The following is a 57,323-nucleotide window of genomic DNA, read 5'->3' as shown; positions in this document are numbered from 1 at the left end:
ATGCGCGCGAAGCGCTGGCCAAGCTTGAGCTGATGATCGTGCAGGATATCTTCCTGACCGAAACGGCGAACTATGCCGACATCATCCTGCCCGCGTCGGCGCTGTATGAAAAGAACGGCACGGTGTCGAACACCAACCGTCAGGTGCAGCGTGTGCGACCGGCCGTGACGCCACCGGGTGAGGCGCGCGAGGATTGGAAGATCACGGTCGAGCTGGCGCAGCGCATCGGGTTGAACTGGGACTATACAGACGTGTCTGAGGTCTTCGCCGAGATGAAGCTGACCATGGCCTCGCTAGATAACATCACGTGGGACCGGCTTGAGACCGAGACGATCACCTATCCGTCGCTGTCCGAAACCGATCCCGGTCAGGCGATCGTGTTCGGCGATGGCTTCCCGCGTGCTGATGGACGGGCCAGGTTCACCCCGGCCAGCGTCATCCCACCGGATGAGGCCCCGGATGAGGAATACCCGATGATCGCCACCACCGGCCGTCAGTTGGAACACTGGCACACCGGATCGATGACCCGTCGCGCCACGGTTCTGGATGCTGTGGAACCGGAAGCGAACTGCTCGATGAACCCGCGCCAGCTGAAACTGATGGGGATTGAACCGGGTGAGTTGATCCGCCTGACCACGCGTCGTGGATCGATCGAAATAATGGTACGTGCGGACCGCGCGATTGCCGAGGATATGGTGTTCATCCCCTTCGCCTATGTCGAAGCTGCGGCGAATATCCTGACCAACTCGGCCATCGACCCTTATGGTAAAATCCCCGAGTTCAAATTCTCGGCCATTCGCGTCGAAAAGATCGAAGACGCTATCGCGGCGGAGTAGGTGCATTTTATCCGTGTGCAAGGCGGGCTCAATCGGGCCCGCCTTTTCGCGTCTTGACAGCGGGTTGGTCGCGGCCAACCCTGAGACAGGCCGTGATGATGGAGATGAGAATGGCGCGTCGTTTCGTTGATCTTTCGGTTCCGTTGGAAACCGGTATCGTTTCTGACCCGCCGATCATGTTGCCGGAAATCGAATATCTGACCCATGACCAAACCGCGGAACAGGTCATGGCGTTCTTTCCGGGCTTGCAGAAAGAAGATTTGCCGGGGGGCGAGGGCTGGGCCATTGAGCGGCTTCAGATCGCGACCCATAATGGCACCCACTTGGACGCGCCGTATCATCATCATTCCACCATGAACAAAGGCCAGCGGGCGATCACCATAGACGAAGTACCGCTGGAGTGGTGCATGAACCCCGGTGTAAAACTGGATTTCCGGCATTTCGAAGACGGCTATGTTGCGTCCGCCGCCGATGTTGACGCAGAACTGAAGCGTATCGGTCATGACTTGCAACCGCTGGATATCGTGGTGGTGAACACCGCAGCTGGTACACGGTACGGGCAGGCTGACTATCTGACAAAAGGCTGCGGCATGGGTCGCGAGGCGACCATGTACCTGACCGAGCGAGGTGTTCGTGTCACTGGAACGGATGCCTGGAGCTGGGATGCGCCATTTCCTCTGACTGCCCGCCAATATGCCGAAACGCAGGATCCCTCGATCATTTGGGAAGGGCATCGTGCTTCGATGGACATCGGCTATTGCCACCTCGAAAAGCTGACCAATCTCGAAAACCTGCCGCCTTCAGGTTTCGAAATCTCGTGCTTTCCGTTCAAGATCAAAGGGGCCTCGGCAGGGTTTGTGCGCGCTGTCGCGATTTTCGAGACCGAAGAAGGAACACCAGATGAGTGAACCACTAAGCGGCCATGACGGCCCATATGATGCGCCGATTGTTGTTCGGGGGTTCTCGGTGCTGCCAGAGTGGATTGACTATAACGGGCACATGAATGTTGGATTTTATGGTGTGGTTTTTGACATGGCGCTGGAACGGCTGATGGTCGATCATCTTGGGCTAGGAGAGGGTCAGGTCGCCGCACTTGGGCAGGGGCCCTATGTGCTGCAATCAAGTATGAATTTTCTGCGCGAGGCCCAGCCGGATGAGCCTCTCTATTTCCGGTTTCGGATGCTGGATGCCGACCAGAAACGCGGCCACTATTTTGCGCAGATGGTCTCGGGTGTTGATGATGTGGTCTGCGCCACGCAAGAGGCGTTGTTCATGAATGTCAGCCACGCGACAGGGCGGTCGGAACCCTATTCGGATTGGGCTGCCGCGCGGCTGGCGCGTATGGTCGCTGATCACGCGGATCTGGAGCCCGCGTCGCAGGTTGGGCAACAGATTGGCATTCGTCGAAAGTAAGCGCCTTTAGTAGTCTCGTTCGAAAAATACACCCACGCCGGTTTCACCACGTCCGTCGACCGTGCCGCGTACGGTGAAATTGTCGGTTACGCCCAGGTTCAGGTTTACCTCGGTATCGCCCTCGGTGTTGACGGTGAAATCAGTATACAGATTGTCGCTGAGGTATGCGCCTGCGCCCAGACGCCCCGCGCCGCCTGCTGATGCGCCGATATCTACCGTGTCGACACCGGTTGCATCCCTCAGCCCCTTGGTTGCGTCACCGCCGGCGCCGCTGAGTTGTGCCAATGACGCCGCCATCTGGGCAATTACAAAGGGTGACAGTTCCGAGAACCGATTGCCGAACAACAACATGGCCAGCGCCTCTTCTGTCGGGCGTTCAGGGTCTGAAAACACGTCGACCTCAGGCGCATCCAATGGACCGGCGATTTCGATTGTGGCGGTCCCGTCCGAGGTGCTGGTCGAGGATTCGAACTCGATATACGGCGTCAGATCCCCCTGCAGGGTCACGATACCCTTGGTCAGCGCCAACCGGCGTCCCAGAATATCAAAATTGCCGCGGATCAATTCGATCTGACCAGACGGGATGACCGAGGTTGTAGTCCCGCCAATGAATAACCGGCCACCAAGTTCGGCATTCACACCGCGGCCACGGACAAACACCGCTTTGGGGGCCAACAGGCTGATATCCAGCGCGATGCGGGACTCACCTTTGGTGGCATTCTCATCGACTACCAGGCGCGCGCGCTCGCGGGTCAGATACGCGGGTGCGCTTTCGTTGACATGTTCGATGTCCGGGATAGGTGCCGCGCCCACCGCACCGGCGGCAGCGGCGAGGTTGATGTTGGTTTCTTCAAACGTGATCTGCCCTGAAATCGCGCTGTTACCTGCTAATGCGCCGGTCATGGCGATCTGACCGTTCAGGGTGGTTTCGTACAACAGCCTGTCCGTCAGAACGAGGCTGTTGAGCTGGGTGACGATGTCGGCATTGAATGGCGGCGTCAGATCCACGGGTCCGGCGACCGTAAAGTTACCACCCGCCCGCACTCCGCCATTCAAGGAAATCGTCGCGCGGCTTTGTGCCAGATCGACCGACCCGCTGATGCCTGTGATCGTCTGCCCGATGCCCGGTATCGCCATTGAGGTGCCCGAGGTTGTGATCGAACCGCTAAGCGCATCCAGTGCGGGTTCGCCTTTCAGCGCCAGGTCAAACCGGGCCGTTCCGTCGATTTTGTTGGGCGATATAAACAAGTTGGCGACACCGATATTGATCCCGCCAGTGGCCTTCAGATCCGCCTCGCCGGAGCCTTCATCGAAGGTTCCAGAAACATTGCTGCTGATCTGCGCTGGCCCGTCGGCCTTGGCATTGACGGTCCAGACGCCGTTGTCGCGCTTGGCATTGCCTTTGGCGGAGACGGTGCCGGGAAACTCGGGCGCAAACCGTTCGATCCTGTTCAGCTTGGCATCAAAATCCACGTCTGCCGAGCCGTCATTGTTCACCTGACCTTTGAGCGAGGCGAAAGAGCTGTCCGGCCCGCGCAGGTTGGCTGTGCCTTCCAGCCCGGACGCGGTCGGGGCAACATTGCCATCCAGCGTCAGTGGCCCCGACAGTGTGGTGGCGATCCGCGACATGTCGTCCAGAACAACGGAATAATCCAGACCGCCAGAGGCGCGATCTACTTTCCCCGACGCATTGGCCGAAAGGGCGGTGCCTTTCAGGCTGAAGGTCCGCACATCCAGACCCTCATCGCCGTTTTCGGCATCGACGGTCAGGGTGGTCCGCCCCTTGATCAGCTTGTCGACAATATCGATGCCGGTCTGAATGTCGTCGGCGTTCAGATTGCCTTGCACATCAAACACCCGGCTGGAAAGGTTGCCGTTGCCTTGCACTGTAGCGTCGAGGGACCCGCCGAGGTCGCGGCCGGCAAGGCCCGAAAACAGCGAAAGATCGGGTGCGTTCACGCGGGCGTTCCCATCAACTGACAGATCTCCGGTCGGGTCGTTCACGGTGGCGGCAACCTGCGCGGTCAGGGCGGTTCCGTTGACGGTCGCTTCACGGATCTCAATCTGATCAGCCGTGCGCGCTCCATCCCATGTGATCGAGGTCTGCCCGCTCAGCAGTGGATCGATCTCGGGCATGCCGGTTTTAATGTCTTGCCCTTTGATGCTGGCGGTTCCGTCAAATTCCAGCGTTTGCACCGTGCCTGTACCGTTCAGCTGTGCCTGCAAGGAACCGCCAAGATCACGCTGGGCCAGACCCGAAAAGACGGCCAGATCGGGCGCGTTCACGCTGGCTTGCCCGGTGATGGAGAGATTGCCATCAGGCGTAGTGACCTCGCCACTGGCCTGGGCCTGTGCAGCCTCGCTGTTCAGCTCGAACGCGCGGATGCTGATGCCATCAGAGCCGCGGCTGCCGTCCAGCGTGATCGTCGTTTCTCCTTTGATCACTGGATCGATATCGTCACGGCCGGTAACCAGGTCGCTGCCTTCGACAACCAGCTTGCCGTCAAAGCTGCCTTCCAGCGGCGATCCCTTGCCATTGACCCGGGCCGTCGCCGACCCGCCCAGATCCATTTTGGCCAGATCGGAAAACCGCGACAAATCCGCCGCATCCAACTGGGCTGACCCGTCAACCGTAAGACCGCTGTTCAACCCGGCGATCAGCGCATCCAGGGCCAGGGTGTAGTCTGTGCCTACCAGCTCAAATCCCGACAGGTTCAGCGATTTGTCACTGCCATAGGCAAACTGACCGTCCAGAGTGATGCGTTGACCCAGCGCCGTGGTCAGTGCCGCATCGCTTAGGTCGATCCCGTCCACGATGGCCTGAAGGTCGCCTTGGACGGTCATCGCATCGCCCTGTTCCAGCGTGCCCTGCGCCGTGATCCTTGCATTGTCCAGTTTGGCTTGTGGCGACTGGAAAGCATCTGCTGTCAGGCTCAGGTCCCACAGGTTGCCATTCTGTTGGTCAAACAGAGCTGAGATTTGCGCCGCCTCGATCGAGGTCTCTCCGTCTGCGACCGGCAGAACCACGGTTTCGCCATCAGGCGGGGTAATCCGCCCTTGCAGCGCGGCCAGTTGTAAGGTGCCGCCCTCGGCCAGTTTCAGTTTACCCTTCACTTCCAGTGCTTGCGTCGTCAGTTCCAGATCCGAGATGTCCAGCGCGCCGCGCGGTTTGGTCTGGCCATCCACAAAAAGGCGCGTTTTGGGTCCGAAGAACGGGTCCAGATCTTCGGCCATGAACGGTGTCAGGTCACCGCCTAGATCGGCGGTAAAGGCGATCCCGTCCGCAGCACCGGTTTCGGCGGCCTGCAGGCGGACCTGTCCGGTGACCTGAGGCTGCTTATCGCTGCTCAGCGCAATGTCCGCCGTGAAATCAGTCAACGGTCCAGCGCCTTGCGCCGACAGACCCAATGCGGGGCTGTCGGGTATGTTCAGCGCGGTTGAGATCAACCCGCCTTCTGCCTCGTTCACCAGCAGATCCAGATTGATCTCGCGCGAGGTGTTCTGGAACCCGGCAGTCAGCGTGATCCTGTCGCCGGACCGGTCCAGACGGATAATGTCCAGCTGCGTGTCCAGCGTGCCATCGGCCAGCGACAAGTTCCCGGTAACCGAAAGATCAGCTGCCACCCCGATCAGCGGCTCACCCAATGACAGCTCGTCGATTTTGATTTCACCGATCTCGATGGACACCGGCAGCTCGGGCAGTTGAAAAGGCTGTGTTTCCGCCGATGGCGGCGGTGTTTCCTTTGTGGTTGTTCCGGGTGTGCGGGCGATGTCGATTTCCTGCGCTGTCAGTGTATTGACCGAGAACCGGCCACGGATCAGGGCCAAACGGTTCCAGTCCAGCTCGGCATCCTTGATTGTCAGCCAGACCCCTTCGTCGTCCGAGACGGTAATCTCTTCGATCGTGGCACGCGCGCTTAGTGCCCCTTGCAGACCCTTGACCGAGACGTTCTGGTCATCCCCCGACAGCGTGTCCTGAAGGAACTGCTCGATCATGCTGCCGCCGCTGTCGTCCTGTGCTGCGACAGGTGGTGCGGACAGCACAAGAACAGTGGTCAGCACAGGGTATGAAAGCCGCCGTATCAAAATGCCTGCCCGATCCCGATATAGAATTGCAAACCGTCGCCCGTATCTCCCTGTACCGGAAGGGCAAGGTCAAGTCGCAGGGGGCCGAAACCGCCCAGATCGTACCGGACCCCAAGCCCGGCACCCGAATGGTATTCCGCCCCGCTGCCGATGAATGAGGACGTGTCCACCACACCATAATCGTAAAACCCGACCAGCGATATCGTGTCCGTAATCTTCCCGCGCACCTCGCCGGAAAGTCCAAGAAAGGACTTACCCCCGGCCACGCCGCCTCCGACTGGTATGCCGAGGCTTTCGAAAGGTTGTCCACGGACCGTTCCAGCACCGCCCGAGAAGAACAGGAAGTCGGGCGTTACCCCGTCGGGGGATGGACCAATGATCGACCCCAACTGGGCGCGACCGGCCAGAACAATCCGCCCATTTGTACGCAGGCTGGTATAACCGCGCCCGTCAAAGAACATCCGAAGGCCAGTTTCCGTACCAGACAGTCCGACAAATGGCATGACCTGTGCATCCAGGTAATACCCGCGTGTGGCGCTGACTTTGCTGTCGCGTTGATCCCATTCGGACCGGAACGGGATGATGAAATAACGAAACTTGCGGCCATCGCCATAGGCATCATCCGCATCCGACCACTGAAACCCGATCGAAGCCTCGGCATAAAGCCGGTCGGAAAAGGTGCGTCGTGCACCATAGGCCAGCGACGCGACTGATACGTTGTAGTTCTCGGTGTTGCGCCGTTCCAGCAGGGCGCTCCAAAACGTGTTGTCATCCGGCCCCAGCCGGTCGGGCTGATCCAGACGCAGGCCGATACGACCGTCCAGGTCTTCGGTACCGCCGATATTGCGCAGCGCGGCTTCGAACCGCAGCCTCTCGGCGCGTCGGAAAACGTTTCGGTGCGTCCAGGTCGCGGTCAGGTCCAGCCCGGCGTTAGAGGCAAGCTCTACCCCGAAGGTCAGGCGGCGTTTGGGCAGGTCCTCGAATGTGGCATCGAAATCCAGCGTGCCATCGGCGTTGGGAGTGTCTTTTTCCTCGATCGAAACGACATTGAACGTGCCGGTGCGGCGCAGCCGCGTGCCGACCCTTTGAATTTTCTCCGGCGAATAGACTTCTCCGGTGGGAAAGCCTGCGATCTTCTCGATTGATCTGTGGCGCACATCGGTGTCGCCCGAGATAATCATTTTGCCAAAGGTCAGGCGCGGCCCCGGCTCGAGGTCGATTTCAGCGTCCAGCTTTTTCTGCACATGGCGGGCAATGACCCGCTGTCCGTCAACGGTGGCCTTGGCGTGGCCCGCATTGCGCCAGCCCTGAACTCCGGCCGAGGCTGCCTGTTGAATGGCACCGGTTGTGGCCAGCTTTCCGGTGGCGAACTCCTCGGGCAACATGGTGTCGGGGGCAACCGGTTCGACAATGGCTGTGCCAAAGGTAAAAGTGGGGCCGGTATTGACGGTAATGAGAGCGCGATTGATCTTTGCCGGTACACTGAGAGAGCTTAGGTCTGCGGCTTCCTGACCATCCAGCTTGATGCTGACGATGGGGCTGAAATACCCTTCGTCATACAGGATTTGAACGATTGTGCGATAATCGGACAACGCGGCAGACAAGATCTCCAGCGGTGTGTCCAGCCCGCGATCCTCGGCCGTAGCGATTGAGGATGTTTCTTCAATCCGCTCAACCAACGCCTTTGGTGCACCGGGTGCTGACAGCGTTGTTTCCAGGGCGGCCAGTGAGGTCGGCAGAATGGCGACAGCAATGCCGATAAGGCACTTTTTGACAAAGACCTGCGGCCTGCTCCTGTGCATCGAATGGCTCCAACTGCCCCAAGTCGAAATCAATATCGCCGTCTTATGTAAACAACGGCTGATATTACTCATGTTAGAGCATCAGTTTCCGCGCAGGGAAAGGACTTATCGAAAGACAGCCCGAAATAAAGGCGTGTGTGCTTGTCCTACTGGTGTTTCAGGACCCGGCACTGCGGAACCAACGAATGATCGCCTCGCGGTCTTCGGGTTCCATATAGGTCACGTTGGCTGGCGGCATAGCGTGGCTGACGCCCGCCTGCAGGTAGATTTGTTTGGCGTTGCGGGCAATGTCGCCTTCGGTCTCCAGCAGCACGCCTTTTGGGGCCCATAGGATACCCTCCCACACAGGTTCGCGCGCGTGGCACATGGAACAACGGCCCAGCACGACGTCATGTGCCTCTTCGAACCCGTCAGCGGCTGCGAAACGCTGTTCAAATGGCGTCAAAGGCTGCGCCTCGGCTTCTTCCAGCGGTTTGTACATGGGTGCGGTGGACAGCCACATAATGGCGATGAACAGCAACGCGGTGACCAGCCATGTCCAGGTCGGATTGCCCGTGCGGGCATGGCGTGTGTTGAAGTAATGCCGGATCGTGACACCCATCAGGAACACCAGTGCGGCAATGATCCAGTTGTATTCGGTCGCGAAGGCCAGCGGGTAGTGGTTCGACAGCATCAGGAACACGACCGGCAGTGTCAGGTAGTTGTTGTGGGTAGAACGCAGCTTGGCGATCTTGCCGTATTTCGGATCGGGCGTGCGCCCGTTTTTTAAGTCATCCACCACGATGCGCTGGTTTGGCATGATGATGAAAAACACATTGGCGGTCATGATCGTGGCGGTGAATGCGCCCAGATGCAGCATCATTGCGCGACCGGTGAAGATCTGGTTGTAACCCCAGCCCATCGCCACCAGCAGAACAAACAGCAGCACCATCAGCAGGGTGGGACGTTCACCCAGCCCCGATTTGCACAGGAAGTCATAGATCAGCCAGCCAATGGTCAGTGACGCAGCCGAGATCAGGATGCCCTGCCACAGCGCCAGATCAGCTTTCTGCGCGTCGATCAGGTAAAGCTCTCCGCCGACCCAATAGACGATCATCAACAGCGCTGCGCCGCTGAGCCACGTGGCATAGCTTTCCCATTTGAACCAGGTCAGGTGGTCCGGCATCCGCTCGGGCGCGACCAGGTATTTCTGGATGTGATAGAAACCGCCGCCGTGCACCTGCCATTCCTCGCCATCCGCCGGGCCGGGGATGTCGCGGTTCAGGCCAAGGTCCAGCGCGATGAAATAGAAGGACGATCCGATCCATGCGATGGCGGTGATTACGTGCAGCCAGCGCACGGCAAAAGCCATCCAGTCCCAGAACACGGCGAAGTCGTACATGAAAGATCTCTCCGATTGCTTACCGCTACACTAGGCAAGCGGGCTTTTCTTCGGTATTCCCGTATATTGTCAAACTGTATCAAAAAAAACGATAAGATGTCCTATCTCGATAACATCCGCACCTTCGTCAGGGTCTACGATCTTGGTAGTATGTCAGCCGCCGGGCGAGACCTGCGGATTTCACCTGCGGTGACGTCGGCCCGGATTTCCCAGCTTGAGGATCATCTGGGCGTGCGTCTGTTTCAGCGCACGACGCGCAACCTCAGCCCGACCGAGCAGGGGCGGGCCTTCTATCCGGGTGCGGTGGCGGTTCTGGATGCGGTAGATGAGGCCGAGGCGCAGGTCGTTCACTTGACCGAGGCACCGCGCGGGTCGCTGTTTGTGGCGGCCCCATTGGGCGTCGGGCGCAGGTTACTTGCGCCGCATGTGCCTGATTTTCTGGCGGAATACCCCGAGATTGACGTTCGCCTGCGTCTGACGGACCGGTCTGTGGACCTGACGACTGAAGGGCTTGATCTGGCGTTTTTCATCGGTCAGCCCGAGGACAGTACCCTGCGAATCCGCAAGATCGCGGATTGTCAGCGGGTCCTGTGTGCGGCACCGGACTATGTCAAACGCCGCGGCATGCCAATCACCGGGGCCGATCTGGTCGCTGATAAGCACGAGTGCCTGAACCTGCGCTTTCCGGGGGCCTCGGAGTTCCAATGGGTGTTGGATACGCCCGACGGCCCCAAGCGGTTCGCAGTGTCAGGCCGGTTCGAATGCGATGACGGAGATGTTTTGACCGACTGGGCTCTGTCCGGGCAGGGCATCGCGATGAAACCGATGTTTGAAGTCGCAGACCATCTGAGCGCCGGGCGTCTTGTGCCTGTTGCGGTTGAGACGCCTCCGGTTCCTGTGCAGATGGCGTGTCTGTACACCCATCGGCGGCACCAGGACCCCAAGGCGCGCCTGTTCATGGACTTCATGATTGCGCGCGTTGCAAAGGTCGTGCGCAGTGCCGAGGTTGCAGATTAAGAAACACTACCGCCCCTGTTTGTGCCCAGCGGGCCCTGCACAGCGTTGGGCCGGGCGCCGCGGCAAAGCCGCGGCGCAGGTGCGCGGTGTTCAAAGCGACGCAGAGGCGGGTGCCTGCCGTGACGGTTCAGCTGCCCCGGTAAGTTGAATACCCGTAGGGCGACAGCAAGAGCGGCACATGGTAATGCGCGTCAGGGTCTGACATGCCGAACCGGATCGGCACCTGATCCAGAAACAGGGGATCATCCCCGTCCTGACCGGTGGCGCGCAGGTAATCTCCGGCGAAAAAGATCAACTCATATGTGCCCGTCTTGAAGGCATCTTGTGGCAGAATGGGACTGTTGGTGCGTCCGTCCGCGTTGGTTTCCATGACGGCCAGTTCACGGCGGGTGTCTCCGGAGGTTTCATATAGAATGATTTGCAGCCCATCGGCCGGACAGCCGCGCGCCGTGTCCAGAACGTGGGTTGTTAAATAGCCAGCCACGGGTATCTCCTTTGATTTGTCTTTTGGTTTGCCACAGTGTGACGCAAAGTTCAAAACAGTGGAAATGCCTAAAGAACCGGAAACAGCGTTCGGATTAGTTTGATAATCATGAGCGTCTTTCTAGGCTAATGCTGTTACAACGCCCAACAACGGAAGATGCCATGCAGCCGCCTCGATACCCCCGTGACATGATCGGATACGGAGCCAATCCTCCAGACGCCGCCTGGCCGGGTGGTTCCCGGCTGGCCGTACAAATCGTGCTGAACTACGAAGAAGGCGGTGAGAACTGTGTGCTGCACGGGGATGCAGCATCCGAGGCGTTCCTGTCGGAAATCGTAGGCGCGGCGCAATGGCCGGGTCAGCGGCATTGGAACATGGAATCGATCTATGAATACGGGTCGCGCGCGGGGTTCTGGCGTTTGCATCGGTTGATGCAGGATATGCCGATCACTGTTTATGGTGTGGCGACAGCCCTGGCCCGGTCACCTGATCAACTAGCGGCAATGAAGGACGCTGGGTGGGAGATCGCCAGCCACGGCCTGAAATGGGTCGAACACAAGGACATGTCCGAGGACGAGGAACGCGCGCAGATTGCCGAGGCCATCCGTTTGCATTCCGAGGTCGTCGGCGAACGCCCGCGAGGCTGGTATACTGGCCGCTGCTCTGAGAACACGGTGCGCTTGGTGGCAGAAGAGGGAGGGTTCGCCTATGTGGCTGACACCTACGCGGATGATCTGCCCTACTGGGTGCAGACCGGCGGGCGGGATCAGTTGATTGTGCCCTACACGCTGGATTGCAACGACATGCGCTTTGCCACGCCGCAGGGGTTCAATGCGGGTGATCAGTTCTATTCCTACCTCAAGGACAGTTTCGACGCGCTTTACGCCGAAGGTGAAGCGGGCGCGCCGAAGATGCTGTCGATCGGGTTGCATTGTCGTCTGATCGGGCGTCCGGGACGCGTGATGGCCTTGAAGCGGTTTCTGGATTACGTGCGCGGGTTTTCGGATGTGTGGTTCGCGACGCGGCTGCAGATCGCCGAACATTGGGCGACACAGCATCCCCCCAGGCGGCAGCCGAGACCGTCTCAGATGGATCGTGAGGTCTTTGTCGCGACCTATAGCGGAATCTTTGAGCATTCCGCCTGGATTGCCGAACGGGCCTATGCATTAGAGCTGGGACCGGCCCATGACACGGCGGGCGGGTTGCTCAACGCGCTGACCCGCATGTTCCGGTCGGCCACGCCGGAAGAGCGGCTGGGTGTGCTGACCGCGCACCCGGATTTGGCCGGCAAGCTGGCGCAGGCCAAGCGGCTAACGCAGGAAAGCACATCCGAACAGGCCTCGGCCGGGTTGGATGCGCTGACCGATGCAGAGCGGGCGGCTTTCACTAAGCTGAACCAACAATACACCGACAAGTTCGGGTTTCCGTTCATCATCGCGGTGCGCGATCACGACAAAGCCTCGATCCAGGATGCGTTTCAGCGTCGGATTGACCAAAGCCGCGATGTTGAATTCGCCGAGGCCTGCCGACAGGTCGAACGGATTGCTGCGTTCCGCCTTCAGGACTTGCTGCCGTCATGAGCCACAGGGTTGTGATTGCGCCCTTGACGGCTGAGGCATTTGCGCCTTTTGGCGACGTGATCGATTGCGCGGGCGATCCGGACAAGCTCATCAATCAGGGACAGTGTGGCCGGTACCACGACCGCGCGGCGCTGGACTTCTCGGATGGTCGGGCAGGGGTCAGCCTGTTCAATGCAAACCCACGCAGCTTGCCTTATCAACTGGAAATGGTTGAGCGGCACCCCGAGGGCAGTCAGGCCTTTATCCCGATGACGCACCAATCGTTTCTGGTAATCGTCGCGCCGGATATCGCGGGCCAGCCGGGTGTGCCACTGGCCTTTTGCACAGCGCCGGGGCAGGCGGTGAATTACCACCGGGGCACATGGCACGGCGTTCTGACACCGTTGCAGGGTTCGGGGCTGTTTGCAGTTGTCGACCGGATCGGGGCGGGCAGCAATCTGGAAGAACACTGGTTCGACACTCCGTATGAGGTTGTGCCCTGACCATTGAAGCCGCGGGATAAGCGGCAAGACCCCCGTGAACTCTGACAGAGAGGACAGTAACTCATGGCTGACACTTCCATAGGAACACCCGAACAGCTTCGGGATCCAAACTATACTCCGGCTTTGCACAAGGCGATCCCGTTGGGCATTCAGCACGTTTTGGCGATGTTTGTCTCGAACGTGACGCCGGCGATTATCGTCGCAGGGGCGGCTGGTTTCGGGTTCGGGTCAAACTCACCCGATTTCCCTGAACTGCTGTATCTGATCCAGATGTCGATGCTGTTTGCGGGTGTGGCGACCTTGCTGCAAACCGTTACAGTCGGCCCGATTGGTGCGGCGCTGCCAATTGTACAAGGAACAAGCTTTGCGTTTCTGCCGATCATGATCCCGCTTGTCGCGGGCAAAGGCGTTGACGGTCTGGCGGCGTTGTTTGGTGGGGTTGTCGTTGGTGGAGTTTTCCATGCGTTGCTGGGCACAGTGATCGGTAAGATTCGGTTTGCCCTGCCACCGCTGGTAACTGGGCTTGTCGTCACCATGATCGGTCTGGCGCTTGTCAAAGTGGGTATCCAATACGCGGCAGGAGGCGTTCCTGCGATTGGCACGCCAGAGTACGGGTCAGCACTGAACTGGTCAGCAGCGTTGGTGGTGATCATTGTCACATTGGGCTTGAAGTTCTTTACCCGCGGAATGCTCTCGGTTTCAGCTGTGCTAATCGGATTGGCCGTTGGCTATGTCTATGCTCTGATGGTTGGAATGGTCACGTTTGAGGCCATTGGCACCAGTTGGAGCCGGGCCTCAGCTTTTGCCCTTCCGGTTCCTTTCAAATACGGGTTCGAGTTTTCTTTTGCTGCTATCATTGGCTTCTGTCTGATGGCTTTTGTGTCGGCCATTGAAACGGTGGGCGACGTCTCAGGCGTGACCAAGGGCGGTGCCGCGCGCGAGGCTACCGATAAAGAGATCACGGGTGCCACCTATGCGGACGGTTTCGGCTCGGCGCTGGCCGGGGTGTTTGGCGGTCTGCCGAATACGTCGTTCAGTCAGAATGTCGGCCTGATCGCGATGACCGGAGTCATGAGCCGCAATGTCGTAACCATCGGTGCGTTGTTCCTGATCCTGTGTGGCTTGGTGCCCAAGGTCGGTGCAATCATTCGGACTGTTCCGATCGAAGTTCTGGGCGGTGGTGTTATCGTTATGTTTGGGATGGTGGTTGCGGCAGGTGTGTCGATGCTGTCTGACGTGGATTGGAACCGGCGCAATATGGTGGTCTTTGCGATCTCGCTTTCCATTGGTTTCGGCCTGCAATTGGAACCCGACGCAGTTCAGCACCTGCCTGATACGCTGGGTATTCTGATGAAAAGTGGCCTTTTGCCTGCTGCTTTGATCGCTATTGTGCTGAACCTGATCCTGCCTGATGAACTGGCCGACGAAGCGACCGAAGAAGTTTCGGGCGGTATGGCCGGGCATGGGTCAGGCAGTTTGCCACGCGAGTAACTCTGAAGACGCGGACCGCAGTGCGCTGCGGTCCGCTTAGCTTTTGGTCATCAGGCGGGCGACGTCCAACATTCGCGCGGAAAAGCCCCACTCATTGTCATACCAACCAAAAACACGGACTTGGTTCTTCCCCACCATTCGCGTCTCGGGACCTGCAAGGACAAGGGACTCTGGTCTGGTACGGAGGTCTGAAGAGACCAAGGGTTGGTCGGTCCAACCCAGAACCGATGAGTGTGCAATGGCCTCGCGCAGTGCCGTATCAAAAGCAGTTTCTGACATCCCCCGTTCCAGTGTCACGATCAGGTCGACGGCAGACACGCTAGCGGTGGGGACGCGCACAGCGGCGCCCGAGATACGGCCTGCGAGATGGGGCATGACCTCATCAATCAGGTGCGTTGCGCTGGTGGTGGTAGGCACCATAGACAACGCCCCGGCGCGGGACCGGGCTAGATCGCCGCGCGGTGCGTCGACCATCGGCTGACTGTTGGTGTAGCAGTGGATGGTGGTCATATGTGCCGCAGCGATGCCTCCGATCCGGTCCAGAACCTTGACCAGCGGTGCAAGCCCGTTGGTGGTGCAGGACGCATTGGACACGATCCGCGCGTCCCCCAGCTGGTCCTCGTTGGCGCCCAGAACGATGGTTACCTCGGTCGCGGGCGACGGGCCAGAGATCAGAACTTTGCTTGCCCCGGCGGTCAGCCCCTGGCTGGCCACGTCCGAAGTACGCGCAATCCCGGTGCAATCCATCAGAACATCGACCCCGGTCAGATCAACGCGGGACAGATCCGGGCTATGGGTGACCGGGATAGTGTGCCCATCAACGATGATGGACGCAGTGCCGGTTTCGACCGCTCCGGGATAGGGGCCAAAAGTGCTGTCGTATTTGAAAAGATAAGCGCAGGTTTCAAGTGGTGCGACATCGTTGATCAGCACCAGCTCAATATCCTGACCCAGCGGCAAAGCCAGCAGCTGCCGCAGGATCGTGCGGCCAATACGGCCGAATCCGTTAATCGCGAGTTTCATGCGCAAGCTATGGCAGCGAGCCCATCAGACCTCAATGCCCAAGCCGCCGCCCAAGTCAGTTGCAACTGACCTGCGAGAAGAACTGGCCCGAAATGTTCTGATACATACTGGCCACGATCGGCTTGCACCCTGTGGCTTGCTGAATCGCTGCGATAGCCTGAACCGTGCGCAGACGCGGGGGTGGGCCAAAGGGGTTCAGATTGTTGTTGTCGCGGGTGGCACGATACACCACCGGAGAGTCCGAGACCTGCGTGACGGCCCAGGTGCGGCTCATGCTGAAGACCGATTTGGTCTCTTCCTTGGCGGCAACCGGGGTTGCCTCAAACGCCGTCAGGCCAGTGATGGCGACCAGTGCCAGAATCGATCCACGCAGTACCATTGAACAATCTCCAGTGTTAAAATGCCGAGGTTATTTCACCAGATTCAAGCTCTTGTGTGAACCCCTGCGGCGGAAAAAGCCTGTTTGGCTTCAGCGTTTGGACAATGTCAGAGGCATGTGACGGTTCACATCCTTGTATAACAGATAGCGGAATCGCCCCGGACCGCCCGCATAACAGGCCTGAGGGCAAAAAGCGCGCAACCACATATAGTCGCCGGCCTCAACCTCGACCCAGTCCTGATTGAGCCGGTAAACCGCCTTGCCTTCCAGCACGTAAAGCCCGTGCTCCATCACATGGGTTTCGGCAAAGGGAATTACGCCGCCAGGCTCGAAATTGACGATGTTCACGTGCATGTCGTGGCGCAGGTCCTGAGGGTCGGTGAAACGGGTCGTTGACCAGCGCCCTTCGGTGCCGGGCATTTCAGTGGGGGCGATGTCGCGCTCATTGGTTATGATCGGATCAGGGATATCCAGACCCGGAACTGTCTCATAGGCCTTGCGGACCCAATGGAACCGGGCGGTGTCTTGGGCGCGGTTGTGCAGGGCCCAGTCCGATCCTGGGGGAATATAGGCATATCCGCCTGTTTCCAGCACATGAACATCCCTGCCCAGGGTCAGCGTCACTGTGCCCTCAACCACAAACAGCACGCCTTGTGCCTGAGGATCAATTTCGGGACGGTCACTGCCGCCACCGGGCTGAACCTCCATGATGTATTGCGAAAACGTCTCGGCAAATCCACTGAGGGGGCGGGACAGGACCCAAAGGCGGGTTTTTTCCCAAAACGGCAGAAAGCTGGTGACAATGTCGCGCATCGTGCCTTTGGGGATCACGGCATAGGCATCGGTGAACATGGCGCGATCAGTCAACAGCTGGTCCTGACCGGGGTGTCCGCCTGTGGGTGCGTAATAGGATGGATGTGCCATAGGGTGCCTCTGCTTCGTGGTTTGGGCACTATGGGGGGATTAATCTGCCGGTCCTAGCGCCCGGATTGCGATAGGTTTGTTCGGGATAATTTGAAGGTCGCGTAACGGGGCTTGGCCCGCCTGCGTTGCCAGTATATTCTTGAATGCAAATCTATTTCAGCGAGGTAAGGCGATCATGAAAGCCTGGATTTCTTCTACACTGATGGCGGTTGCCCTGTTAGGAGCGGCTGCGGCCGTTCAGGCCAAGCCGCTGTCCCGAATCATCGCGGAAATGGGTTTGAGCCCCGAGGATTTCAGCGTCGTGAATGCGACGGCGGATGCCATGCTGGCCAGCGGCACGCCGCAGGTGGGTACGGAAAGCACGTGGATGAACGAAACGACCGGCTCGAAAGGTACTATTCGTGTTCGGGACGTGCGCGACAATTGTGTGCATTTGCAGCACTTTATTCAGCCAGAAGGGGCCGAGCAAACGCGTGAGGTCAGGACCCGCCGATGCCGCGATGCCGGCGGCAATTGGATCCTGACGCCCTGATACGGGTTCAATAGCCGCGCGCCCGGTCGACCTCGTGCAGCAAGGGGTCGCCAGTGCTCAGCCGCCTGAAATTCTCGCCCACATCCGTGAGCGCTTCGCCCAGATGCCAGCCCGAGACGTGAGGAGTGATCGTGACCCCGGGATGCGCCCATAGCCGGTGGTCCGACGGCAGCGGTTCTGTTGAGGTCACATCCAGCACCGCATGGCCCGGTGTGCCGTTGTTCAGGGCGGCGACTAGGGCCGTTTCGTCGATCAAATCGCCGCGACCTGCGTTCAGCAACTGGCTGCCGGGTTTCATCGCCACCAGCATCTCGGCGTCGAAAAGGCCGATGGTTTCAGGCGTGGACGGCAAAATGGAGCAGACATGGTCGCATTGACCCAGCAATTCCGGCAGCGCCGCGTTGCCGTGCAGGCAGGTGACGCCCTCGATTTGCTTGGGGGAGCGGCTCCAGCCCATGACCTGAAATCCAACCGCCCGAAGCATTGCGGCACTGCGCGTACCAATATGGCCCAGCCCAAGCACGCCTACCACCGTTTCGGGGGCACATAGCGGGGCTTTAGGGACCCATTCCGCGCGGCGCTGGGCGGCTTCGTGAAAGGCCATATGGCGCTGATGACGTAGGACGTAGGCAACAAACCACTCGGCAATCTCTTGCGCCGGTGCATCCGGTTTCAGACGTGTAACGCGCACATGGGACGGCAGGTTTGGGTTGCTCACGATCGTCTCGACCCCGGCGCCCAACTTTTGCACCAGTTGCAGGTTGGGCAGGCGTTTGGGGTGATCGTCGCTTAGGCCAACGACAGCCACCATAGTGACTTCACTGGCATCACCAAGGGTGGCCGGCGTTCGCACATCCATGTCCGGGTGTTGCTGCCGAACATCGTGGGCAATGTCGTCGTCGCTTATCCAATCGGTCAGCCCGGTTTCGATCAACAACGCCATGGTGCGCCTCCTCCCTCTCAAAATGATTGTATTGACGTGCCGTCACCCAACTGGACATCTTCACCGCAGCTAAGTCATTCTCGGACAAAAGGTAAAGCCCGGTCGCCGGGCCGAAGGAGGAAAACCCATGAATATGTCATTCGGCCTGCGCGATGAAAGTCGCGCGATGCTTGAACGCGTGGCAGATATGATCCGCACCGAGATCATGCCGCTGGAAGAAGAGTACCAGTCCGAAGTCGGCAAAGGTGACCGTTGGCAATACACGGCTCGGCAGACGGAAATCCTCGAAGGTCTGAAAGCCAAGGCCAAGGCGGCAGGCCTGTGGAATTTCTGGTTGACCGACAGCGACAAGGGCCTGGGCCTGACCACGGTTGAATACGCCTTTTTTGCCGAGGAAATGGGTAAGACGCCCCTTGGGGCCGAGGTTTTCAACTGCTCAGCGCCTGATACCGGCAACATGGAAGTCTTTGAGCGCTATGGAACCGAAAAGATGAAGGCGGCCTGGCTGAAACCTCTGCTTGAGGGGGAGATTCGATCGGCTTACCTGATGACAGAACCGAATGTCGCGTCTTCAGATGCCACAAATGTTGCGATGTCCTGTGTGCGGGATGGGGATGATTATGTTCTGAACGGTGAGAAATGGTGGGCCTCTGGCGCAGGGGACCCACGCTGTCAGGTCTATATCGTGATGGTGCGCACAGCGGGCGAAGAACAGCCCAAGCACAAACGCCAATCGATGATTGTTGTTCCGGCTAACACGCCGGGGATCGAGGTTCTGCGCCCAATGGAGGTTTATGGTCACGATGATGCGCCGCACGGGCATATGCACATCCGATTCACGAATGTCCGGGTGCCGGCCGAGAACATCCTGCTAGGCGAAGGTCGTGGGTTCGAGATTGCGCAGGGGCGTCTTGGGCCCGGTCGTATCCATCACTGCATGCGCGCAATTGGGCAGGCCGAGATCGCGCTGGAACAGATGTGCAAACGCTCGATGCAACGTGAGGCGTTTGGCAAAAAGCTGGCGCAGCTGGGTGCGAATTACGACATCATCGCCGAATGCCGGATGGAGATCGAGATGGCCCGTCTGTTGTGCCTGAAAGCAGCTTGGTTCATGGATCAGGGCGATGCGCGCGCGGCGGCACCATGGATCAGTCAGATCAAGGTCGTGGCCCCGCGGGTGGCGCTGAAGGTGATTGACGAGGCCGCGCAGATGTTTGGGGCCCAAGGGATCAGCCAGGATACGCCTCTGGCCGCTGCCTGGACCCATGTGCGCACTTTGCGGCTGGCTGACGGCCCTGATGCGGTGCATCGGCGTCAGGTGGCGCGAACCGAGTTGAAAAAACACACACAGGAAAAGGTATAGGCTGCTGATGACTAAGGCCCCAGGCCAGATCCGACAGGCCTATTTTCACCTGCGTGCAGACGGCGCCTTTGTCGGCAATGACCCTGCGCGCGGTCCGTGGTCGGCTGATCATTGTCATGCCGGTCCGGTCAGCGGCCTGATTGTGCGGGCCGCTGAAACCGAGATCGGGCCGGACAAAATGCTGACCCGGCTGACGGTTGATCTGTTGCGCCCTCTGCCGCTGGCGGGTCTGCGCGTGGCTGCGGAAACCACGCGCCACACCAAGACGCTGGCGACCACGCGGGTCACTGTTCATGATTTGGATGACTCTCTGTGCGCCACCGCGACCACGATGCACCTGGTGCGCCGGGATCTTGGAGCGGTTCCGAATGTGGCGATGCCCGCTCCACGACTGGAGGATGCGGTGACGGGACCTTTTCCAATTGGTGAAACCCGGCACGACCTGCCAGGCTTTGCCACGCATTCCGAGGTGCTGTACCCCAAGGGCGGCAATCAGGGTGTCGGACCAAAAACGGTCTGGATGCGTACGCCCGCCTTGCTGGAAGATGAGCCGCAGTCGCCGATTCAGGCCCTTTGCCCACTGGCCGATTGCGGTAATGGAATCTCGTGGAATGCGCCGACGACCGAGATGGGGTTCATGAACACCGATCTGACGATGCAGATTCACCGCGAACCAGTGTCGGATTGGCTGGCCTCTAATTCGGTCTGTCACTGGCAGAGGTCTGGGATCGGTATGTCGCAATCGGTTCTCTATGACACCGAAGGCCCGGTCGGGACGGCACTGCAGACGTTGGTTCTGTTTCCTCCGGGCTGACCCGATGGCCGCTTTCTGCGCGGCATCTGCAATTCGCATTGCGGGGGGCAGACAGAGGCCCTATCTTTCGCCCATGCGCTGGATTGTGACCCTGTTGACCTGCTGCCTGCCGATCCCGGCCTTGGCACATCCCCATGTCTTCATCGACACCGGGTTGGAGCTCATTGTGGACGAAACCGGCCACCTGACCCATGTGCGTGTGACCTGGGCTTATGATGAGTTCTACTCGCTTCTGGTGCTGGAAGACATGAAGCTGGATCAGGACGCAGATGGTGTGCTGACCGAAAGCGAAGAACAGTTTTTGTCCGGCTTTGATGCGCAATGGGTCGAAGGTTACAACGGCGACCTGATTGTTTGGTCCGGCGATACACAGGTGGCATTGTCAGGCCCACAGGACGCCAGCGCCACATCCGAGGGCGGGCGCATCGTGACCAGCCATTTGCGCGCAGTTGAAGGCGGCGCGGTGCCTGCGTCCGATCTGAGGGCCAAAGCTTTTGATGAGACTTTCTATATTGCTTACGAAGTGACCCGCCCGGTCACGGTGTCAGGGCCAGTGTCCTGCGACATCACCCGGATCGAACCCGATATCGACGGGCAGTTGGCACAGATGCAGGCTTTTCTGCTGACGCTGGATGCCGATTACGACCTTGAGGAAAACGATATTCCGCTGGTCGGTGAAAACTTTGCCACCGAGATTTTCGTTGCATGTCCAAGTACCTGATTTTTCCGGTTGCGGTCTCGATTGCCCTGCTGCTGTGGTTCTGGGGCAGCGGTGGGTTTGATCACCTGGCCGCCTGGGCTGCGGGGGAACAACGCGAATTTCAAAATCAGATCGCCCGGTCCTTGCGTGCGGCACGGGCCGAACAACCACAGGCGGTTGCGACCCTTTTGACTGTCTGTTTTGCCTATGGGTTTTTCCACGCTATCGGCCCCGGCCACGGCAAGGTTCTGATCGGAGGCTACGGGCTGGGGCGTCGCGTCGCCTTCCTGCGTCTGTCTGCGATCAGTGTGCTGTCCAGTCTGGGACAGGCGGTTACGGCTGTTGTTCTGGTCTATGCCGGGGTTTTGGTCTTTCAGATGTCGCGCGAAAGCCTTGTGGGCACGACCGAGCAGGTCATGGCGCCGATCAGCTATGGAGCCATTGCTGCGATTGGATTGTGGCTGGTGTTCCGGGCTATCCGCAGCTTTGCAAAACGTCGCCGGAGCGAAGCTGAACATGCCCATAGCCACGACCATGATCACGGTGGCGGTTCATGTTCAGATTGCGGCCATCGCCATGGTCCAACAGCCGATGAGGTGGCTCAGGTTGGCAGTCTGCGCGAAGCGGTGCTTTTGATCGTGGGAATTGCAGCACGCCCCTGCACCGGGGCGCTGTTTGTGCTGATTCTGACTTGGCAGATGGGCATTGCGATGGTTGGCATCGCAGGCGCGTTTGCAATGGCGCTGGGTACGGCAACTGTGACGACTTTGGTCGGCTGGACCTCGTTTGGTTTGCGCGGAGGATTGCTTGCCTCGGCCTCGGCTACGCGGTTTGCAGCGGTGCTTGCACCGACGATCGAACTGGTTGCGGGGCTGTTGATAGCCGTGATTGCCGGCGGTCTGCTGTTGCGTGCGATCTAGTCGAAGACCGGATCCGGATAGCCAACCCGCGCCAGATACAGCCCCTGTGGCGGGCAAACAGGCCCGCAAGCTGCGCGGTCAACGGCGGCTAGCGCATCCCGAACATCCTCGGGCGTCCAGGCACCGGCACCGACGCGTTCCAGTGTGCCGACAAAGCTGCGCACCTGATTGTGCAGGAACGAACGGGCGCGGACGTGGAAGTGCACCTCGGGGCCAGAAAAACCCTGAACCTGCTCAATCCGCAATTCGTCCAGCGTTTTGACCGGGCTTGCGGCCTGACAGATGGACGAGCGGAAAGTGGTGAAGTCATGCCGCCCGATCAGCATATCGGCCCCCGCCTGCATTGCCGCCAGATCCAGCGAGTGATTGATCCTCCACACCTGTCCGGCCTCATGGGTCGCGGGTGCGCGGCGCATCAGAATGCGGAACAGGTATTGCCGCTCGAGCGCCGAAAACCGCGCATGCCAGTCATCATCCACGTGTGCCGTCTTTACTATGGCCACCGGTTGCGGCTTGAGGTGATAATTCAGTGCCTCCGACAGGCGGAATGGGTCCCATTCTTTGATCAGATCGCAATGGGCCACCTGGCCCAGGGCATGCACACCTGCGTCGGTACGGCCAGCCGCAGCAATAGTATGATCGCCGGGTTGAAGGCGCGACAACGCCTCTTCGATCGAACCTTGCACGGATGGCTGATCTTTTTGCCGCTGCCACCCGGCAAACGGTTCCCCCTGGTATTCGACTTTCAGCGCGTATCTAGGCATGGGTTGCTGGTACCGCGCCGTGCACAAGTGAGCAAGAGCGGGAAAGCGCTGGTATGTGCGGCGACCTCTACCTATCTTGAGCGAAACGATAAAAGCGGGGCGGCGGCTTGGTCATCTCTTCTCTGGCAGACAGTCTTGCGCGCGGCGTTGAATCCGTGGGTGACCGCGTGTCTGAAGCGCTGTTCGAGCCGGTGATAAGGCTGGGTGTCACCGGTCTGGCGCGGTCGGGCAAGACGGTGTTCATCACGTCCTTGGTCGCAAACCTGCTGGATCGGGGGCGGATGCCAGGTCTTGCCGCGCAACAGGAAGGGCGCATCAACGCCGTGTACCTGCAACCGCAGCCTGACGATACGGTGCCGCGGTTCGACTATGAAAACCACCTTGCGGCACTGTCCGGGCCGGAACCGCACTGGCCAGACAGTACCCGCGCGGTGTCGGAACTGCGCCTGTCTTTCAAGGCTCGTCCCGCCGGGATGCTGGCCGGGCTTCAGGGGCCGCGGACCGTCCATCTGGATATCGTGGATTACCCGGGCGAGTGGCTGTTGGACTTGGCCCTGCTGGACAAGTCCTACGAGGACTGGTCGGCCGAAACGCTGGAACGCCTCACCAGCCGTGGAGAGGCTGCGACCTTTCTGGCCCAATCCAAGACGACCGATCCGGCCGAGGCGCATGACGAGCCCAGAGCACAGGCTCTTGCCAAAGAGTTTGCGATCTACCTGAACGCGGCGCGGGATGCCGGGTTCTACGATTGTACGCCGGGGCGGTTTTTGCTGCCGGGTGATCTGGCGGGATCGCCCGTGCTGACATTCGCGCCCTTGCCGGTTGATGGCCCCGCTCCCCGGCACAGCTTGCACCGTGAGATGGCGCGGCGGTACGAGGCCTACAAATCTCAGGTCGTCAAACCGTTTTTTCGTGACCACTTTTCCCGGATCGACCGGCAGGTGGTGCTGGTCGATGCGCTGGGCGCGATCCACAAGGGCCCACAAGCGGTTGAAGATATGCGTCGCGCTATGGGAGATATCCTGTCGGCCTTTCGTCCGGGGCGCAACGCGTGGCTTAGCCAATTACTGCTGGGCAAACGGGTCGAACGGATCCTGTTTGCCGCCACCAAAGCCGATCATCTGCACCACCAGCAACACCCGCGCCTGACCCATATTATGGAGGCCCTGACCCGCGACGCCCGCGACCGCGCCAGCTTTGCAGGGGCGGAAACAGCGGCGCTGTCTCTGGCGTCATTGCGCGCAACGACCGAGGAAATCCGCACCCATGACGGAGCTGAACTGCCCTGCGTGCGTGGCACTTTGCTAGAAGGCAAACAGGCGGCGTTTTACCCCGGTGATCTGCCCGAAGACCCCGCGCATCTCATGGGGCCGGCGCGCAACGGGGCCGAAAGCTGGTTGGACGAGGATTTTGGCTATATGTCCTTTGCCCCGGCTCATCTGACCCTGCGCCCGGGCGACGGGCCACCGCATATCCGGCTGGATCGCGCGGCGCAGTTTCTGATCGGAGATCGGTTGTGAATGTCATACTCAGGCCTGCGCACAGTACAGACGCCGGTGCGGTCGGAGGGATCCTGCACGCTTTCTCGCGCGAAAACGACTGGATGCCAGAGTTGCACTCTGGTGCCGAAACCATCGCCTTTTGCGGATACATGATTGATCAGGGTTGGGTCACCGTGGCCGAGACCGACGAGAGGGTTGTCGGGTTTCTGGCGCTCAAAGCGGGCGAAATTCATTCGCTGTATCTGACGCCGCCCAAATGCGGGCAGGGGATCGGGCAACGCCTGTTGGATTACGCAAAGTCCAAACAGCCAAAACTTTCGCTGTTCGCGTTTCAAGCCAACCATGGCGCATGCCGGTTTTATGAACGCAACGGCTTTACTGAATTTGCCCGCAGCGATGGGGCAGACAATGATGAAAACTTGCCGGACGTCAAATATGTCTGGCACCGGAAAGGGGCTGCAGATGGCTAAAGGTCCGGTACTGATTGATCTCGACGCAGAAGAACCCGTTGCGGACGTGGCACAGGCCCCGCCAGTGCCAGACATCGCACAGCCGCAAGGGCACGCGATGCAGGCGGCTGCTCGATTGGCCGCGCGCAAACCCTCGGCGCTGTCACGGTGGTTTTGGGGGTTGGCGCTGGCTGTGATCGGCGCAGTGGTGTCCGTTGCGGCGTGGGATTTTGTCAATGCGCTGCTGCTGCGGTCCCCAATTCTGGGTTGGATTGTAACCGGTCTGGTTACTGCGCTTGTTCTAGTCGCGCTGATTATTGCCGTGCGTGAGCTGGCCGCCATTGGCCGCCTGTCCCGCGTCGACGGGATGCGCCGTGCTGCGGACGCCGCTCTGGCCGAGCGTGATTTGACGCAGGCCCGTGCTGTGACCAACAGGTTGATTGCCTTTTACAAAGGCCGGGCGGAAACCCAATGGGGCCGCGATCGCCTGACAGAACGGATAGGAGAGCAATTCGATGCCTCAGGCCTGATTACATTGGCCGAGGACGAGGTGCTCGCTCCTCTGGACGCCGCCGCCAGCCGCGAGGTAGAGGCCGCCGCGCGGCAGGTTGCGACTGTTACCGCGCTGGTGCCATTGGCGCTGGCGGATGTAGTAACCGCCTTGGCGGCTTCGTTGCGGATGATCCGACGTGTAGCTGAGATTTACGGTGGGCGGGCGGGATTTCTGGGCAGTTGGCGACTGACCCGGGCCGTGTTTGTTCATCTGGTTGCGACCGGGGCTGTCGCTGTAGGCGACGACCTGCTGGAACCGGTTTTGGGTGGCTCTGTCCTCAGCAAATTGTCCCGTCGTTTTGGCGAGGGGCTGGTGAACGGCGCGCTAAGCGCGAGGGTCGGCGTGGCAGCAATGGAGGTCTGTCGTCCGCTGCCCTTCTCGGCTCGGCACAAGCCATCAACGCGCGGGATGGTCAAACGCGCCCTCAGCGGGCTGTTTTCGAAAACTTGACCTGACGCAATGCCCGATGACCCGGCCTCGTCCATAACGAGGATGGAGCCAGCCATGACCGAACACGGACACAGCCAACAGGAAGTCGCCGCGCGGATCAATGCGCCCCCAGGTCGAGGGGTGTTGCGGGACGTCGTTTATGGTGGGGTCGACGGGTCGGTCACCACCTTTGCCATTGTGGCAGGTGTGGCCGGGGCAGGGTTGTCGCCGTTCATCATTGTGGCGTTGGGTTTAGCCAATGTGTTGGCGGATGGGTTCTCGATGGCGGCGGGGAACTACTCGGGCACCAAGGCCGAGTTGGACAATATCCGCCGTATTCGTGCAATTGAGGCCCGCCACATTGAACAGCACCCGGATGGCGAACGCCGTGAGGTGCGTGAGATTTTGCTGCAAAAGGGGCTGTCCGGGCCGGTTCTGGACGATGCCACGGACGCGATCACGGCCAATCATGACAATTGGATCGATCTGATGATCGAAGGCGAATACGGGTTGGGCAGTGTAGACCCACATCCGCTAAAGGCCGCAATGGCCACGTTTCTGGCATTTCTTGTGGCCGGTATGGTCCCGCTATTGCCGTTCCTGTTTTCGATGGATCGGGCCTTTGCCGTGTCTACGTGGATGACGATGGGCGTATTTTTTGCCATCGGGGCGCTGAAAAGCCGCTGGTCTCTGTCGCCGTGGTGGCGATCAGGGGTCGAGACCTTTTTGATCGGAGGGGCGGCGGCCCTGATCGCCTATCTTGTTGGTTCGCTCTTTCACCCTTAGGGGCCAAGATTGTCGCAGATTGTCTTGAACTGCTGGTCATGCTGGGCGCAACCGCTAGTCTGGCGCAAACGAACCAGAGATTGTGCAACGCATGCGGCTTTCAGGCAAAAACGTTCTGATACTAGGGGCTTATGGGTTTATCGGAGCCGCTGTGACGCGGTCTCTGCGGGTGGAGGGCGCGCAGGTGTCAGCCTTTGTGCGCAGTGGCGCAACCGGGGCACGGGTTTTGCCGGATGTGACGGTGGTGCAAGGGGATCTGCGCGCCTGTCTGCGACCTGAGGATTGGATTGCTGCCTTGTCCGGTATCGACTGCGTCGTGAACTGTGCGGGTGCCTTGCAGGATGGGCCAGCCGATGATCTTGAGGCCGCGCATCACACCGCGATTGCTGCATTGGGGAAAGCCTGCGAACAGTGCGATATCGCAGTCGTGCAGATTTCGGCAATAGGAGCAACCGCCGATGCCGGGACGGATTTCATGCGGACCAAAGCTGCCGGGGATGCGGCGCTTGGGGCGTGCGCAATACCATTGTGGGTCTTCCGACCCGGTCTTGTGATTGGGCAATCCGACTATGGGGGAACCGCGCTGCTGCGCATGCTGGCTGCTGTGCCGTTACTGCAGCCCGTCGCATACCCGAAAACGCCGGTGCAGTGCGTGGGCATGCCGGATTTGTGCCACGCAGTCTCGGCCGCCGTGGCCAAAGAGTTGCCGCAAGGTGCATATGATCTGGTTGAAGATGAACCCGCCCCGCTGTCTGAGGTTCTGGAGGAAACACGCCGCTGGATGGGATTCCCGCCCGCCCGGGTCACCATACACATGCCTGCGTTCCTGACAGCGTCGGTCGCCGCATGCGCAGATGCGCTGGGCTGGTTGGGGTGGCGTTCACCGCTGCGTCGAAACGCACTGACCCTCATAGCAGAAGGTGTGGTTGGAAACCCTGCGCCTTACCAGACGGCCTCTGGTCAATCGCTTGAAACCTTGCCCGAGATATACGCGGGCCTGACCTGCGCGCGCGAACACAGGCTGTCGGCACGGATGGCGTTGTTGATGCCGCTGGTCGTCGCGGTGCTGAGCGTTTTCTGGGTTCTCTCTGGCGTGTTTGGCCTGTTCGGATTGTCCCAGGCCGCGGCCGTTTTGACCAACGCAGGGTGGGGCGTGGGGATGGCGACCACAAGTGTCCTGTTCTGGTCCCTCATCGATATCGCACTGGGGCTGGCCATCCTGTGGCGCCCCTGGGCCGCGCGGGCCTGTCTGGCGCAATGCGGGGTTGCCCTGTTCTACTTGCTGGCCGCAAGTTTCGCGGTGCCTGATTTGTGGCTGGACTCGCTGGGGCCGTTGACCAAAATCCTACCGGCGATAGTCCTGCCGCTTGTCGCCTGGCCCTTGTTGCAGAGCCGCTGATGGACCCTGATCTGATATTGCGTTGGTTACATGTCATCGGCGCCTGCGTCCTGTTGGGCACTGGTGCCGGTATCGCGTTTTTCATGCTTATGGCGCATCGGTCTGGCGACGCTCGGTTTATTGCGCAAACCGCCGGAACAGTTGTGCTGGCCGATATGCTGTTCACAGCGACAGCGGTCATTGTACAGCCAATAACCGGTGCCTTGCTTGCATGGCGGCTTGGGTGGTCATTGACCGAAGGGTGGGTTTTGACCTCGCTGGGGCTGTATATCGTGGCCGGCGTGTTCTGGCTGCCGGTTGTGTGGATTCAGGTCAGGATACGCCGCTTGGCACAGGCCAGCGTTGACGCGGGAACTGTGCTGCCTGTCGGATACTATCGGCTGTTCCGTATCTGGTTGGTCTGTGGGTTCCCTGCCTTTGCCGCTGTGTTGGCCATCATCTGGCTGATGATTGCGCGGCCGGTCTTAGGCTGAAACTGCTGGTATTTCTGACTGTTACCGACACATCGCCTCAGGTACCCTGACTGCGCAGCTATCCCGGAGGATCCATTGGAATCCCTGCTTGTTCTAGTCGGATTGATTGTTTTGGCCATCCCGGTGACCATCATTGTGCTGTTAGTTGGGCAAGCACGTCTGCGCCGCCGGCTAGCGCTGCTTGAACAGCATATCCAATTGTTGAGCAGTGATGCCCCCGCAGACCTGTCAGAGCCTACCCAAACGCACCCCGAGGAACGGCCGAACCAAAAAACAAAACCTGCCCCTTGGCCTACCGCCAAGACCAAGGCCGTCGATGCTGCGCCCAACGATCCACGGACCAGAGCAGCGCCCGACCCAACCCCACCGGCCGCCGTTGTGTTTCGAGAAGATCGACTGGCCACCCTGGCAAATTGGTTGCGAGAGAATTGGTTTTACGCGGTCTCGGCACTGTCGCTCGCCATGGCGGGTATTTTTCTGGTGCAATATGGCGAGGAAAATGGCCTGTTGCCCCCAATCGCACGTGTAATGGCCGCATTGGGATTTGGCACCGCCCTGATCGGCACCGGAGAATTCATCAGGCGCAGATTTGGTGACAACGAAGAAACGGCCACCGCGTATCTGCCATCAGTCTTCTCGGGTGCGGGGTTGGTGACATTGTTCGGGGGCATTCTGGCCGCCCGGCAGCTCTATGACCTGATCGGCCCCGAGGCGGCGTTGATCGCGATGATCTGTGTTGCCCTCATGGGGCTGGTCCTGGGATGGTTTCACGGACCTTTGCTGGCAGCGGTGGGTCTGATCGGCGCGTTCGCAGCCCCCTTCGTCGTGGGCGGAGCATCAGACGATCCCGGCTGGCTTTATGGGTACTTCTTTGTGATCGCTGTTCTGGGGTTGGGCATAGACACAGTGCGGCGCTGGGCGTGGATTTCGGTTTTGACGTTGTTTGGGACCTATTCTGCATGCCTGTTGCTGGTGATGTCGTCTCCGCTGACCGAACCAGCTTATCTGACCTGCGTTACTGCGCTGGCAGTGATTGCCATGGCGATCCCGGTCCGGCGGGTCTGGCCCGATCACGGCGGTCCGACGATCACGCAGGTCCTTTGGCGCAAAAAGGGAGAGGCCTGGCCCGAGTTTCCAACCCGTCTGGCTTTTGGCGCGGTGGCTGTCAGCTCGGCGATATTGGCGCTGCACTGGCCGGATTCCGCTGGCGAATTCTGGCTGAGTGTCGTGTTGTTGTCCGGGCTCACACTTGCGTTGCTGCTGTGGGCCAAAGACTCAACCGCATTGCAGGACGCAACCGTATTGCCTGCCCTTGGCCTGATCTGGTTTGTCTTGGGCCACGGGTTGGACAACGGGATGACCCTGCGCCTGTTTGCGGACACCTATGCCGAAACGCCAGAGGCTGATTTCCCGTGGGTCGTCACGGTACTGACCGGGCTGGGCGCGCTGCTCTCGGTGCTTGCGGCCTGGCGTTCGATGCAGGCCAAGGCGTTCTCGGCCATCTGGGCCGGGGCGGCGGCAATCTATGCACCGATGATGGCCATCGCATTAGAGGTCAGCTGGCATCCCGCCAAAGTTATCGGTGCCTATCCATGGGCGCTTCATGCGATTGGGCTGGGCGCGCTGATGGTCATCCTGGCCGAACGTTTCGCCCGGCTCGATGGTGACAACCGGATGCGCCCAGCCTTGGCGACCTTATCCGCGTTGTCCTGCCTGAGCTTCGCTTGTGTCATCGTGCTCAGCTCGGTCGCGCTGACCATTGCGCTGGTTGCAATGGTCGTCGTGGCCGCGGCGCTGGATCGCAAATTCATCCTGCCACCGATGAGCTGGTTCATCTGGGCTGGCGTGTTCACGGTGACTGTGCGCCTGGTTCTGAACCCGGGGCTGGATTGGGCTGACACTGCGCCATTGACGGAAATGACACTGGTCTATGCAACAGCCACGGCAGGGTTCCTGTCGGGTTGGATCTTGCTGAAACCACTGCAGCGTCCGGTTGCCAAATTGCTGTTGGAAAGCGCGGCCTGGGCCACGGCGGGAATTCTGTTGTCACTCCTGCTGTTGCGTTGGCTCGAGGGGTTCGGTGAGGGCGGCGCAAAAGACAGTCATTGGGGCCTTGGTCTGCTGTCCGTGATCTGGCTGTTGCTGGCATATGCGCAGGTCCAAAGGTTTGCGCTGGGCGGCAGGCTGACCTATGTGCGGTATCTGTTGGCGGTGTTTTTTGCAGGCCACGGCCTTGTAAGGCTGGTGCAGGCTCTGTCAGAGGCGAACCCTGTGATCAATCCCTTGTCCGATCCCGTACTGGGCCCACCGGTTTTGAACTCACTTGCGGTGGCTTATCTGTTGCCTGCGGTTGCAATCGCCTTTTCGGCATGGCGCATCGCGGCGACGCCGGTGTGGTTGAAACAGGCCAGCTATGCACTGGCCGGGGCGCTGTCCGCTGTCTGGCTTGGGCTGACGATCCGCCATATGTGGCAGGGGGCTGGGGGGATGTTTGAAGGCAACGGCGTGACCCAGGCAGAGTTGTACACCTATACAATGGCGCTGCTGACAATTGGTGCAGGCCTGTTCTATCAGTCCCTGGCACGCCAGTCGGGCGGTATGCGCAAGGCCGGATTGATCGTGATCGGGTTGGCAGTGGCCAAGGTGTTCCTGATCGATATTGCCGGGCTTGGTGGTCTGATCCGGGTCTTTTCGCTGTTGGCTTTGGGCCTCTCGCTGGCGGGTCTGGCTTGGCTGAACAGATGGGCCAAGCTGCGCTATGCGTCGCAGGGGGCGGAACCACTGGACCATTGAGGGCGGGCGTCCTATAAGCCCGCCATGCTTGACCGTTTGGCCATCATTATTCGAATTATATCCCCGGCGCTCTGATATCGCGAGACGCCGGGCAAAGGTGCTTGAGAATTCGCACTGACCGCTTCGATCCATATATGACCAGATCATCCTGAGGACGCCCCCAATGTGCGCCGACACGACCCAAACCCCTGACTACAAAGACACGCTGAACCTGCCCAAAACCGACTTTCCCATGCGCGCAGGCCTGCCCAAGCGCGAGCCCAACTGGCTGGAGCGGTGGGAGACAATCGGCGTCTATGATCGCCTGCGTGAAAAACAGGGCCGCAAGCCCTTTACCCTGCATGACGGCCCGCCCTATGCCAACGGTCACCTGCATATCGGCCACGCGCTGAACAAGACCATCAAGGACATGATCGTACGCTCCCATCAGATGATGGGGTTCGACGCGCGTTATGTGCCCGGCTGGGACTGTCACGGCCTGCCCATCGAATGGAAGATCGAGGAGCAATACCGCAAGAAGGGCAAGAACAAGGACGAGGTGAACATCGTCGACTTCCGTCAGGAATGCCGCAAGTTCGCCGAGGGCTGGATCGACATCCAGCGCGAAGAGTTCAAGCGTCTGGGCATCACAGGCAACTGGCCTGATCCCTATGTCACCATGGACTATCACGCAGAGGCCGTGATCGCCGATGAGTTCATGAAGTTCCTGATGAACGGCACGCTCTATCAGGGCTCCAAACCCGTGATGTGGTCACCGGTTGAAAAGACTGCGCTGGCCGAGGCCGAGGTCGAGTATCACGACAAGGAAAGCTTCACCATCTGGGTGAAGTTCAAGGTCGTGAATGCGGGCGATCTGGATGATGCCTTTGTAGTGATCTGGACCACCACGCCCTGGACCATGCCGTCGAACAAAGCGGTGGTGTATGGCAAAGACATCTCTTACGGGCTGTACGAAGTCACTGGCGCACCGGATGAATGCTGGGCCGCCGTGGGCGACAAGTTCCTGCTGGCTGACAATCTGGCCGCTGACGTGCTGGGTCGTGCCCGCCTGAACGATGATCAATGGACCCGTGTCCGCGATGTGACCACGGATGAACTTGCAGGCGTCCAACTGACCCACCCGCTGGCCGGGGCCGAGGGCGGCAATAGTGAATGGGACGATATCCGCGATTTCCGTGCCGCTGAGTTCGTGACCGATACCGAAGGCACCGGTTTTGTCCACTGCGCGCCCTCGCATGGCATGGAAGAATTTGAGCTGTACCGTGATCTGGGCATGCTGGAACAGGTCATCACCTATAACGTGATGGATGATGGCGGTTTCCGCGCTGATCTGCCGTTCTTTGGCGGCAAATACATCCTGTCCCGCAAGGGCGGCGAAGGCGACGCCAACAAAGCCATCATCGACAAGCTGGTCGAGGTCGGCGGGCTGCTGGCCCGTGGCAAGATCAAGCACAGCTATCCGCATTCCTGGCGCTCGAAGGCTCCGATCATCTATCGCAACACGCCGCAGTGGTTTGCCTCGGTCGACCGCAAGCTGGATGACGGTATGGGCGGTATGGGCGACACCATCCGCGAACGCGCCCTGCGGTCCATCGATGAGTTGGTGAAATGGACCCCTCAGACCGGTCGCAACCGTCTGTATTCGATGATCGAAGCACGCCCGGATTGGGTTCTGTCGCGCCAACGCGCCTGGGGTGTGCCGCTGACCTGCTTTACCAAGAAGGGCGTTCTGCCGACCGACGCAGATTACCTGCTGCGCAACGAAGACCTCAACGCCCGCATCAAGGCCGCGTTCGAAAAAGACGGCGCGGATATCTGGTACAGCGACGGGTTCAAGGCACAGGTGCTGGACGGAATCGCCAACCCCGACGATTGCGATCAGGTGTTTGATGTTCTGGACGTATGGTTCGATTCCGGCTCGACCCACGCTTTTGTTCTGCGTGACCGCGAGGACGGGACCGAGGACGGTATCGCCGATGTCTACATGGAAGGCACCGACCAGCACCGCGGGTGGTTCCATTCGTCCATGCTGCAGGCCTGCGGCACCAAGGGCCGCGCGCCTTATCGCAACGTGGTGACCCATGGGTTCACGCTGGATGCCAAGGGCAACAAGATGTCCAAATCGCTGGGCAATACCATCGTGCCGGAAGAGGTGATCAAACAATACGGCGCCGATATCCTGCGCCTCTGGGTGGCCCAGACGGATTATACCGCCGATCAGCGGATCGGGCCGGAAATCCTGAAGGGCACCGCCGACAGCTATCGCCGGTTGCGCAACACCATGCGGTTCATGCTGGGCTCGCTGGCGGACTTCACCGAGGCCGATCGCGTTGCGCCCGAAGATATGCCGCGCCTGGAACGCTGGGTGCTTAGCCGTCTGGCCGATTTGGATGAGAAGGTGCGCCAGGGCTATGCCGCCTTCGATTTCCAAGGCGTGTTCAGTGCCGTGTTCACCTTTGCCACGGTTGACCTGTCGTCGTTCTATTTCGACGTGCGCAAGGATGCGCTCTATTGCGACGGCGACAACCTGCGCCGCCGTTCTGCGCGCACAGTGTTGGATATCCTGTTCCACCGCCTGACCACCTGGCTGGCCCCGGTTCTGGTCTTCACTATGGAAGAGGTTTGGTTGGAGCGCTTCCCGGGTGATGACAGCTCGGTCCATCTGGTGGACTTCCCGGACACGCCCGCCGACTGGCGCAACGCCGAGCTTGAGGCGGGTATGGCCAAGATCCGCCGGGTCCGCCGCGCTGTGACTGCCGCGCTCGAGGTTCAGAGACAGGATAAGGTCATCGGTTCCAGCCTTGAGGCCGCACCGATCGTGCATGTCGAAGATGGTGAAACCCGCGATCTTCTGGCAACGTTTGACGTCGATGACATGTGCATCACGTCCGGTTTGACCGTCACCGGAGATCCGGCCCCGGCCGAGGCGTTCCGCGTGCCGGAAATCGAGGGCGTCGCGGTTGTGTTCGAAAAGGCCGAGGGCGAAAAATGTCAGCGGTGTTGGAAAATCCTGCCCGATGTGGGCCGCCACGCCCATAATGGCGTGTGCGGGCGCTGCAACGACGCGCTGAGCTAAACCCTGCAACCCCCCGGCCCAACGGCCGGGGGTTTTTTCGTTCAGCGCTTGCGCCGGTTCCTGCGATCTGAAACGCTGCATCCATGGCGATGATCGCAGTGGAAACCCAGTTTGGACGCCTTGGCGTCGAAGAAACCGACGGTGCAATAACGCGCCTTGTCTGGAACGGGCAGGACGATGCGCCGGACACACCGTTGTTGCAGGAAGCTGCCGCACAACTGGCGGCGTATGATCAGGGGCGTCTGGACCGGTTTGATCTGCCTTATCGCGTGGGGGGGTCTGAGTTTCAGCAGCACGTCTGTGACCTTATGTTTGCCATCCCTCTGGGCGAGACGCGGACCTACGGCGATATTGCCAGGGAACTGGGTCAACCCGCTCAGCCTGTGGGGCAGGCCTGCGGTGCAAACCCCATTCCGGTGATCATCCCCTGTCACCGGGTGCTGGCTGCAAACAGTCTGGGTGGGTTTTCCGGCGATGGCGGGATCGAGACCAAGGTTGCGTTATTGCGCCATGAGAGGGCTGCGGGTCTGCTGATCTGATCGGCTTAAATCTGTTGCAATCCCGCTGTTTGAGTCCCAACTTGTATCAAATAGAGAATTTGAAGGACCGCTTTGAATGACTGCTCAAACAGACCCGGCCACCCGCAAGAAGGCCATTATTGACCGCCTGATGTCGCTGGAAGCGCAAGAGCTGGCGACCGCGCAGGCCCATTACGACGCGTTTCTAAAGGACTCTCAGTTGGATGACCGTGAAGGGCATGACAAGGATGACATCGCCGCCTCGCGCGAGAATGCCGATCTGGCAGCGGCGTTTGATGCGCCTGTGCACGCCCATCACGCCAAGATCGACGTGATCGAAAACACCGATTTCGCGTTGACCGACACGGTGCAGCCGGGTGCAGTGATCAAGTTCAACAACCGACGGTTTGTTGTTTGTGTCTCGACGACCCGGTTCGAGGTGGATGGAAAGACCTATATGGGTATCTCAACCCAAAGCCCGATCTATCTGGCCATGGTCGGACTGCAAGAAGGGGACGTGTTTACCCATAACGGAACCGAGTTTGAGGTGCAGAAAATCTTGTAATCCTAACCCTTGCGCTGCGGGAACACCTGCTGCGCAACCCCGGCCGAGACCAGATACAGGCTGGTGACGACCAGACCCCAATGCGCCCAGCTTTCGGGGTGAAAATCCACCCAGGCCGCCCAGCCGGCAAAGAAGGTCCAGGCGAAGGCCATCGGCAGTGACAGAGAACGCCAGCGTTCGGTCCGGACAGGGTGGATGAATTTCAGCGGCAGGAACATCGCCAGAGACAACAGCGAAACCAGCAGCAGAATGATCCAGAAATTGGGCTCAAGCGCGAAGATCACAATGACAAACATGTTCCAGCACCCCGGAAAGCCGGAAAAGGAATTGTCCTTTGTTTTCATTCGCGTGTCGGCGAAATACATGGCGCTGGCAAAGGTGATGACGATGATGGCAAACCAGCCGGTCCACCCGTCCATCAGGCCCGACTTGAACAGGGCAAAGGCCGGGATGAACACATAGGTCAGGTAATCGATGATCAGATCTAACAGCACGCCATCAAATTCGGGTGCGTTCTTTTTGACATGGTAATGCCTCGCCAGCGGACCGTCGATACCATCAACGACAAACGACACGACCAGCCAAAGATACATCAGGCTCCACTTTTCCTCGACCGCGGCCAGCATGGCCAGCATCGCAAAAACGGCACCGGTGGCGGTGAACAAATGGACGGAAAGTGCTTTGAATCTAAGTGTCATGCCTGTCTCTTGGACGATGCGTGCCGCAGATGCAAACCAAAATCCCGGCCCTTGTAGAATGCGTGATGGTACGATGTATCAGGGAGTCACGCTTTGGGGTGCGCGCGGTTGTAGACCTCCATCAGGCGCGCGGTATCGACGGCTGTGTAGGCCTGCGTTGTCGAAAGCGATGCATGCCCGAGCAATTCCTGAATAGAGCGCAAATCGCCCCCCGCCGACAAAAGATGCGTGGCAAAGCTGTGACGCATCGCATGCGGTGTCGCGGTGGCTGGCAGACCCAGTTGCATGCGCGCTTTGGCCATCACGCCCTGAATGGCCCGTGGGTTCAGCGGACCGCCACGAACGCCGCGAAACAGAGCTTTGTCTGGGGCTTGCGGGTGCGGGCACAGCTGCACATAACGCTCTACAGCCGCCTGTGCTGCTGGCAGGACGGGAACGATCCGCTCTTTGTCACCTTTGCCTACAATGCGCAGCGTGGCAGGCAATGGTGCGTCAGTCCCGGTCAGAGACAGGGCCTCGGATATGCGCAACCCGCAGCCATAAAGCAGCGTGACCACAGCCACGTCGCGGGCAGAAACCCAGTCATTGGTCGATTGCATCTCGACCGTGTCGATCATGGCGCGGGCGGCGTCTTCGGCCAGCGGGCGCGGCAGCTTTTTGGTGAATTTTGGTGCCCGGGTCGAGAGCACGGCTGTGGGTTCAAAGCCTTCGCGTTCAGACAGCCAACGATAGAAGGATTTGACCGCTGACAGCTTGCGGGCCAGCGACCGCGCGCCCACGCCCGCGGCACGCTGATCAGCCATCCAGGCGCGCATGTCCGACACGGTGATCCGGGCCAGTGCCGCCAACCCCTGACGCTCACTGTGATGTAAGGTCATGAAGGACAGGAATTCGGTGACATCGCCGCGATAGGCGGTTTGTGTGTTTTCTGACCTTCCGGCCAAGGCCCCCAGACTGTCCAGCCAATGCTGCAAAGCATCGCGGCAGGCTGGGGAGATCAAACTCACGACAACCAGTGACGCATCGAGCGTTCGAAGACGCCAGCGAAGAAGGTCAAGAGATCAGTACCCAATTGCGGGGTGAAATGGTTGGCATCTTTGGCCCCCATCACAATCATACCGGGCAGGCGGCCTTCGCCCAGATTAAGCCTGAGGCAAGCCTCAGACCGAAGCTGGCTTGCGATCGGGCCAAAAATCCTTGGGCTATGTTGCTGAATCTGGCGCAGAATGACCTCACGCGCGGGGCCGCCCCGGTCAAGGCTGAGATAGGCGTCGACTGTGCCGGGTTCGACCACGGTAAGCACGCCGCCCAGTTTTTCGATGGCAGGGTCTTCTTGCAGGGCCGTGGTTTCCAGAACCAGCGTGACATGATCGACCCGCAGGATTTCAGCCACATCGCTGCCGAGTGCTTGCAGAAAGCCTTCGAATTCCATGGGTTCCAGCAGGCGCAAGATGGCGCGGTGCACCTGATTGGTGCCGGCGAGGTTTTCATAAGCGGCGGCAATGACCGAGCGGTGGGTGTCCTCCAGCCGGTCCAGTCGCGTCTCAAGCCGCTGCATGGCGATGCCACGCAGATCGATCACATTGTCACCGCGCGCCATTTCGTCAGCGGTAACCAGCGCCTGCATCAGATCCTTGTCGTCCAGTACTGCGTCCGGCTCGGCCAGAATCGCGGCGCGGAGATTATCCTTAAGTTTGGTGTTACTGCTCATGTCCTGTCCGGTCTTTTTTTGTTGGGCGGCTTATAACATGATTTGCAAGGTTTGCCTTGGGAAAAATACACGCAAAAGTGGATTTCCCGGGCCGCTGTGGCGGAAAGGCTCCCGCCTGCAATTCCCTGATCATGGGATCAGTCTTGCAGTTGGGCCAGGCGCGGCGCCTGTGGGCGCCGCGCGGCTGCGTGGGGTGTCAGAGGATTTTCTGTCCGGTCTTGGCCCAGTCGGCCAAAAAGGTTTCCAGACCCTTGTCGGTCAGTGGGTGGTCGGCCAGCTTTTTGATGACGGCAGGCGGCGCTGTGATTACGTCCGCCCCGACGAGGGCGCTGTCGGTGACGTGGTTCACGGTGCGGATGGATGCGGCCAGAATTTCAGTCTCAAACCCGTAGTTGTCGTAGATCTGGCGGATGTCCGCAATCAGGTCCATTCCGTCCAGGTTGACGTCGTCGAGGCGACCAATGAAGGGCGAGATGAATGTTGCGCCTGCTTTGGCGGCCAGCAACGCCTGATTGGCCGAGAAACACAAGGTGACATTGACCATCTGGCCTTCATCCGACAGCGCCTTGCAGGTTTTCAGGCCCGCCCATGTCAGCGGCACTTTGACGGCAATATTGGGCGCGATCTTGGCCAGCTTGCGGCCTTCGGCGATCATCTCGTCGGCTTCGGTTGCGACGACTTCGGCCGAGACGGGGCCATCGACCAGATTGCAGATCTCTTTGGTCACTTCCAGAATGTCGCGACCTGATTTGAGGATCAGCGACGGGTTGGTGGTCACACCATCCACCATGCCCAGATCGTTCAGTTCGGCAATGGCGTCGATCTCGGCTGTGTCTACGAAGAATTTCATGCGGGCAGTCCTTTGATGGGTTGGCCTTGGTCGCGGATGGCTTTACCTCAAAGAGACCCATGCTGGAACCCCCTGCGAAGGATATGCCGTGAGCGCTAACGGATTTTTCGACCAAGGAGAGCTAGTTGCGGTGCTGACAACGCAGCCGCTGGACCGGACGCTCGACTACAAAGCGCCCGAGGGTGGGTGTTTTCTGGGCGCCTTTGTCGAAGTGCCTTTGGGCCCCCGCAAGGTGCTGGGCGTGGTCTGGGGGCCGGGGCAGGGTGGCTTTGATCTGAGCAAGGCCAGATCTGTGATCCGGGTGCTTGAGGTGGCGCCGATGCGCGAAGAGATGCGGCTGTTTCTGGGCAAGGTGGCGGATTACACGCTGACACCGATGTCTGCGATGCTGCGCCTTGCCACGCGCGCACCGGGGCTGAGTGATCCTCCGTCGATGCGCAAGATTTATCGCCTGGGGAATGGTGAGCCTGACCGAATGACCGATGCGCGAACCCGGGTTTTGGAGGTGTTGCGCGACTATGGCGGGTTGGCTTTTACACTGAAGGAACTGGCGGAGCAGGCGGGGGTGACCTCTTCGGTTGTCAAAGGCTTGGTCAAGCAAAGGGCGGTCCGGGAAGAAGACAGTCCGCGCGATCTGCCCTATCCGCGTTTGGACCCGGATTTGCCCGGCAAGGACCTGACTGCGGACCAGGCCGCGGCGGTCGGGCGGCTGCAACAGGGGCAACAGACCGGTAACTATGGCACCACATTGCTGAAAGGCGTCACCGGATCAGGCAAGACCGAGGTGTATCTGGAAGCGGTGGCGGAAACCTTGCGCCAGGGTCGGCAGGCGCTGGTACTGCTGCCCGAGATCGCGCTGACCGCCGAGTTCCTGACACGGGTCGAGGCCCGGTTCGGAGCGCGTCCGGCCGAGTGGCATTCGGGTGCCACGATGACGGAACGCCGCCGGGTCTGGCGCATGGTCGGGCAGGGTGATGCGCAGCTGGTGGTCGGCGCGCGGTCGGCGCTGTTCCTGCCGTTCCGAAATCTGGGGCTGGTCGTAGTGGATGAGGAACACGACACCTCGTACAAACAGGAAGACGGGGTGCATTACAGCGCCCGCGATATGGCGGTCCTGCGGTCAGCGATCTGTGGCGCGCGGGTGATACTGGCAAGCGCCACGCCATCGCTGGAAAGCTGGGCCAACGCCGAGGCGGGCAAGTATGAGCGGCTTGATCTGACCTCGCGCTTTGGCGTGGCCGTCCTGCCCGAGATGAAGCCGATCGACATGCGGGCCGAGCAGATGCAGCCGGGCACGTGGATTTCCCCGTCCTTGCGGCAGGCAGTGCGCCAGCGGATCGAACGGGGTGAGCAGTCTTTGCTGTTCATCAACCGTCGTGGCTATGCGCCGGTGACCCTGTGCCGGGCCTGTGGGGAACAGATCGCCTGTGACCATTGCGATGCGCGTATGGTCGAACACCGGTTCCTCAAACGGCTGATGTGCCACCAGTGTGGTGAGACCAAACCGATGCCCGAGGTCTGCCCCTCCTGTCAGGTTGAGGGCAAGCTTGCTCCGGTCGGGCCAGGGATCGAACGGCTGGCCGAAGAGGCTGAGGCGACCTTCCCCGAGGCCAAGATCGCCATGCTCAGCTCTGATCTGTTTGGCTCGGCCCGGGCGCTGAAAGCCAAGATCGAAGAGATTGCGCAGGGCGACGCAGATATCATCATCGGCACACAGCTGGTGGCCAAGGGACACAATTTCCCTAAATTGACGCTGGTGGGGGTTATTGATGCTGACCTCAGTCTGCATGGCGCCGACCTGCGGGCGGCGGAACGCACGTTTCAGCTGATGCGGCAGGTGGCTGGGCGCGCTGGTCGGGCGGACATGCCGGGGCAGGCCTTGTTGCAGACGTTTCAACCCGAACATCCTGTGATCCGGGCCATTCTGTCGGGTGACGAGGAAGGGTTTTGGAAAACCGAGGCTGCCGGGCGACTGGCAGCGGGGGTCCCACCCTATGGGCGAATGGCCGGGATCGTATTGTCCGGGCCAGAAGTGGGACCGGTTTTTGATGTCGGAAACGCGATGGCACGCAACGATGCGCCGCTGCGCCAGATCGGGGCGCAGGTCTTTGGTCCGGCGCCTGCACCGATCGCTCGAATACGGGGGCGGCATCGCGTGCGTCTGTTGGTCAAAGCGCCAAAAGGCGCCCCTATTCAGGACGCCATCGCCCGTTGGATCGCGCCGTTGCGGCTGAAGGGCGATATCCGGCTGACAGTGGATATTGACCCGCAAAGTTTCTACTGACCTCTGCATAAACGCAGAGCGGCTGTGCACCACCTGCTTGCCCCTCGCCAAAGCGCGAAAATGGGCGTAGAGGAGTCTCATGCTGAAATCCATGCCGCTTTCCGAGGCGCAGAGCCTTCCGTTCTGGCGCCGTCCTGTGACGCTTTTGTTCGTTATGGCGCTGACAATGCCCATCGCGTTCAACGCGTGGAGCGCGCTGTTGAACAACTTCGTCATCGAGGTGGCGAATTTCGATGGTGCGGATATCGGGTTGCTGCATACGGTGCGCGAAATTCCGGGCTTTCTGGCCGTTGGTGTGATCGCGGTCATCCTGTTTGTCCGCGAACAGGTCCTGGCCATGATCTCTTTGATGCTGCTGGGTGTCGCCACCGCCATAACAGCCTGGTTTCCCAGCCTCGGCGGGCTGCTTTTTGTAACGTTGTTCAGCTCAATCGGCTTTCACTATTACGAGACGGTGAACCAGTCCCTGCAGCTGCAATGGCTGCCCAAGGACCGTGCGCCGCAGGCACTGGGCTGGTTGGTCGCAATGGGATCGGCGGCGACCTTGGTAGTGTACGGTTTGATCGTGCTAAGCTGGGAGAGGTTCGATCTGTCCTACAACACCGTATTCATGGCGGCGGGTGGATTTACTGCCGTGCTGGCGCTGTTGTGCCTGGTCGTCTATCCGCAATTCGACTCACCAACGCCGCAAACTAAAAAGATCGTGCTGCGCCGCCGTTATTGGCTATATTATGCGCTGCAATTCATGGCCGGTGCGCGGCGGCAGATCTTTGTGGTCTTTGCGGGCTTCATGATGGTCGAGAAGTTTGGCTTTGAAGTGCACGAGCTGACCAGCCTTTACATGATCAACCTGCTGATAAACATGGCGGCGGCCCCGATGTTGGGTAAGGCTGTCTCGCTGTTTGGTGAACGCCGCACGCTGATCTTCGAATATACTGGTCTGGCCATTGTCTTTGCGGCTTATGGCGGCATCTACTGGTTTGGATGGGGGGTGGTTTTGGCTGCGATCCTCTATGTGATTGACCACGTGCTGTTTGCGCTGGCGTTGGCGTTGAAGACTTATTTCCAGAAAATCGCAGACCCGGCGGATATTGCGCCGACAGCGGCGGTAGCCTTCACCATCAATCACATCGCGGCCGTGTTCCTGCCGGCGCTGTTGGGCTTGTTGTGGGTCGTGTCACCCGGTACGGTTTTTGCGCTGGCTGCTGCTATGGCGACAATCTCGCTGACCCTGTCGCTGTTGATCCCGCGCCACCCGGAACCGGGGAATGAGACAGTTCTGTCGAAATACGCCCCGGCCCCGGCGGAATAAGCGCCAAAGCTTGACCTTGGCGGGCCTGCGCCATAGGCGCTGTATCAACTGATACACGGAGGCCCCTATGCCCACATTCACCGCGCTTACCACCATGACTGGCAAGAAAGCTGCCGAAGGGCTGGGCGACGCGATGGAGCGTTTGGATCCTGAACCCACTGGCATCGGCGTGTTCGAGGTCGAAGATGGATCGGGCCTGTGGGAGGTCGGCGGCTATTTCACCGAAGCGCCGGACGAAACCGCGCTGGCTGTTCTGGCCGCCGCTTTCGAGGCCAAGCCCTTTGTCGTGTCGGAATTGCCCGATACCGATTGGGTTGCCCATGTGCGCCGCGAACTGGCCCCGGTCGAAGCGGGGCGGTTTTTCGTCTATGGTAGTCACGATGCCGACAAGATGCCCGAAGGGCGCATCCCGCTGCTGATCGAGGCCGCGATGGCGTTTGGAACCGGTCACCATGGCACAACGCTGGGCTGCCTCAAAGCGCTGGACCACTTGCTGGATAATGGGTTTGCTGCGACCAAAGTGGCAGACATCGGCTGTGGTACTGCAGTTCTGGCCATGGCAGCTGCCCGGGTCTGGGATGGCGATGTAATCGCCAGCGATATTGACCAGGTCGCTGTTGATGTGGCCGAGGCCAACCTGAAGGCAAACGGAATGTCCGGGCAGGTGAAGTGTATCGAGGCTGCGGGCTTTGATCACCCCGACCTGCAAGCCAGCGCACCATACGACCTTGTTCTCGCAAATATCCTCAAAGGTCCGCTGGTGGCGTTGTCACCGGAAATAGCAGCGAATCTGCGGGATGGGGGCTATGCTATTTTGTCGGGAATCCTCAATGAACAGGCCGATGATGTGGTCTCGGTTTATTCACAAAACGGGTTCAATCTGACAAAAAGAGACGAGATTGGTGAATGGACGACGCTAGTCTTAAGCAAACAGGGCGCAATTTAGACCATTTGCAGGAGTTTTCTGGATTTTCGCCTCTTTTTTGTCGCAATCTCTATCTACCGTCATAGCGTGGAAAACGGGGGCGGTTGTTTGGAGGCTGCCATGACAGTAAAACAAGTGGAATTTGATCAGCGCGTAACTCGCCTGAATAAAAAGCACGCCAAGCTCAGCCGTGGCTATCGCGCCACGATGCGCAAAGATGGCCTTGTTGTGATGAAACCGCAGCGTGTAAAGTCTGCGGTTCCGGCAAAGGTTCTTCTGATGTGCCTGTTCGGCTTGTTTGCGTTCAAGACATTCTTAATGACAAGCTTGGGAACATCGGCCTACGAGTTCCGGGTTGATAGCCTTGCGCAAGGGACAACTGTTGAAAAGGCTGGTGCCTGGGTGATGCAGATTGACCCTGTCTCGGGATTTTTGGCTGCCCAGATAGACCGGTTCACGTCTTAGAAACTATCTGAATGAACAAGAAACGCCGCCCATCTGCAGATGCGCGGCGTTCTTTTTTGCCCCCGAGGGAGAAGAAGGGGCGTATGAGTGGTAGGTTTTAAGTCTTACCGACGACCATCTGTCACGACGTCAATATCGCCACGGCACAGACCGATATCTTCCAGTTCGCGATCTGTCAGACCGCTCAGCACGTTACGAGTAACGCGGGCGTCGTTCCATTCAACAACGGCGTTCACGACCGATGCGAAAATTGCGCCGATACGGCCGACGAGGCCGAACGAGCCAGTGGTGATGCGGGTGGTGTCCAGAGCAGCCATATCCTGTTTCCTTCTGGTTTGAGTTAAGGTCTAGATCATCTGATCTGAGCGGCATTTAGTGATGTCGATTTGACTATGCAAGTGAGGAAATTGCATGTGTCCTATGCATTTTTTGCAATGCTTCAGAAATCTAAAAAACCGTTAATTTATTGACCATTGGGCGGTTATGAAACGTGTCGAATTCAGGCGTTTCGCTGTCGCAAACTGGCCGTCGTGTCGTCACTGGGACAGGTCTGTCGTTTTTTAGACTTTCGGTCAATTCGCTTGGAAAATGTTCATGCTTCGTGCTAGTCCGAATGAAAGATCTCAAAAACCCGAGCAGGTCGAGGCAAAACATGCGAATTCTGGGCATTGATCCGGGGCTTCGAACCCTGGGATGGGGCGTCATCGAATCACATGGCAGCCGTCTGAGCCACGTGGCCAACGGGTTATGCAAATCCGACGGCGACGATCTGGGCGAACGCCTGCTGTCTCTGCACAATCAGATTGTCGAGGTCATTGCCGCACATCAACCCGATCAGGCTGCCATCGAACAGACTTTCGTAAACAAGGACGGGGCCGGCACATTGAAACTGGGTCAGGCGCGGGGGGTGGCATTGCTGACCCTGGCGCAAGCCGGGTTGCCGGTTGGGGAATATGCACCAAACCGGGTCAAGAAAACCGTCGTAGGCGTGGGTCATGCCGAAAAACAGCAGGTCCTGCATATGGTGAAACTGCAATTGCCGGGGTGTCAGCCCAAAGGTGCGGACGCGGCGGATGCGCTGGCGATTGCCATCTGTCACTCTTATTACGGCACAGCACCGGGCGCACGGATGAAAGAGGTGAAGGCATGATTGGCAAACTGACAGGGCGACTGGATTACCGCGCCGCAGACCACGTGCTGATTGACGTGCGGGGGGTTGGGTACATCGTCTATTGTTCAGATCGGACAATGGCCGCGCTGCCGGGTGTGGGCGAGGCGGTCTCGATCTACACCGACATGGTCGTGCGTGAGGATCTGATGCAGCTTTACGGGTTCCTGTCGTTGATCGAAAAAGAATGGCACCGGCTGTTGTGTTCGGTTCAGGGCGTCGGTGCCAAGGTTTCACTGGCCATTCTCAGCGCGTTGGGTCCCGATGGGGTCAGCCGGTCGATTGCGCTGGGGGACTGGGGTGCGGTCAAGGCTGCCAAAGGGGTTGGTCCTAAAACGGCGCAACGCATTGTGCTTGACCTCAAGGATAAGGCGCCGGGCGTGATGGCGATGGGCGGCACCGTGACCGAGGCGATGGATGGCCCCAATCTGGATGTTGTCGAACTGTCGGAACCTGCACCTGCGCCCAAACGCATGGCGAAACCGGCCTCAGGTTCGGCGGCTGCGTCGGCCGGGGCTTTGTCAGCCCTGTCCAATCTAGGCTATGGGCCGTCCGAGGCGGCCTCGGCCGTAGCCGAAGCTGCGGCCAACGATCCTGAAGCGGGCGAGGCAAATTTGATCCGCGCGGCGCTCAAGCTGCTTGCTCCGAAAGGGTGATTGAATGGTAGACGCCGATCCCAACCTGCGCCCCGAGCCTTTACCCGAAGACAACGACCGTGCCCTGCGACCGCAGGGGCTGGATGAATTCATCGGGCAGGCTGAAGCCCGCGCCAACCTGCGCATCTTTATTCAATCCGCCCGGCAACGCGGCGAGGCGATGGACCATACCTTGTTTCACGGCCCGCCGGGGTTGGGAAAGACGACACTGGCTCAGATCATTGCGCGTGAACTTGGGGTGAATTTCCGCATGACCTCGGGCCCGGTTCTGGCCAAGGCGGGCGATCTGGCGGCGATTTTGACCAATCTGGAAGCGCGCGATGTTTTGTTCATTGACGAAATCCATCGCCTGAACCCCGCTGTCGAAGAGGTCCTGTACCCGGCGATGGAGGATTTCGAACTGGATCTGGTGATCGGCGAAGGCCCGGCTGCACGCACTGTTCGGATCGAGCTGCAGCCCTTTACTCTGGTTGGGGCAACCACTCGGATGGGCTTGCTGACCACCCCGCTGCGCGACCGGTTCGGGATCCCGACGCGGTTGCAGTTCTACACGATCGATGAGCTACACGAGATCGTCACCCGCAACGCCCGCAAACTGGGCGCGCCCGCGGATAATGATGGAGCCCGCGAGATCGCGCGCCGATCACGAGGCACCCCTCGAATTGCGGGTCGGTTGCTGCGTCGAGTGGTGGATTTTGCGATTGTGGAAGGCGACGGTCGAATCTCACGCGAACTGGCGGATGGGGCGCTGACTCGGTTGGGGGTTGATAATCTGGGGCTGGACGGTGCGGACCGGCGGTATCTGAAACTGATCGCTGAGAATTACGCGGGTGGTCCGGTTGGGATTGAAACCCTATCCGCCGCATTGTCGGAAAGCCGCGACTCGCTGGAAGAGGTGATTGAGCCATATTTGCTGCAGCAAGGCCTGATCCAACGCACCCCGCGCGGGCGGATGTTGGCGCAAAAAGCGTGGACACATCTGGGTATGGCGGCCCCCAAAGGCCAAAACGATCTGTTTGGTTGAAGCTTTGGCCCGGAGATTTTATGCCTTCGGCAAGAGTGAACCAGAAAAGATGAAGGGCCAGACGTGACTCCGGAAGAGATCGAGGCGTTGTTTACCCGCGAAAGCGGAGAGTTCCTGTTCGCCAGATGGGGACGTCCCATCGTGCCCATCGTCTTTGGTGTCGAAGACAAGACGCTGGCCGTGGTAAAAGGCGCGTTCGAAGCCGTTGTGGCCCTGTCTGGTCACAAGATGGCGGAAACTGACCCAGAGTTGGGTGCCAATTGCATGGTCTTCTTCTTTCGTGATTGGCAGGAGTTGCTGGAAGTTCCCGATCTGGATCGGCTGATCCCTGATCTGGCACCGCTGGTGGGCCGTCTTGAGGCCGCAGATGCCAATCAGTATCGCATTTTCCGGTTCGAAGACGACGGCGCCATCCGGGCAGCCTTTGTATTCCTGAGGATGGATGAAGAGCTGTCCAATATCCCCGCCGACACTCTGGCGCTCAGCCAGGTGGTGCAGACTATCCTGCTGTGGTCCGACACCGCATTTCGCAACCAATCCCCCTTGGCGGTGGCCGGCGAGGCGACGATCTTGCGGCCGGACATAGCCGAGGTGATCCGGGCATCCTACGATCCGGTTCTGCCCGGGGCAACGCAGGATGCGTCCCATGCATTGCGGTTGTTTGCTAGGTTTCAACCCCCTCAGTGAAAAGGGGTGGCAACCGCGCGGGTTTGGTGCGGTTCGAAAACTCTGCGATCAGGGATGGCTGCCTCAAACAACCACATTGGCACTGTTCCCTTGGCCGCGGATTCTGACCATTCGATCACCTGTTCTAAAATGTCGCATGTCTCTGAAGCTTAGGGGCAAACTGCTAAATTTTGACGCCGCGATAGGGTTCACTCGAACTTTATCCGGGTCAGGGGATTGCAGGATCGACAGCGCGCATGCATCTCTGAGGCAAAGGCGCCTTGCCCGTGCCCTACATTTTTGAGCAAATTGCATGACCGGATCTTTCAGCATGGCCACCGACACGCACGATCACCCGAAACACACCTATCCAGTCCGTGTTTATTACGAAGACACCGACATGGGGGGCGTGGTCTATCACGCCAATTACCTGAAATTCATCGAACGCGCCCGGTCTGATTACGTGCGTCAGTTGGGCAATGACCAGAACGCCATGCGTGATGCAGGCATCGTTTGGGTCGTTCGCCGGATCGAAGCGGATTACCTAACCACTGCCAAGTTCGAGGACGAGCTGACGGTGGAAACCGAAGTTGTTTCATTGTCTGGCGTCCGGTTGACGATGGGGCAGCTGATCAAAAGGGGCGAAACCGAGATATTCCGAGCCACGGTAACGGCTGTTTGCATGAATGCGCTAGGCAAGCCGGTACGCCTCCCGGCAGAGATCCGCGCATTGCTGTAACAATTTCCGGGATCAGGGTGGTTCTGTTGGCATTTCGTACCCAACTGCGTTAGCGTTTGGCAAAACAAGGCCAAAACAAACGGCCGTCAGGCAAAAACAAAGAGCAGGTTCATGGAAGCTGAAACGCTGGCGCTGGCGCAGGAGATCGATTTCTCCATGTGGGGGCTATTTGCCCGCGCGACTTTTATCGTCAAACTGGTGATGCTGATGCTGATTATTGCATCGGGCTGGTCCTGGGCGATTATCATTCAAAAGCTGATCAATTATCGGGCTGCTCGGCGTGAAGCTGCGGTATTCGACGAATCCTTCTGGTCGGGTAACCCGCTGGACGAGCTGTTTGAACAAATCGGAACGCAACCTGATGGCAGTTCTGAGAAGATTTTTGCCTCGGGCATGATTGAATGGCGTAGATCGCATCGCACGGATGGCGGGTTGATTGCGGGGGCCACCGCGCGGATTGACCGCTCGATGGACGTGGCAATCGCGAAAGAGGCCGAGGGGCTGCAAAAAGGCCTGCCCATTCTCGCCACTGTTGGCTCGACCGCGCCATTTATCGGCCTGTTCGGTACTGTCTGGGGCATCATGAACGCCTTTATCGAGATCGCCGAGCAGCAAAACACCAACCTCGCCGTTGTCGCCCCCGGTATTGCCGAAGCATTGCTGGCCACCGGTCTGGGCCTGCTGGCTGCGATTCCGGCGGTTATTTTCTACAACAAGCTCAGCGCGGACAGTGATCGGATCGTCGGCGGGTATGAGGCCTTTGCCGACGAGTTCGCCACCATCCTGTCGCGTCAGTTGGACAGCTGATATGGGTGCTGCGGTTCAGCAATCTTCGGGCGGGAACGGGCGCAGACGCGGACGGCGTCGCGGGCGCGCGCAACCAATGGCCGAGATCAACGTGACGCCCTTTGTGGACGTCATGTTGGTGTTGCTGATCATCTTCATGGTGGCAGCGCCGTTGCTGACCGTGGGCGTGCCGGTAGACTTGCCGAAGACCGCCGCCAGTGCCCTGCCTGGCGATAACGAAGAACCTTTGACGGTAACCTTGACCGCTGATGGCCGGGTGCAGATCCAGACCACGGATGTGCTGCGCGAAGAGTTAATTGGCAAGCTGCAGGCCATCGCCGTTGAACGCACCAGCGACCGCGTGTTCCTGCGGGCCGATGGGGCGATCCCCTATGCGCAGGTGATGCAGGTCATGGGCGCGCTGAATGCGGGCGGATTTTCCAATGTGGGCCTTGTGACCGATACCGGCGGGCCGACGCTGGACGAAGGCGGAGAGTGAGGCCGCGCGGTGGACACCGGCACCAAGATTTCGGCGATTGCCCATGCTGGCCTGATCGGATGGGCCTTGTTTGGCGGCACCTTCCGGTCCGAACCGTTACCTATGGCTGTGCAGGAGGTGTCGGTGATTACGGCTGAGCAATTTGCGGCGATGACTGCACAAAGCGACGCGCCCGAAGTGCCGGTTCCCACCGCATTGCAACAGCCCGAAGCGCCCGAGGAAGAGGTCAGCACCCCAGAACCGGTCGAGGAAGAGCAACCCCGACCCGATGTTACGACACCGGCGGAACCGGAACCCGACCCGGTGCCTGAACCAGTTGAGGCACCGCCCGAACCCGTGGTGATCGAAGAGCCCCCGACCTTGGATCAGCCCGAGCCGGTGACCGAGGTCCTGCCCGTACCTGAAGGCCCCGAGGCGTTACCGCGCCCGTCAGATATCGTCGCACCGGAACCCGTCGCCCCGCCACCACCGGACGCTCAGCCGGATGACGTGGAATCCCCCGCGGTGTCATTGGATGAGGGTGCCGAGGTTCAACAGGAACAACAGGATCAGACCGCCCCGGAAGAGGCCACAGATGTGATTGTGACCGAGGCGGAAGAGACCAAAGAAAACGCCCCACGAACGTCACCACGCCCAAAAACACGGCCCAACAGACCCGCGCCACCGGCCCAGCCCGTCGTGGCTGAGACCGAGGAGACGACACCGCCGGAACCCACAGAACCCGACACAGCCATTGATGATGCGCTGGCCGAGGCGTTGGGGCAGGGCAGTGAACCAACTGGTCCGCCACTAACCGGCGGTGAAAAGGATGCGATGCGGCTGGCGGTATCACGTTGCTGGAACGTAGGGTCTCTGTCTACGGATGCGCTGCAAACTGTAGTGGTTGTCGGCTTTTCGCTGAACACAGACGGAACTGTTGTCGGCGGTAGCCTTCGTATGATCGACAGTTCTGGCGAATCCGATGGTGCTGCGGGCCAGGCCTTTGAGGCTGCCAGGCGGGCAATTTTGCGCTGTGGCGCCAAAGGATATGATCTGCCTGCTGACAAATACGCACAGTGGAAAGATATTGAGATTACATTCAATCCCGAGAGGATGCGGATCAAATGATGAGATTTCTGACCAGCCTGTTGCTTGGCCTGACACTTTTGGCAGCGCCGGTAAGCGCCCAAAACGGACCGTTGCGTCTGGAACTGGATCAGGGGATCATCGAGCCCTTGCCCTTTGCGGTGCCGAACTTCGTACCTGACGGGCCAGCGGCGACGCAATACGCCAATGATCTCTCTCGGGTGATCGCAGACGATCTGATCGGCACCGGGTTGTTTCGCGAGATTTCTTCGGACGCCTTCATCAGCCGGGTCAGCAGCTTTGAGGCTCCTTTGCAGTTCGCGGACTGGAAAGCGATCAATGCCGAGGCGCTGGTAACCGGTGCGGTCAACGTGTCAGGCAACAAGCTGACGGTGCGGTTCCGGGTATGGGATGTGTTCTCGGACAAGGAACTTGGCAACGGTTTGCAGTTTACCGGAACCACCGAGGGCTGGCGGCGCATGGCACATAAGGTGGCCGATCAGGTCTATAGCCGGATTACGGGTGAGGGGGCCTATTTCGACAGCCGCGTGGCCTTTGTGTCCGAGAGCGGGCCCAAGAACCAGCGTCTGAAACGTCTGGCGATCATGGATTACGACGGCGCGAATGTGCAGTATCTGACCGACAGCGCCGCCATCGTGCTGGCCCCGCGTTTTTCGCCCACTGGCGACCGGCTTCTTTACACCAGCTATGCCAGTGGCAGCCCGCGCATCTATGTTCTGGATGTCGACCGGGTCAGGCAGACTGAGTTGAATACCCAAGGCGGCACAATGAGTTTTTCGCCGCGGTTTTCTCCGGATGGGCGTTCGATCGTTTATTCGCTGATCCAAGGCGGCAATACCGACCTGTGGAAGATGGATCTGGCGTCGGGGCAAAGCGTGCGCCTGACCAATACGCCGGCGATTGAAACCGCCCCCAGCTATTCGCCGGATGGCACGCGGATCGTGTTCGAAAGCGATCGCTCGGGAACGCCGCAGCTGTACATCATGCCCGCAAACGGGGGCGAGGCCACGCGCATCAGTTTTGGTCAGGGCCGCTATGGCACGCCAGTCTGGTCGCCGCGTGGGGATCTTGTTGCCTTTACCAAGCAGAACAAGGGTCGGTTCCATATTGGCGTCATGCGCGTGGATGGCAGTGAGGAACGCCTTCTAACGTCCTCTTTCCTGGACGAGGGCCCGACCTGGTCACCCAACGGCCGGGTCATCATGTTCACCCGCGAAACGCAGGGCGCAAGCGGCCGGGCAACTCTCTATTCGGTGGATATCTCGGGTCGGAACCTGCGCCCGGTGCGCACCCCCGACGGTGGCAGCGATCCGTCCTGGGGGCCATTGCAGAATTGATCGCGCCAGAGTGTTGGAAAAGTTCACATAAAACCTGCACTGTGGTACAGAGACGGCAATAAACGATAAAACGACGAGGCACTTGAAATGAATGTATTGGGCAAAATCCTGGCTTTGGGCATGCTGAGCGTAATTGCAGCCTGCACCAACAATGATCCATCCGCATTGGGCGGCGGTTTCGGCAATGGTGCGAATGGTGCCATTTCACCGGGCTCGCCAAGTGATCCGCGCTCACCTGCCTATTTCCAGCAAACCGTTGGGGACCGGGTCCTGTTCTCGGTGGATCAGTCGACATTGACACCGCAGGCGCAGACGGTATTGCAGGGACAGGCCGACTGGTTGCTGGCCAATACGGATTTTGTGGCCACGATCGAAGGTCACGCAGACGAACAGGGCACGCGGGAATACAACCTTGGGCTTGGAGCAAAGCGCGCCAATGCAGCGCGCGAATACCTGATTTCGCGCGGGGTGGCAGGCAATCGTCTGACCACGGTCAGCTATGGCAAGGAACGCCCGATCGAGATTTGCAGCACCGAGGAATGCTATTCCAAAAACCGTCGCGCTGTGACGGTGCTGACCGGTTCAACCTTGGGGTAAGACAATGCGATTTGCAGGATGGGTTTTAGCGGCGGTTGTTGCGACCGCCGGTGTGGCACAAGCGCAGGACCAGCAGACTCTGGCGGATATCCGGCAAGAGTTGACTGTGCTGCATGTAGAAGTTCAGCGTCTGAAGCGCGAGTTCTCGACAACCGGGTCTCCGGCACCGAACCTGTCCGGCAATTCCGTCCTTGAACGCGTCGATGCGATCGAGGCCGAATTGCAGCGCCTGACGCGGCAGACCGAGCAATTGAATCAACGCGTGCAGAATATTGTGACTGATGGCACCAACCGGATTGGTGACCTTGAGTTCCGCCTGGTTGAGCTGGAAGGCGGCGATCTGAGTACGCTGGGTGAAACCACAACATTGGGTGGCGACACGGACATCACCGCAGCTTCCCCGTCGGCCCCTGCGATTCCGACGGCCCCGGCGGCGACTGATCAAGGTGAGCTGGCCATCGGCGAACAGGCGGATTTCGATACCGCAGCGCAGGCCTTGGCTGATGGAAACTTTCAAGCCGCTGCTGACCAGTTCGCGCAGTTCGACACGTCTTACCCCGGCAGCCCGCTTGCGCCCGAGGCCAATCTGAAACGCGGACAGGCGCTGGAAGGTCTGGGCGACACGCGTGAGGCTGCGCGCGCGTTTCTGGCCAGTTTCACCGGCGATTCCGAAGGTGCCGTCGCGCCTGAGGCACTGTTCGAGCTCGGGGCGGCCCTGGGCCGTCTGGGGCAGACGGATCAAGCTTGCATCACCTTGTCCGAGGTTGGTGTGCGCTTTCCGACTTCGGCCAATGCGTCCCAAGCGACGCAGGAAATGGCATCTCTGGGCTGTTCTTGACCGACAGGGCCGACATTCTTCAATCCGAACTCCGCGCGCGGTTGCCTGAAACGCTGCCGCCGCGATTGGGTGTGGCCGTATCCGGCGGTGGCGATTCGGTTGCATTGATGTACCTGCTGCACGCGATTGCACAGCGTGAAGGGGTCGCGATGCATGTCGCCACCGTAGACCATAGTCTGCGCGCCGGATCGGCGGATGAGGCCGCGCGCGTTGCCGTACAGGCGACACATCTGGGGCTGCCGCATGAAACGCTGCTCTGGCAGGGCTGGGATGGGACAGGAAACCTGCAGGACCAAGCCCGCCAGGCGCGGTATGCTCTGCTGACCAACTGGGCGCATCGCAATGGAATTCCGGCGATTGCGCTGGGCCATACTGCTGACGACCAGGCTGAAACGGTTCTGATGCGTCTGGGCCGGGCGGCGGGAGTGACAGGGCTATCCGGCATGCCCAATTCCCGAGAGCGAAACAGCATCACCCTATTGCGCCCGATGCTGGGCCTCACCCGTCAACAGCTGCGCGACTATCTGACTGAAGCTGGTGTGGATTGGGTCGAAGATCCGTCGAATCACGATCAGCGATTTGACCGAATTAAAACGCGCGACGCGCTATTGGGCCTCGGCACGTTGGGGATTTCGGCCGCTTCGCTGAGTCGCGTGGCCGAAAATCTTGCACAAGCCCGTGAGGCGTTAGCGCGTTATACGCAGGAAACCGCCCGCAAAATCACTGTGGTGGATGGCGGTGACATCTGCGTTGACCGTGCAAAGTTTGATGATCTGCCCAACGAAATCCAACGTCGCCTGCTTATTGGCATCATCGCTTGGATTGCAGGGCCGGGTTACCCGCCGCGCGGGTCCGCTGTAGAGCAGGCGGTGGCTGCTGTGTGTGACGGGAAAACGCTGGCTATGGCGGGCTGCCTGCTGACCTGTCAGGGGGATAAAGCGTGGTTTTGCAGAGAGCTAAACGCGGTTGCGCACGAATCTGTCCGGACGCACCAGACCTGGGATAAACGTTGGGTCCTGTCTGGTCCGGCGACAGAAAAAACACAGGTCCGTGCACTGGGTGAGGCCGGATTGCGTCAGGTCTCCGAGTGGCGAACAATGGGCAAACCGCGGCCAGTTTTGTTATCGTCACCGGCGGTGTGGGAGGGGGAAACCTTGCTTTCCGCTCCGCTGGCGGGGTTTTCGAACGGCTGGAGCGCCAATTTCACGCCAGAAAGGCCTGAGTTTTACACTTCTCTTTTATCGCATTGAACATGCTTGAATCATCTCTATTTTAAAGAGCAACACGGCAGACCCCCATCTGCCGATATCTTTTGGGAGAATTTCCTTGGGCAACGCTCGTAATATCGCCTTCTGGGTCGTTCTGTTTCTGCTGATTCTTGCACTGTTCAATCTGTTCAGCGGACCAGGCGGATCGCTTCAGAACAATGAAAGAACTTATTCGGATTTTGTCACCGCTGTTGAAGGTGGTGAGGTCGAGAACGTGACACTGGACGGCGAACAGATTCGGTACACCACGCAAAGCGGTGCAACTTATGTCACCATCAAGCCTGCGGATGCTGAGGTGACCAAGCTTTTGATCGACGAAAACATTCCGGTTCAGGCGGTGAAACAGCAGCAATCCGGGTTCCAGTCGTTCCTGATCACGCTGCTGCCTTTCCTGCTGCTGATCGGTGTCTGGGTTTATTTCATGAACCGGATGCAGGGTGGCGGCAAAGGCGGTGCGATGGGCTTTGGCAAATCAAAGGCCAAAATGCTGACCGAAAAGCATGGCCGCGTAACCTTTGATGACGTCGCAGGCATTGATGAGGCCAAGGAAGAGCTGGAAGAGATCGTCGAATTCCTGCGCAACCCGCAGAAATTCAGCCGTCTGGGCGGTAAGATCCCCAAAGGCGCGCTGCTGGTTGGCCCTCCAGGCACCGGTAAGACGCTGCTGGCGCGGGCCATTGCCGGCGAGGCGGGTGTGCCGTTCTTCACCATTTCCGGTTCTGATTTCGTTGAGATGTTTGTGGGCGTGGGTGCATCCCGTGTGCGCGATATGTTCGAACAGGCCAAGAAAAACGCGCCATGCATCGTGTTTATCGATGAGATCGACGCGGTCGGTCGCCATCGTGGCGCGGGCTATGGCGGCGGCAATGACGAACGCGAACAGACCCTCAACCAGTTGCTGGTCGAGATGGACGGGTTCGAGGCCAATGAGGGCGTGATCATTCTGGCGGCGACCAACCGTAAAGACGTGCTGGACCCTGCGCTGCTGCGCCCGGGCCGGTTCGACCGCAACGTGACCGTTGGCAATCCCGACATCAAAGGCCGTGAAAAGATCCTGGGCGTACATGCCCGCAAGACACCTCTGGGTCCCGATGTCGATCTGCGCATCATCGCGCGTGGGACACCGGGTTTCTCGGGTGCTGATCTGGCCAACCTTGTGAACGAGGCCGCGTTGATGGCCGCCCGCGTAGGCCGTCGCTTTGTCACCATGGAGGACTTTGAGAACGCCAAGGACAAGGTGATGATGGGGGCCGAGCGTCGCTCGATGGTGCTGACTCAGGATCAGAAGGAAAAAACCGCCTATCACGAGGCTGGACATGCCGTTGTCGGCCTGAGCCTGCCGCTGTGTGATCCGGTCTATAAGGCGACGATCATCCCGCGCGGTGGCGCATTGGGTATGGTTGTGTCGCTGCCAGAAATGGACCGTCTGAACTATCACCGCGATGAATGTGAGCAAAAGCTGGCGATGACCATGGCCGGTAAGGCCGCCGAGGTGATCAAATACGGTGAAGACCATGTCTCGAACGGTCCGGCCGGTGACATCATGCAGGCTAGCCAGTTGTCGCGCGCAATGGTGATGCGCTGGGGCATGTCTGACAAGGTCGGCAATATCGACTATGCCGAGGCGCATGATGGGTATTCTGGTAACACCGCCGGGTTCTCGGTCTCAGCGCATACCAAGGAACTGATCGAAGAAGAGGTCAAGCGCCTGATCCAGCAGGGATACGAACGGGCCCATAAAATCCTGTCCGAGCAAGGTGAAGAATGGGAACGTCTGGCGCAAGGCCTGCTGGAATATGAAACGCTGACCGGGGAAGAGATCAAGCGCGTCATGAATGGCGAACCACCCAGCGAAGGTGATGACGAAGGCGACAGCCCGGATGAAGGCAGCGCGCCCAGCGTCACGGCGATCCCGAAAACCAAGGTCAAGAAGACGCCTCCGGACGGAGATATGGAGCCGGAACCTTCGACCTAAGCAAATCAAACCCGGGCAATGCCCGGGTTTTTTCTTTTCATTTGACGGTATTGGTTTTTTATTGGCGCCGAATGCAGGATTGTAAAAGGGGCGAGCGATGCCAGTACTGCGCAAAACGGAATTTGTGGCCGAAGTGGCCTGGTTGGGGCATGTGCCTGCTGGAAAATCGATCCGGGCTTTGCCGGTCGAAAAGCTCGAATTAGGGTTTTCCGGGGAAAAAGACGCGCGGCACGAGGGGGTGAACCGAGCCTCATGCGTTCGAGTGAAAAACCTGTATACCCAAGGTACTGAAATCCGCAATGTGCGCCAATTGTCGGTTCTGTCCGTCGAAGAAATTCAGGCAACAGCCCAAGAGATGGGCCTGACGCAGCTGGACCCAACCTTTTTGGGTGTCAGTATCTTGCTGCGGGGCATCCCGGATTTTACCCATGTACCGCCGTCCTCGCGGTTGCAGGTGGCCGACGGTCTGACCATCACGGTCGACATGGAAAACCGCCCCTGCGTGTTACCGGGGCGGGAAATTGAATCCGACCAGCCCGGTTATGGCGCAGCATTCAAACCCGCGGCTCAGGGGCGTCGCGGAGTCACGGCATGGGTCGAACGGCCGGGAGAATTGAGATTGGGGGACAAGATGGCGCTGTTTGTCCCGGATCAGCGCGCTTGGAGGCCATAAAGGCCCGCCGTTTCCAATCAGAAACCGATGAAGTGACGCTACGACGTTTCAAGGCACAATTATGTCGGAATCCATAGTCACCAGTTTGGTACACAACGGTATGGATTGCACAGCACCGACGCGTTGCGTCGGTTTTGCACGGCATTCAACCAGGGACCCTGCCCAATGAGTTATAAATCGGACATTGAGATTGCGCGAGAGGCGCATAAGAAGCCTATTCAGGAGATTGGGGCCAGGATTGGCATCTCCAGTGATGATTTGCTGCCTTATGGCCACGACAAGGCGAAGG

Annotated in this window: 55 protein-coding genes (1 of these 55 running past the window's edge); 41 read left to right on the top strand and 14 right to left on the bottom strand. The window is 59.5% G+C overall.

Annotated features, from left to right (window positions below):
• From fdhF to RUM8411_RS18760, 3 genes are all read left to right on the top strand, one after another.
• A protein-coding gene (gene fdhF, locus RUM8411_RS18770) for a formate dehydrogenase subunit alpha (RefSeq protein WP_085824256.1) crosses the window boundary here: on the top strand, nt 1-836 show its 3' end. It extends 1,948 nt beyond the left edge of the window; the window shows 836 of its 2,784 coding nt (coding positions 1,949-2,784); the start codon falls outside the window, past its left edge; it ends in the stop codon at nt 834-836.
• 110 nt (nt 837-946) lie between these two features.
• The gene (locus RUM8411_RS18765) at nt 947-1,744 is read left to right on the top strand and encodes a cyclase family protein (RefSeq protein ID WP_085824255.1); all 798 of its coding nucleotides are present in this window, start codon (nt 947-949) and stop codon (nt 1,742-1,744) included.
• The gene (locus RUM8411_RS18760) at nt 1,737-2,249 is read left to right on the top strand and encodes a thioesterase family protein (RefSeq protein ID WP_085824254.1); all 513 of its coding nucleotides are present in this window, start codon (nt 1,737-1,739) and stop codon (nt 2,247-2,249) included. The genes RUM8411_RS18765 and RUM8411_RS18760 overlap by 8 nt, the downstream gene beginning before the upstream one ends.
• A gap of 6 nt (nt 2,250-2,255) precedes the next feature.
• Here RUM8411_RS18760 and RUM8411_RS18755 read toward each other — a convergent pair whose 3' ends face one another.
• The 3 genes from RUM8411_RS18755 to RUM8411_RS18745 form a co-directional block, all read right to left on the bottom strand.
• Nucleotides 2,256-6,311, bottom strand: a complete 4,056-nt coding sequence (locus tag RUM8411_RS18755) for a translocation/assembly module TamB domain-containing protein (RefSeq protein ID WP_234995294.1) — start codon at nt 6,309-6,311, stop codon at nt 2,256-2,258.
• Nucleotides 6,312-6,331: 20 nt separating this feature from the next.
• Complete coding sequence (locus RUM8411_RS18750) at nt 6,332-8,137, bottom strand: autotransporter assembly complex protein TamA (protein WP_085824253.1); 1,806 nt, start codon at nt 8,135-8,137, stop codon at nt 6,332-6,334.
• 157 nt (nt 8,138-8,294) lie between these two features.
• Nucleotides 8,295-9,518: a urate hydroxylase PuuD gene (locus RUM8411_RS18745; RefSeq protein WP_085824252.1), complete on the bottom strand. Its 1,224-nt coding sequence runs from the start codon at nt 9,516-9,518 to the stop codon at nt 8,295-8,297.
• A 96-nt stretch (nt 9,519-9,614) separates the two neighbouring features.
• On the opposite strand from RUM8411_RS18745, the gene RUM8411_RS18740 reads away from it, so the two are divergent.
• The gene (locus tag RUM8411_RS18740; RefSeq protein WP_085824251.1) at nt 9,615-10,535 is read left to right on the top strand and encodes a LysR family transcriptional regulator; all 921 of its coding nucleotides are present in this window, start codon (nt 9,615-9,617) and stop codon (nt 10,533-10,535) included.
• Between the two features lie 127 nt (nt 10,536-10,662).
• Here RUM8411_RS18740 and uraH read toward each other — a convergent pair whose 3' ends face one another.
• Nucleotides 10,663-11,019, bottom strand: coding sequence for a hydroxyisourate hydrolase (uraH, locus tag RUM8411_RS18735; RefSeq protein WP_085824250.1), 357 nt, complete (start codon nt 11,017-11,019; stop codon nt 10,663-10,665).
• Between the two features lie 161 nt (nt 11,020-11,180).
• Between uraH and puuE the strand changes: the two genes are divergently transcribed.
• From puuE to RUM8411_RS18720, 3 genes are all read left to right on the top strand, one after another.
• Nucleotides 11,181-12,599 (top strand): allantoinase PuuE, encoded by a 1,419-nt coding sequence (gene puuE, locus RUM8411_RS18730; RefSeq protein WP_085824249.1) that lies wholly within the window; start codon nt 11,181-11,183, stop codon nt 12,597-12,599.
• Nucleotides 12,596-13,081 carry an ureidoglycolate lyase gene (locus RUM8411_RS18725; protein ID WP_085824248.1) on the top strand — a complete coding sequence of 162 codons (486 nt, stop codon included), beginning with the start codon at nt 12,596-12,598 and terminating at the stop codon, nt 13,079-13,081. Before puuE ends, RUM8411_RS18725 begins: the two co-directional genes overlap by 4 nt.
• A gap of 63 nt (nt 13,082-13,144) precedes the next feature.
• Entirely contained in the window at nt 13,145-14,572 is a 1,428-nt protein-coding gene (locus RUM8411_RS18720; protein ID WP_085824247.1) for a nucleobase:cation symporter-2 family protein, read from the top strand.
• Between the two features lie 36 nt (nt 14,573-14,608).
• On the opposite strand, the gene RUM8411_RS18715 is transcribed toward RUM8411_RS18720, so the two are convergent.
• The 3 genes from RUM8411_RS18715 to RUM8411_RS18705 form a co-directional block, all read right to left on the bottom strand.
• Nucleotides 14,609-15,595, bottom strand: coding sequence for a type I glyceraldehyde-3-phosphate dehydrogenase (locus RUM8411_RS18715; RefSeq protein WP_085824246.1), 987 nt, complete (start codon nt 15,593-15,595; stop codon nt 14,609-14,611).
• Between the two features lie 55 nt (nt 15,596-15,650).
• Nucleotides 15,651-15,974 (bottom strand): hypothetical protein, encoded by a 324-nt coding sequence (locus RUM8411_RS18710; RefSeq protein ID WP_085824245.1) that lies wholly within the window; start codon nt 15,972-15,974, stop codon nt 15,651-15,653.
• 90 nt (nt 15,975-16,064) lie between these two features.
• Nucleotides 16,065-16,898 (bottom strand): bifunctional allantoicase/(S)-ureidoglycine aminohydrolase, encoded by an 834-nt coding sequence (locus RUM8411_RS18705; RefSeq protein ID WP_085824244.1) that lies wholly within the window; start codon nt 16,896-16,898, stop codon nt 16,065-16,067.
• Nucleotides 16,899-17,073: 175 nt separating this feature from the next.
• On the opposite strand from RUM8411_RS18705, the gene RUM8411_RS18700 reads away from it, so the two are divergent.
• Nucleotides 17,074-17,430, top strand: a complete 357-nt coding sequence (locus RUM8411_RS18700; RefSeq protein ID WP_085824243.1) for a hypothetical protein — start codon at nt 17,074-17,076, stop codon at nt 17,428-17,430.
• Between the two features lie 7 nt (nt 17,431-17,437).
• Here RUM8411_RS18700 and RUM8411_RS18695 read toward each other — a convergent pair whose 3' ends face one another.
• Nucleotides 17,438-18,373 (bottom strand): 2-hydroxyacid dehydrogenase, encoded by a 936-nt coding sequence (locus RUM8411_RS18695; protein WP_085824242.1) that lies wholly within the window; start codon nt 18,371-18,373, stop codon nt 17,438-17,440.
• A 127-nt stretch (nt 18,374-18,500) separates the two neighbouring features.
• On the opposite strand from RUM8411_RS18695, the gene RUM8411_RS18690 reads away from it, so the two are divergent.
• From RUM8411_RS18690 to RUM8411_RS18675, 4 genes are all read left to right on the top strand, one after another.
• Complete coding sequence (locus RUM8411_RS18690) at nt 18,501-19,736, top strand: acyl-CoA dehydrogenase family protein (protein ID WP_085824241.1); 1,236 nt, start codon at nt 18,501-18,503, stop codon at nt 19,734-19,736.
• Between the two features lie 7 nt (nt 19,737-19,743).
• On the top strand, nt 19,744-20,550 hold the full coding sequence (locus RUM8411_RS18685) for a thioesterase family protein (RefSeq protein ID WP_085824240.1): 807 nt from the start codon (nt 19,744-19,746) through the stop codon (nt 20,548-20,550).
• Nucleotides 20,551-20,635: 85 nt separating this feature from the next.
• Entirely contained in the window at nt 20,636-21,271 is a 636-nt protein-coding gene (locus RUM8411_RS18680) for a DUF1007 family protein (RefSeq protein ID WP_306372923.1), read from the top strand.
• Nucleotides 21,256-22,170: a nickel/cobalt transporter gene (locus RUM8411_RS18675; protein ID WP_085824238.1), complete on the top strand. Its 915-nt coding sequence runs from the start codon at nt 21,256-21,258 to the stop codon at nt 22,168-22,170. Before RUM8411_RS18680 ends, RUM8411_RS18675 begins: the two co-directional genes overlap by 16 nt.
• Here RUM8411_RS18675 and truA read toward each other — a convergent pair.
• Nucleotides 22,167-22,934, bottom strand: a complete 768-nt coding sequence (gene truA / locus RUM8411_RS18670) for a tRNA pseudouridine(38-40) synthase TruA (protein WP_085824237.1) — start codon at nt 22,932-22,934, stop codon at nt 22,167-22,169. The two genes, RUM8411_RS18675 and truA, sit on opposite strands and share 4 nt — an antisense overlap.
• Nucleotides 22,935-23,041: 107 nt before the next feature.
• On the opposite strand from truA, the gene RUM8411_RS18665 reads away from it, so the two are divergent.
• The 10 genes from RUM8411_RS18665 to RUM8411_RS18620 all read left to right on the top strand — a co-directional run bounded on the left by RUM8411_RS18665 (nt 23,042) and on the right by RUM8411_RS18620 (nt 35,477).
• Entirely contained in the window at nt 23,042-24,454 is a 1,413-nt protein-coding gene (locus RUM8411_RS18665; protein ID WP_085824236.1) for a YcjX family GTP-binding protein, read from the top strand.
• Nucleotides 24,451-24,906 (top strand): GNAT family N-acetyltransferase, encoded by a 456-nt coding sequence (locus RUM8411_RS18660; RefSeq protein ID WP_200818608.1) that lies wholly within the window; start codon nt 24,451-24,453, stop codon nt 24,904-24,906. Before RUM8411_RS18665 ends, RUM8411_RS18660 begins: the two co-directional genes overlap by 4 nt.
• On the top strand, nt 24,899-25,888 hold the full coding sequence (locus RUM8411_RS18655; protein ID WP_085824340.1) for a YcjF family protein: 990 nt from the start codon (nt 24,899-24,901) through the stop codon (nt 25,886-25,888). Before RUM8411_RS18660 ends, RUM8411_RS18655 begins: the two co-directional genes overlap by 8 nt.
• 54 nt (nt 25,889-25,942) lie before the next feature.
• Nucleotides 25,943-26,653 (top strand): VIT1/CCC1 transporter family protein, encoded by a 711-nt coding sequence (locus tag RUM8411_RS18650; protein WP_085824235.1) that lies wholly within the window; start codon nt 25,943-25,945, stop codon nt 26,651-26,653.
• Between the two features lie 91 nt (nt 26,654-26,744).
• Nucleotides 26,745-28,052 (top strand): SDR family oxidoreductase, encoded by a 1,308-nt coding sequence (locus RUM8411_RS18645; protein WP_085824234.1) that lies wholly within the window; start codon nt 26,745-26,747, stop codon nt 28,050-28,052.
• A complete protein-coding gene (locus RUM8411_RS18640) occupies nt 28,052-28,525 on the top strand; it encodes a DUF2269 family protein (RefSeq protein WP_085824233.1) in 474 nt (157 codons plus the stop codon). The genes RUM8411_RS18645 and RUM8411_RS18640 overlap by 1 nt, the downstream gene beginning before the upstream one ends.
• A 75-nt stretch (nt 28,526-28,600) precedes the next feature.
• Nucleotides 28,601-31,318 carry a DUF2339 domain-containing protein gene (locus RUM8411_RS18635; RefSeq protein ID WP_085824232.1) on the top strand — a complete coding sequence of 906 codons (2,718 nt, stop codon included), beginning with the start codon at nt 28,601-28,603 and terminating at the stop codon, nt 31,316-31,318.
• A gap of 163 nt (nt 31,319-31,481) precedes the next feature.
• Nucleotides 31,482-34,394 carry an isoleucine--tRNA ligase gene (gene ileS / locus RUM8411_RS18630; protein ID WP_085824231.1) on the top strand — a complete coding sequence of 971 codons (2,913 nt, stop codon included), beginning with the start codon at nt 31,482-31,484 and terminating at the stop codon, nt 34,392-34,394.
• 83 nt (nt 34,395-34,477) lie between these two features.
• Entirely contained in the window at nt 34,478-34,933 is a 456-nt protein-coding gene (locus RUM8411_RS18625) for a methylated-DNA--[protein]-cysteine S-methyltransferase (protein ID WP_085824230.1), read from the top strand.
• 76 nt (nt 34,934-35,009) lie between these two features.
• Entirely contained in the window at nt 35,010-35,477 is a 468-nt protein-coding gene (locus RUM8411_RS18620; RefSeq protein WP_085824229.1) for a hypothetical protein, read from the top strand.
• 2 nt (nt 35,478-35,479) lie between these two features.
• On the opposite strand, the gene RUM8411_RS18615 is transcribed toward RUM8411_RS18620, so the two are convergent.
• The 4 genes from RUM8411_RS18615 to fsa all read right to left on the bottom strand — a co-directional run bounded on the left by RUM8411_RS18615 (nt 35,480) and on the right by fsa (nt 38,736).
• Nucleotides 35,480-36,175, bottom strand: coding sequence for a CDP-alcohol phosphatidyltransferase family protein (locus RUM8411_RS18615; RefSeq protein ID WP_085824228.1), 696 nt, complete (start codon nt 36,173-36,175; stop codon nt 35,480-35,482).
• Nucleotides 36,176-36,261: 86 nt separating this feature from the next.
• Nucleotides 36,262-37,182, bottom strand: coding sequence for a tyrosine recombinase XerC (locus RUM8411_RS18610; protein ID WP_085824227.1), 921 nt, complete (start codon nt 37,180-37,182; stop codon nt 36,262-36,264).
• A complete protein-coding gene (locus RUM8411_RS18605) occupies nt 37,179-37,886 on the bottom strand; it encodes a DUF484 family protein (protein ID WP_085824226.1) in 708 nt (235 codons plus the stop codon). Before RUM8411_RS18605 ends, RUM8411_RS18610 begins: the two co-directional genes overlap by 4 nt.
• A 196-nt stretch (nt 37,887-38,082) precedes the next feature.
• A complete protein-coding gene (gene fsa / locus RUM8411_RS18600; protein ID WP_085824225.1) occupies nt 38,083-38,736 on the bottom strand; it encodes a fructose-6-phosphate aldolase in 654 nt (217 codons plus the stop codon).
• A gap of 88 nt (nt 38,737-38,824) precedes the next feature.
• On the opposite strand from fsa, the gene RUM8411_RS18595 reads away from it, so the two are divergent.
• The 4 genes from RUM8411_RS18595 to RUM8411_RS18580 all read left to right on the top strand — a co-directional run bounded on the left by RUM8411_RS18595 (nt 38,825) and on the right by RUM8411_RS18580 (nt 43,722).
• On the top strand, nt 38,825-41,020 hold the full coding sequence (locus tag RUM8411_RS18595; RefSeq protein ID WP_085824224.1) for a primosomal protein N': 2,196 nt from the start codon (nt 38,825-38,827) through the stop codon (nt 41,018-41,020).
• A 79-nt stretch (nt 41,021-41,099) separates the two neighbouring features.
• A complete protein-coding gene (locus RUM8411_RS18590; protein ID WP_085824223.1) occupies nt 41,100-42,332 on the top strand; it encodes an MFS transporter in 1,233 nt (410 codons plus the stop codon).
• A 67-nt stretch (nt 42,333-42,399) separates the two neighbouring features.
• A complete protein-coding gene (locus RUM8411_RS18585) occupies nt 42,400-43,278 on the top strand; it encodes a 50S ribosomal protein L11 methyltransferase (protein WP_085824222.1) in 879 nt (292 codons plus the stop codon).
• A 99-nt stretch (nt 43,279-43,377) separates the two neighbouring features.
• Nucleotides 43,378-43,722 carry a hypothetical protein gene (locus RUM8411_RS18580; RefSeq protein ID WP_085824221.1) on the top strand — a complete coding sequence of 115 codons (345 nt, stop codon included), beginning with the start codon at nt 43,378-43,380 and terminating at the stop codon, nt 43,720-43,722.
• Between the two features lie 104 nt (nt 43,723-43,826).
• Here the strand turns inward: RUM8411_RS18580 and RUM8411_RS18575 are convergent, their stop codons facing one another.
• On the bottom strand, nt 43,827-44,039 hold the full coding sequence (locus tag RUM8411_RS18575; RefSeq protein ID WP_085824220.1) for a DUF1127 domain-containing protein: 213 nt from the start codon (nt 44,037-44,039) through the stop codon (nt 43,827-43,829).
• Nucleotides 44,040-44,374: 335 nt separating this feature from the next.
• Between RUM8411_RS18575 and ruvC the strand changes: the two genes are divergently transcribed.
• The 15 genes from ruvC to RUM8411_RS22580 form a co-directional block, all read left to right on the top strand.
• On the top strand, nt 44,375-44,872 hold the full coding sequence (ruvC, locus tag RUM8411_RS18570; RefSeq protein ID WP_085824219.1) for a crossover junction endodeoxyribonuclease RuvC: 498 nt from the start codon (nt 44,375-44,377) through the stop codon (nt 44,870-44,872).
• Nucleotides 44,869-45,546 carry a Holliday junction branch migration protein RuvA gene (ruvA, locus tag RUM8411_RS18565; protein ID WP_085824218.1) on the top strand — a complete coding sequence of 226 codons (678 nt, stop codon included), beginning with the start codon at nt 44,869-44,871 and terminating at the stop codon, nt 45,544-45,546. Before ruvC ends, ruvA begins: the two co-directional genes overlap by 4 nt.
• Before the next feature lie 4 nt (nt 45,547-45,550).
• Nucleotides 45,551-46,570, top strand: coding sequence for a Holliday junction branch migration DNA helicase RuvB (gene ruvB, locus RUM8411_RS18560; protein WP_085824217.1), 1,020 nt, complete (start codon nt 45,551-45,553; stop codon nt 46,568-46,570).
• 63 nt (nt 46,571-46,633) lie between these two features.
• Complete coding sequence (locus RUM8411_RS18555; RefSeq protein ID WP_085824216.1) at nt 46,634-47,257, top strand: hypothetical protein; 624 nt, start codon at nt 46,634-46,636, stop codon at nt 47,255-47,257.
• A 292-nt stretch (nt 47,258-47,549) separates the two neighbouring features.
• Nucleotides 47,550-47,975, top strand: coding sequence for a tol-pal system-associated acyl-CoA thioesterase (gene ybgC, locus RUM8411_RS18550; RefSeq protein WP_306372918.1), 426 nt, complete (start codon nt 47,550-47,552; stop codon nt 47,973-47,975).
• 111 nt (nt 47,976-48,086) lie between these two features.
• Nucleotides 48,087-48,782, top strand: a complete 696-nt coding sequence (tolQ, locus tag RUM8411_RS18545; protein ID WP_085824215.1) for a protein TolQ — start codon at nt 48,087-48,089, stop codon at nt 48,780-48,782.
• Between the two features lies 1 nt (nt 48,783).
• Nucleotides 48,784-49,260, top strand: a complete 477-nt coding sequence (gene tolR / locus RUM8411_RS18540) for a protein TolR (protein WP_085824214.1) — start codon at nt 48,784-48,786, stop codon at nt 49,258-49,260.
• 9 nt (nt 49,261-49,269) lie between these two features.
• Nucleotides 49,270-50,367 carry a cell envelope integrity protein TolA gene (gene tolA, locus RUM8411_RS18535; protein WP_085824213.1) on the top strand — a complete coding sequence of 366 codons (1,098 nt, stop codon included), beginning with the start codon at nt 49,270-49,272 and terminating at the stop codon, nt 50,365-50,367.
• The gene (gene tolB, locus RUM8411_RS18530) at nt 50,364-51,683 is read left to right on the top strand and encodes a Tol-Pal system beta propeller repeat protein TolB (RefSeq protein WP_085824212.1); all 1,320 of its coding nucleotides are present in this window, start codon (nt 50,364-50,366) and stop codon (nt 51,681-51,683) included. The genes tolA and tolB overlap by 4 nt, the downstream gene beginning before the upstream one ends.
• Nucleotides 51,684-51,770: 87 nt before the next feature.
• Complete coding sequence (pal, locus tag RUM8411_RS18525) at nt 51,771-52,280, top strand: peptidoglycan-associated lipoprotein Pal (RefSeq protein ID WP_085824211.1); 510 nt, start codon at nt 51,771-51,773, stop codon at nt 52,278-52,280.
• Between the two features lie 4 nt (nt 52,281-52,284).
• Nucleotides 52,285-53,118, top strand: a complete 834-nt coding sequence (gene ybgF / locus RUM8411_RS18520) for a tol-pal system protein YbgF (protein ID WP_085824210.1) — start codon at nt 52,285-52,287, stop codon at nt 53,116-53,118.
• A complete protein-coding gene (tilS, locus tag RUM8411_RS18515; RefSeq protein ID WP_085824209.1) occupies nt 53,115-54,368 on the top strand; it encodes a tRNA lysidine(34) synthetase TilS in 1,254 nt (417 codons plus the stop codon). The genes ybgF and tilS overlap by 4 nt, the downstream gene beginning before the upstream one ends.
• 76 nt (nt 54,369-54,444) lie before the next feature.
• Nucleotides 54,445-56,361, top strand: coding sequence for an ATP-dependent zinc metalloprotease FtsH (ftsH, locus tag RUM8411_RS18510; protein WP_085824208.1), 1,917 nt, complete (start codon nt 54,445-54,447; stop codon nt 56,359-56,361).
• Nucleotides 56,362-56,458: 97 nt separating this feature from the next.
• Nucleotides 56,459-57,034, top strand: a complete 576-nt coding sequence (locus RUM8411_RS18505) for an MOSC domain-containing protein (protein ID WP_085824207.1) — start codon at nt 56,459-56,461, stop codon at nt 57,032-57,034.
• A gap of 165 nt (nt 57,035-57,199) precedes the next feature.
• The coding region (locus RUM8411_RS22580; protein ID WP_143534934.1) for a formate--tetrahydrofolate ligase at nt 57,200-57,323 on the top strand (124 nt) is incomplete at its 3' end.

Source organism: Ruegeria meonggei, from assembly GCF_900172215.1.
GTDB classification, from domain to species: domain Bacteria; phylum Pseudomonadota; class Alphaproteobacteria; order Rhodobacterales; family Rhodobacteraceae; genus Ruegeria; species Ruegeria meonggei.
The sequence above is the reverse complement of the archived record's forward strand: the minus strand, read 5'-3'. Positions and strand labels throughout refer to the sequence as shown.

Excerpts from the sequence above, each read along its gene's own strand:
- ruvA (WP_085824218.1), top strand. The coding sequence starts at position 44,869 with ATGATTGGCAAACTGACAGGGCGACTGGATTACCGCGCCGCAGACCAC.
- RUM8411_RS18690 (WP_085824241.1), top strand. The coding sequence starts at position 18,501 with ATGAATATGTCATTCGGCCTGCGCGATGAAAGTCGCGCGATGCTTGAA.
- ileS (WP_085824231.1), top strand. The coding sequence starts at position 31,482 with ATGTGCGCCGACACGACCCAAACCCCTGACTACAAAGACACGCTGAAC.
- RUM8411_RS18625 (WP_085824230.1), top strand. The coding sequence starts at position 34,478 with ATGGCGATGATCGCAGTGGAAACCCAGTTTGGACGCCTTGGCGTCGAA.
- tolR (WP_085824214.1), top strand. The coding sequence starts at position 48,784 with ATGGGTGCTGCGGTTCAGCAATCTTCGGGCGGGAACGGGCGCAGACGC.
- ybgC (WP_306372918.1), top strand. The coding sequence starts at position 47,550 with ATGACCGGATCTTTCAGCATGGCCACCGACACGCACGATCACCCGAAA.
- RUM8411_RS18760 (WP_085824254.1), top strand. The coding sequence starts at position 1,737 with ATGAGTGAACCACTAAGCGGCCATGACGGCCCATATGATGCGCCGATT.
- RUM8411_RS18575 (WP_085824220.1), bottom strand. The coding sequence starts at position 44,039 with ATGGCTGCTCTGGACACCACCCGCATCACCACTGGCTCGTTCGGCCTC.
- ruvC (WP_085824219.1), top strand. The coding sequence starts at position 44,375 with ATGCGAATTCTGGGCATTGATCCGGGGCTTCGAACCCTGGGATGGGGC.
- RUM8411_RS18745 (WP_085824252.1), bottom strand. The coding sequence starts at position 9,518 with ATGTACGACTTCGCCGTGTTCTGGGACTGGATGGCTTTTGCCGTGCGC.
- fsa (WP_085824225.1), bottom strand. The coding sequence starts at position 38,736 with ATGAAATTCTTCGTAGACACAGCCGAGATCGACGCCATTGCCGAACTG.
- RUM8411_RS18675 (WP_085824238.1), top strand. The coding sequence starts at position 21,256 with ATGTCCAAGTACCTGATTTTTCCGGTTGCGGTCTCGATTGCCCTGCTG.
- RUM8411_RS18505 (WP_085824207.1), top strand. The coding sequence starts at position 56,459 with ATGCCAGTACTGCGCAAAACGGAATTTGTGGCCGAAGTGGCCTGGTTG.
- RUM8411_RS18705 (WP_085824244.1), bottom strand. The coding sequence starts at position 16,898 with ATGGCACATCCATCCTATTACGCACCCACAGGCGGACACCCCGGTCAG.
- RUM8411_RS18590 (WP_085824223.1), top strand. The coding sequence starts at position 41,100 with ATGCTGAAATCCATGCCGCTTTCCGAGGCGCAGAGCCTTCCGTTCTGG.
- RUM8411_RS18645 (WP_085824234.1), top strand. The coding sequence starts at position 26,745 with ATGCGGCTTTCAGGCAAAAACGTTCTGATACTAGGGGCTTATGGGTTT.
- tolQ (WP_085824215.1), top strand. The coding sequence starts at position 48,087 with ATGGAAGCTGAAACGCTGGCGCTGGCGCAGGAGATCGATTTCTCCATG.
- RUM8411_RS18615 (WP_085824228.1), bottom strand. The coding sequence starts at position 36,175 with ATGACACTTAGATTCAAAGCACTTTCCGTCCATTTGTTCACCGCCACC.
- RUM8411_RS18710 (WP_085824245.1), bottom strand. The coding sequence starts at position 15,974 with ATGGTACTGCGTGGATCGATTCTGGCACTGGTCGCCATCACTGGCCTG.
- RUM8411_RS18695 (WP_085824242.1), bottom strand. The coding sequence starts at position 18,373 with ATGGCGTTGTTGATCGAAACCGGGCTGACCGATTGGATAAGCGACGAC.
- RUM8411_RS18650 (WP_085824235.1), top strand. The coding sequence starts at position 25,943 with ATGACCGAACACGGACACAGCCAACAGGAAGTCGCCGCGCGGATCAAT.
- RUM8411_RS18620 (WP_085824229.1), top strand. The coding sequence starts at position 35,010 with ATGACTGCTCAAACAGACCCGGCCACCCGCAAGAAGGCCATTATTGAC.
- RUM8411_RS18740 (WP_085824251.1), top strand. The coding sequence starts at position 9,615 with ATGTCCTATCTCGATAACATCCGCACCTTCGTCAGGGTCTACGATCTT.
- pal (WP_085824211.1), top strand. The coding sequence starts at position 51,771 with ATGAATGTATTGGGCAAAATCCTGGCTTTGGGCATGCTGAGCGTAATT.
- RUM8411_RS18605 (WP_085824226.1), bottom strand. The coding sequence starts at position 37,886 with ATGAGCAGTAACACCAAACTTAAGGATAATCTCCGCGCCGCGATTCTG.
- RUM8411_RS18720 (WP_085824247.1), top strand. The coding sequence starts at position 13,145 with ATGGCTGACACTTCCATAGGAACACCCGAACAGCTTCGGGATCCAAAC.
- RUM8411_RS18640 (WP_085824233.1), top strand. The coding sequence starts at position 28,052 with ATGGACCCTGATCTGATATTGCGTTGGTTACATGTCATCGGCGCCTGC.
- RUM8411_RS18655 (WP_085824340.1), top strand. The coding sequence starts at position 24,899 with ATGGCTAAAGGTCCGGTACTGATTGATCTCGACGCAGAAGAACCCGTT.
- RUM8411_RS18685 (WP_085824240.1), top strand. The coding sequence starts at position 19,744 with ATGACTAAGGCCCCAGGCCAGATCCGACAGGCCTATTTTCACCTGCGT.
- RUM8411_RS18585 (WP_085824222.1), top strand. The coding sequence starts at position 42,400 with ATGCCCACATTCACCGCGCTTACCACCATGACTGGCAAGAAAGCTGCC.
- RUM8411_RS18750 (WP_085824253.1), bottom strand. The coding sequence starts at position 8,137 with ATGCACAGGAGCAGGCCGCAGGTCTTTGTCAAAAAGTGCCTTATCGGC.
- tolB (WP_085824212.1), top strand. The coding sequence starts at position 50,364 with ATGATGAGATTTCTGACCAGCCTGTTGCTTGGCCTGACACTTTTGGCA.
- ybgF (WP_085824210.1), top strand. The coding sequence starts at position 52,285 with ATGCGATTTGCAGGATGGGTTTTAGCGGCGGTTGTTGCGACCGCCGGT.
- puuE (WP_085824249.1), top strand. The coding sequence starts at position 11,181 with ATGCAGCCGCCTCGATACCCCCGTGACATGATCGGATACGGAGCCAAT.
- RUM8411_RS18715 (WP_085824246.1), bottom strand. The coding sequence starts at position 15,595 with ATGAAACTCGCGATTAACGGATTCGGCCGTATTGGCCGCACGATCCTG.
- truA (WP_085824237.1), bottom strand. The coding sequence starts at position 22,934 with ATGCCTAGATACGCGCTGAAAGTCGAATACCAGGGGGAACCGTTTGCC.
- RUM8411_RS18725 (WP_085824248.1), top strand. The coding sequence starts at position 12,596 with ATGAGCCACAGGGTTGTGATTGCGCCCTTGACGGCTGAGGCATTTGCG.
- RUM8411_RS18580 (WP_085824221.1), top strand. The coding sequence starts at position 43,378 with ATGACAGTAAAACAAGTGGAATTTGATCAGCGCGTAACTCGCCTGAAT.
- RUM8411_RS18765 (WP_085824255.1), top strand. The coding sequence starts at position 947 with ATGGCGCGTCGTTTCGTTGATCTTTCGGTTCCGTTGGAAACCGGTATC.
- ruvB (WP_085824217.1), top strand. The coding sequence starts at position 45,551 with ATGGTAGACGCCGATCCCAACCTGCGCCCCGAGCCTTTACCCGAAGAC.
- RUM8411_RS18700 (WP_085824243.1), top strand. The coding sequence starts at position 17,074 with ATGAAAGCCTGGATTTCTTCTACACTGATGGCGGTTGCCCTGTTAGGA.